Genomic DNA, 53,148 nt, shown 5'->3' on the forward strand with positions numbered 1-53,148 from the left:
ACCCACTTCCCCACCCCCCCGCACTCCCCCCCCCGCCGCGGGCGGGGTGCCCCCACCCGCGGCCGTGGGGCCCGGCCACCTCGACCGGCAGCGCCCCGCCGGGCAGCGCGCCCGCCCGCTCCAGGGCCGCCGCCGCCCGCGCGGCCTCGCTGTCGGTCAGCGGCACGCCCAGCGCGTCGGCCGTGGCGCGCAGCCAGTCCTCGGCCGGCTCGATGCGGAACAGGGTCCCGGAGAAGTCGAAGAGCACGCCCTTGATCGCCATGCGCTGGATCCTCCGGGAGCGGCCGAGGGACGGTCAAGTGGGGCCTCGGCCATGCTTGCCCGGACCGCGCGTGTACGTCGCGACGGCGAGCGCCACCGTCAGGCCGCCCAGCAGCCAGCCGCCCAGCACGTCCGTCGCCCAGTGGACGCCGAGCCAGACCCGGGTCACCCCCACGCCGACCACGGACACCACGGCCAGGGCCAGGCCGGCGCGCCACGGCGCCGGCCCCGCCCCGTGCAGCCGCAGCAACCACAGGAGCAGACCGCAGACGACCGCCGCCGTCATCGCGTGGCCCGAGGGGAACGCCGCGTAGTGCGCGTGGTCCACCGGATCCGGCCACACCGGGCGGGAGCGGCCCACCGCCGCCTTGAGCGACTGCTGCACCACGGAGGCCACCAGGCAGGTCCCCATCAGCCACAGCGCGAGCCACCGCGCGCCGCGCACCACGAGCCGGACCGCCACCACCGCGCACAGCGCCCGCATCATCCATGGGTCCCACACCCAGTCGCTGAGGATCCGGCTGGTGCGCGTGAGGGCCGGGTCGGCCACGGCCCAGCGGTGCGTGGTGCGCGCGATGTCGCCGTCGAGCGAGACCAGCGGGCCCCACTCCAGCTTCACCAGGAGCAGCAGCAGGAGGGCGGGCAGGCCGAACAGCGCGGCGGCGAGTGCCGCCCGGTGGGTGGCGGGTCGGGTGGCGGAATCCATGGGCGGGGGGTGCATGGGGTGATCCTCGCCGCCGAGGCGGAGTGGAAACCCCTCCGGCGCGCGGGGCGGCCGTCAGCCGAGGGCGCGCAGGCCGGGCACGAAGGTGACGAGGACGGGGATCACCGGCACGAGCGCGGCGGTCGCCGTCAGCCGGAGCCTGCGGGCGGGGGTCAGGCGCGGGCGGGCGGCGAGCAGCCGGTGGACGCGCTGCGGGACGTGCGCCTGCGGCGTCGGGCAGGGCCCGAACACGCCGCGGTCCTCGTTCAGCTCGACCAGCGCGAGCGCGATCGTCAGCCGTCCGAAGCGGCGCGAGGCCACGTCGTCGGCGGCCAGCTCCACCAGGCGGTGCATCTCGTCGCGGAACGCCGCGAACACCCGTACCTGCGGGAAACCGGCGGCCAGCGCGCCCGAGCAGTGCAGCAGCCAGTCGTGCCGGGCCCGCGCGTGCCCCTGCTCGTGGGCGAGCACGGCATCGAGCTGACGGCCTTTCAGGCGACGCAACGCGGCGGTTGTGAGGACCAGTTGGGGGGCCTGGCCGGGCAGCCACCAGGCGTCGGGGCGCTCGCCCTCCAGGACGACGAGGCGGTCGGCGCCGGGCTCCTCCCCGGGCAACAGCGGGGCGCGCAGGAGGAGTTCGGCCCGTCGTGCGGCCCGGCGGGAGCGGGCGAGAGTGATCTCCCGGGTCAGCATGGCCGCGGTCCACACCCCGCCGCACGCCAGCGCCACGGCGGTGGCCGCCGCCCAGGGGCCCGGCGCCTGGAGCGCGTACGCCTCGACGACGGCGTGCGGGGCGGGAGCGAAGACATGGCCGCGCACGGCCTGCCACGCGGCGGCCGCGCTGAGCGTCATCGAGAGCGCGCAGCACAGCAGCACCGCCGCCACCACGCACTGCCAGACCCACAGGGCGACCACCGGCTCGCGCTCCGGCCAGTCGGTCCGGGCGAGCATGCGCGGGGCGACGACGGCGGTCAGGGCGCCCAGCAGCAACAGTGCGACGGGGACCATCATGGCGCCCAGCCTATGAGGCGGGGCTACCCAGGGGTATGGGCTGCCGCCTCAAGTGACGGACGCCACGGCCGATGTGGCCGTCGCACACGGAGGACGCGTGCGGGGGCGCGCGCGAGAGCGCACGGGAGCCGGGTGCGAAAGCCGCGTACGAAAAGGGGCGCCGATCGGGTCCGTCCGCGCCGACGCCGAGTGGCGAGGGCCGCGCGGGCGCGCCGACGCCGTAGTGTCGGACGATGATCGAGACCATCGTGTTCGACGTGGGGGAGACCCTCACCAAGGACGACCGCCAGTGGGCGGCCTGGGCGGACTGGCTGCAGGTTCCGCGGCACACCGTCTCCGCGCTCGTCGGCGCCGTCGTCGCGCAGGGCGGGGACGGCCAGGACGCCCTGCGGCTCGTCAGCCCCGACATGGACATCGCCTCCGCCCACCAGGCGCGCGAGGCGGCGGGCCGGGGCGAGCACCTCGGGGAGGGCGACCTCTACCCCGATGTGCGCCCGGCCCTCGGCAGCCTGCACAAACTCGGCGTACGCGTCATCATCGCCGGCAACGGCACCGCGCGCGCCGCGGAGCTGCTGCGCGACCTCGACCTGCCCGTCGACCTCGTCGTCACCTCGGGGGACTGGGGCGTGGCCAAGCCGGACCCGGCCTTCTTCACGCGGGTGCTCGAAGTGGCGCAGGCCGGACCCCGCGAGACGCTCTACGTCGGCGACCACCCCGCCCACGACGTCTTCCCCGCGAAACAGGCGGGGCTGCGCACCGCGCACATCCGGCGCGGGCCGTGGGGGCACCTGTGGGCGGACGACCCGTCGGTCGCCGACGCGGCGGACTGGCAGATCGGCAGCCTGACGGCGCTGCCCGCGCTGATGGGCCACTGACGACGGGCGCTTACGTCGGCGGTTTACGTCGGGCCCCGACGCGCCGGTCACTGAGCCGGCCGTGGGAGACGGCGCCCGGGAGCGGCCGAGGCGTGGGCGCCGTCCCGGTCAGAGGGTCAGCAGCATCGCCAGCATGCCGATCCCCATCGACAGCCTGCACGCCAGCGCCAGCTCGGGCCGGTCCGCCCAGCCGAGGACCGCCGGGCCGCCGCCCTCGCCCGCCGCGACCGGCCCCGTGGGGGCGAGCCGCGCGCCGGACCACAGGACGTACCCGGCGAAGTAGAGCAGGAGGGCGCCGGTCACCGGCGGGAGGCCCGCGCCCGAGTGGCCCGCGTGCGCGCCGGGCGTCACGACCATCGCCACCGACATGTAGACCATGGCGAACGCGCCGATGAGGTGGTGGACGTGGTGGCGGTTGGCCCGCGCCGCCCAGAGCGCGTGCAGCGCGGCCGCCCCGAACACTGCGGTGTAGCCCAGCCAGGCCCAGCGCGGCAGCGCGACGACGGCCGCCGGCACGGCCATCACCGCCATGCCGAACCCCATGAGCGCCTCGCCGCCCGCCGTGCGGCGCTGCGCCTCGATCCGGCTGCGCATCCGCAGCAGACAGTAGGTCCCGGTCGCCGCGCACAGCGCGACGAGCAGCCAGGCGGCCTGCGTCGGTCCGTGCACCGCACACCTCCCCCTGAAGACGTGTCGTTCGGAGCGATGCCCAGGCCCGGCGCGCCGTACCCCGGCGCACGGGGGTGCGGGGGGAGCACGGGGGAGTGCGGCACGGTCCCGGGAGCGGGGCCCGGAATGTGTCTTTCACGGGTAAAACACTTGCTAATGTTTTAGGTATGAGCAGTACGCCGCCGTCCCGGCATCCGTCCCCCCGCCCCCGTCCCCGCCGGCTCCCGCTCGCCGGTGTGCTGCGTCCGGGCAAGCCCTCCGACATCTGGTTCAAGCCCGCGTGCAGCGTCGTCGTGGCCACCGCGGCACCGAACCTGACGCTGCTGGCCCTCGGGCGGCTCGACCTCGTGATGTACACGATGGCCGGTTCCTTCTGCGCCCTGTACGCCCATCACCTGCCCTACGCCGCCCGGGCCCGCGCCCTGGCCGGGGTCGTCGCCGGGATGACCGCCGGGGTGGCCCTCGCGCTGGTCACCGCCTCCCTGACCGGCTCGGCGGCCGTGCTGGTGGCCGTCGGCGCGCTCCTCGCCGCCGCCCAGAAGACGCTGTGCGACGCGACCCGCGTCGGGCCGCCCGGCCACCTGATCCTGACCTTCATCAGCTCGGCGACCCTCTTCGCGCCGCAGCGCCTCGACCAGGTCCCCGGGCACCTCGCGCTCACCCTCGCCGGAGGAACCCTGGCCTGGCTGGTCGGCATGGCACCGGCCCTGGTGCGCCCGCACGGCCCCGAACGCCGGGCCACCGCCCGCGCCCTGCGCGCCGTCGCCGCGTACGCCGACACCGCGTACGCCGAGGCGGCCGGACCGGCGGCCGAGCGGGCCCGCACCGCCGCGGCCGGCGCGGTGCACGGCGCCTGGCAGACGCTGACGGCCACCGGCGCCCCCACCACCGGGGCGCGCCACGCACTGGCCCGCCTCCTGGTCCGCGCCGAGGAGACCCTCGCCGATCCCGGCGCGGCCGACCCCGCCGCGCTGCGCGCCTGGGCCGCCGGACTGCGCGGCACGGGCGCCGTCCCGCGCCCCCACGACGTACGCCCCGGCGAACGCGACGAACTGCTGGGCGTCGCCGCCGAACTCGCCGCGGGCGGGCCGTCGCTGTGGCGCCGCCTCGCGCCGGGCTCCCCGCTGCTGCCCGTCGCGCTGCGCACCGCCCTCGGCTGCGCCCTCGCCGGCTACGCCTCGCTCGCTCTCGGTGTCGGCCGCCCCTACTGGGCCCTGGTCACCGCCGCCTCCCTCTACCAGGCCAATGTGACGCTCACCTGGAACCGGGGCGTGCAGCGCGTGGTCGGCAACCTCGTGGGCGTGCTCGCCTTCGCCGCCATCGCGCCCTTCGCCCACCTCGGCCACGCGGAACTCGTCGTGAGCACTCTAGCCCTCGCCTTCGGCGCGGAGGCCCTGATCAGCCGGAACTACTGGCTCGGCACCGTGTGCGTGACACCGATGGCGCTGCTCGTCACCGAGTTCGGGCGCTTCCAGCCGCCCGGCGAACTCATTCTCGACCGCGTGGTGGACACCCTCGTCGGAGCCGCGCTCGGCGTCGCGGCGGCCGCCCTCGTCACCAACCGGCGCGCCGCCGACCGGATCGAGCAGGCCGTGGCGGCCGTCGACCGGGCCCGGGAACGGGCCGAGGCCGCCCTCGCGGGGACGGGCGGGGTCGCGTCCGCGCGGCGCCGGCTCACCGCCGCCCTCGTCGAGCTGCGCACCGCCGCCGACGCGGCCGCCGGGGAGTGGTGGCCGCGCGCCCTGCCCGAACAGCGGGTGGTCGCCGCCGAACGCGCCGGACACCGTACGCTCGCGGCGACGGTCCGCCGGCAGAGCGGTGGGCACGGCCAGGGGACGCGGCTCCGCGAAGGAACCGCTGACGCCTGGGAGGGCGTACGAGCATGAGAGCGAAGACACGGGCATGAGAGCAGAGAACGGTCCGGTGCGGGGCCCCGGCGGGGACACCGTGGCCGCGGTGGTGCGGCAGTGGCGGACGGTGCGCCCCGACATCGACACCGGGCCGATGGAGGTGATCGGCCGCATCAACCGCTGCGCGGCCCTCCTCCAGCAGGCCGAGGACGCCCCGTTGCGCCGGGCGGGCCTGACCCGCGCCGAGTTCGACCTGCTCGGCGCGCTGCGCCGCACCGGGCACGAGCTGACGCCCGGGGAACTGGCCCGCGAGACCTTCTCCTCGGGCGCCGCGGTCACCAAGCGGCTCAAGCAGCTCCAGGAACGGCGGCTGGTCGACCGCCGGGCCGACGCCCGGGACCGGCGGGTGGCGCACGTGCGGCTCACCGACGCGGGACGCGACCTGGTCGACGCGCTCCTGCCCGAGCAACTCGCGTACGAGACGGTGGTGCTGTCCGTGCTCGGCGGGGAGGAACAGGACCGGCTGAGCGGCCTCCTGGGGGAGTTGCTGGCCCAGCTGGAGGGCCGGCTCGGGGTGCGCAGAGGCTGAGGGCGACACCCCCTCGCGTACGACACCCCTCTCGCGTACGACACCCTCCGCGCACCCCGCGTGCGCCACCCCCGCACAGCCCGTGTACGACACCCAGTACGGCCGCCTCGCGTACGGCCGTGAAGGAGCACGATGTCCCGCCCGGACCATCCCGCGCCGCCGCCCACCGACCCGCTGGACGGACTGCCCTCCCTGCGGGGCGTCGCGCGGCCCTCGCTGTGGCTGCTGCTCGTGCCCGCCGTGCTCTACGGCGCCGCGCCGCTGGTGGCCAACCGCGTGGAGCCGCGCGTCCTCGGCGTCCCCTTCCTGCTCGCCTGGGTCATCGCCGCGACCCTCGTCAGCCCGCTCGTCATCTGGCTGGTGGCCCGCCTCGACCCGGCGTACCGGCTGAACGCGGTCGAGCCGCTCCCCGCCGACGACCTGGAGGACCTGGCCGACCTGGCCGGGGCCGGCCCCGAAGAGCCCCGGGGAGGCGGCCGATGAGCGGGTCCGCCACGATCGCGACCACGGTCTTCGCCCTGGCCATGGCCGCCACCATCGGCATCGGCGTGCTCAGCGCGCGCGGCCGGTCCAAGGGGCTCGCCGAGTGGTCCGTGTCCAGCCGCGGGCTCGGCGTGCTGTTCATCTGGCTGCTGATGGCGGGCGAGACGTACACCAGCTTCTCGTTCCTCGGGACGGCCGGCTGGTCGTACTCCTTCGGCGCGCCGATCCTCTACCTCGTCGCGTATCTGACCGTCGGCTTCGCCGTCGCCTATGTCGTGGGCCCCGCCCTGTGGACGTACGCCTCGCGGCACGGCCTCATCTCGATCGCCGACATCGCCGAATTCCGCTTCAGGTCACGCCCGGTGGGCATCCTGGTGGCGGTCGTCGCGACCGTCTTCCTCGTCCCCTACATCCAGGTGCAGATCCAGGGCATGGGCGTCGTCGTGCACGCCATGACGTACGGCGGCGTGGACCTGAAGGTGGCCGCCGTCGTCTCCTTCGTCGTCGCCGAGGTGTTCGTCCTCGTGTCGGGGCTGCGGGGGTCGGCCTGGGTGAGCGCGGTCAAGGACGTCCTGGTGATCCTCGCCGTGGTCTTCCTCGCCGTGTACATCCCCGTGCACTACGTCGGCGGTCTCGGCGACCTCATGGAGCGCATGGTGACCGAGAAGGCGGAGTGGCTGACCTTCCCCGGGCACGCCTCGGGCGGCCGCGACGCGGTGTGGTTCCTGAGCACCGTCGCCCTCAACGCCGTGACCATCACCGTCTTCCCCACGACGGTCGCCGGCTACCTCGGCGCCAAGAGCCCCAACGCCCTGCGCCGCAACGCCCTGTTGCTGCCCTGGTACCAACTGCTGCTGTTCGTGCCGATGGTCGTCGGCGTCACCGCGCTCTTCGCGATGCCGGCCCTCGGCAACCCGGACCTCGCGCTGTTCGCTCTCGTCACGGACTCGCTGCCCGCGCCGCTCGTGGCCGCCATCGGGGTCGCTGGCGCGCTGTCGGCCCTCGTGCCGATGAGCGTGTTCATGCTGTCGATCGGCACCCTGTGGGGCCGTACCGTCCTCGGCGGCGGCAACGGATCCGACCCGCGCGCACGCCGCGCCGCCGACGGCGGGGCCGAGGCACGCGACCTACGGGCCAAGCGGCTCTCCCAGGCGGTGTGCGTCCTGGCGGGCCTGCTGGCGCTCGCGGGCAGCCTGTTCCACCCCGACACCCTGGTGGAGCTGTCCGTCCTGTCGTACGAGGGCCTCGCCCAACTGGTGCCGGTCGTGCTGCTCGCCCTGTTCTGGCGGCGGCTCACGGCGCGGGCCGCCGTCGCGGGGCTGTGCGCGGGCCTCACGGTGATGCTCGGCCTGTGGGGCACGGACCACGACCCCTTGCACGGGATCAACGGCGGCGTCATCGCCCTGGCCGCCAACCTGGTGGTGGCGACGGCGGTCACCGCCCTCGCCCCCGGCCCCGGGCGGAGCGCCGCGGCGCCCGCGCCCTGAGGCCGGCGGCGCGCCTCACAGCCCGGCTGCCGCCACCCGCTCGCCGATCTCCTCCTTGGAGAGGTACGCGTCCGTCATCTCGAAGTCCTTGAGGGTGGCCGGGCGCTGCGCCTGGAAGCCGGTGCGCACATAGTCGTCGCCCGCGACCGCGTTGAGCCCCCAGTTGGCGGCCGTGCGGAACCGGGCGGTCACCGTGCGCAGGGCGCCCAGGTGGTAACCGCGCGCCACCACCTGGGCGGGCAGCCCGGTCAGCTGCACGCCCAGCGGCTTGGACACCGCCTGGATGCCGCCGAGGTCCACGACCAGGCCCATGTCCTTGTGCCGGTAGTCGGCGAGCGGCAGGCCCCGCAGAGCCGCGAGGACGTTCCTCGCCGCGGCCCAGCCCTGGCGCATGGCGTGCTGGGCGGTCGGCGGGCAGATGGCGTCGCCGCCCTTGACGACGTCCGGCACCGCCGCCGCGTCGCCGAGCGCGAAGACACCGTCGAGGCCCGGCACCGTCAGATCCGGCCGGACGACCAGGCGGCCCCGGTTGGTGTCGGCGCCGAGCGTCGCGATGAGCGGGCTGGGCGCGACGCCCGCGGTCCAGATCAGCGTGCGGCACGGCAGGACGCGGTCGTCGGTGAGGGTGACGGTGTCCTCGGTCGCCTTGGCCACGGACACCCCGAGCGAGACGTTCACGCCCCGGCGCTGCATGATCTCCATCGCCTTCTCGCCGAGCCGGTCGCCCAGCTCCGGCATCAGTTTCGGGGCCACGTCGACCACGTGCCACTTGATCTGGGACACGTCAAGACCCCGGTAGCGCTTGACGGCCGCGCACGTCAGACGCTGGAGGTAGGCGGCCGTCTCCACGCCCGCGTAGCCGCCGCCGACCACGACGAACTGGAGTCGCTGCTCCCGCTCCTCGCGGTGCGAGCTGGCCGCCGCCAGGTCCAGCTGGGAGATGACGTGATCGCGGATCCAGGCGGCCTCGGCGAGCGTCTTGACGCCCACCGCGTACTTGTCGACGCCGGGGATGTCGAACTGCCGGGTCACACTGCCCGGCGTCAGGACCAGGTAGTCGTAGCGCTCCACGACCTCCTCGCCGTTGATCTTCCGTACGATCACGGCCTTGGCCTTGGTGTCCACGCCGATGGCGCCGCCCGGCACGATCGCCGTGCGGCGCAGCATCCGGCGCAGGGGCACCGCGACCGACTGCGGGGTGAGCACTCCGGCGGCGACGTGCGGGAGCAGGGGCAGGTAGAGCTGGTGGTCCATCGGACTGATCAGCCGCAGCTCCGCCTCGTGTGGCGCGAGTTTCCTCTCCAGCTTGTGCGCGCACTCCATGCCGGCGAACCCGCCGCCGACGATGAGGATCCGGGGAGCTGCCATGTGATGTCACTCCAACACTGTGGGAGATCGTCTTGCTGGATCTTCTCGGGACCGTACCTGTGGCCTTGTACCCCTGCATCCCGGATGGATGAATCGTGTGACGTGCTTCACATCGGCCCGGGGGTGCGCGCGGGGCGCGTCCCGTCAGATCCCCGGCCGGAAGCGGATGGGGTGGTCCTCGGGGACCTCGACGAGGACGATCCGCAGGCCGTCCGGATCCTCGATCCACATCTCGACCAGGCCCCAGGGCTCCTTGACCGGCGGCCGGACCACGTCGACGCCCCGGCCGGCCAGCTCCGCGTGCGCCGCGTGCACGTCCGGGACCTGGAGCCACAGCTGGAGCGAGGGCGGGGGAGGGGTGTCGGAGCGGCCCGAGAGTTCCAGGAAGCCGCCGCCGAGGAAGTAGACGGTGCCGCGCTCGGGGCCGGTGCCGAACTCGCGATAGACGGCGAGGCCCAGCGTCTGGCCGTAGAACGCCCGGGAGCGCTCCGGATCGGTGGGGTGGACAAGGGTCCTGCTGCTCAGTACATGCACCATGCGGCCGCACCCTAGCGCCGCGTTAGGCTCGGCGGAGCAGCAAGCCGCGCCCAGATCGGAGAAACCTGTCGATGGACACCGCCCCGCGCCCCCTCACCGGCGACGTCACCTTCCGCGACGCGGGCCCGGCCGACGTGGACGCGCTCGTCGCGCTCATCGAGTCGGCGTACCGGGGGGACGCGAGCCGGGCCGGGTGGACCACCGAGGCGGACATCCTCCAGGGGCAGCGCACCGACCCGCAGGGCGTCGCCGAGGTCATCGAGTCGCCCGGGAGCCGCCTGCTGGCCGTCGAGCGCGACGGCGCGCTCGTCGCCTGCTGCCAGCTCGAACACCGCGGCGAGCACGCCTACTTCGGGATGTTCGCGGTGAGCCCGGCCCAGCAGGGCGGGGGCCTCGGCAAGGTGATCATCGCCGAGGCGGAGCGGGTGGCGCGCGAGGAGTGGGGCGCCCGCGAGATGCACATGACCGTGATCTCCGTACGCGAGGACCTCATCGCCTGGTACGAGCGGCGCGGCTACCGCCGTACGGGAGAGACGACCCCCTTCCCGTACGGCGACGAGCGCTTCGGCATCCCGCAGCGCGCCGACCTCCGCTTCGAGCTCCTCGTCAAGGACCTCGCGCTCTGAGGGCCGGGGCCGCGCGCGCCCTCAGGCCGTGAAGCGGCCCGTCCGCTTGATCTCCGGGTAGTCGGTGGTCGCGCCGTCCAGTTGCAGCGCGCGCACCAGCCGCAGGTCGTCCTGCGTGTTCACGACCCAGCCGATGATCCGCAGGCCGGCCTTCCTGGCGTGCTCCACGACCTCCAGCGTCAGCCGCCGGATGTTGAGGACCAGCGTGGTGGCGCCGACGGCGGTGGCCCGCTCCACGACGTCGGTGCCGTAACGGCTCGCGACGAGCGCGGTGCGCACCCCGGGCACCAGGCGCGCGATCTCCGCGAGCGCCTTGTCGTGGAAGGAGATCACCTCCACGCGCGCGACCAGGTCACGGCGGTGCATGACCTCGGCCAGGGCCCGCGCGGCCGCCACGTCCTTGATCTCGGCCTGCAGCGGCGCCCGCACGGCGTCCAGGACCTCCTCGAAGACGGGCACGCGCTCGCCGCGGCCGGCGTCCAGCTCCCGCAGCTCGGCGAGGGTCTTCTCGGCGATGGGTCCCTTGCCGTCGGTCGTCCGGGCCACGTCGGCGTCGTGCATGACGACGAGGGCGCCGTCCTTGCTCAGGTGCAGATCGAGTTCGATGAGATCGAGGCCCGCGGCTTGCGCGGCGATGAAGGAACGGAGGGTGTTCTCGGGCTCGACACCCATGACCCCGCGATGACCGATGGTGAGGAAGTTCAAGGCCCACTCGCTTCCGTCGACGGCGGCTCGGCGACCGCGCGGTCAGGACGGAGGGGACCACGCGGCAATGCCGCAGCCTAACGGCCCGCCACAGCGTGCGAACCGCTCGCGGGAGGCCGCGCGGAGCCCTCCGCTCTGGTCCCCGCGATGCCGAGGACCAGTCCGGTGACGAGGGCTGCGACAAGGACGGCACGGGTGCTCAAGGGCTCGCTGCTCCAGACGGGCGGAGGACGGCTGACCCCGCCCGTCCTACCCGTAGGGGCTCCGCGGCGCGCGCCGCTTCACCCGGGGGTGGGCGAGTCCCGGGAGCGTTGACCCGGCGGCGCGGGAGGCAGCGGGGCGGGGTCAGGCGGAGCGGCGTCTCGCCGCCGCGAGTGACGCCGTGCGGGCCAGCTGGGTGATCTCGTCCTCCGGCGCGGCCGGGCTGTACACCGTCAGGGCGCCCCGCCGCTTGTCCAGGAGCAGCGCGTCCGGCGCCGGCCCCCGCTCACCGTCGTACGCGAGGTCCGGCACGCCCTCCAGACCGCTGATCCGCAGCCGCTCGACGCGTTCGGCGCGGTAGACGTGGGAGCGCCGCAGCGCGCCGGCCAGCGCCGACAGGGCGAGCCGGGTCCGGGCCAGCGGCACCTCCGCGTCGACCGTGCGGACATCGAGGAGCCCCTCGTCCAGCTCGGGCCGGTGCGTGGGGGCCAGGCCCTCCGGCAGATAGCGGCCGTTGCCCGCGAACAGCAGCCACAGGACACGGTCGTGGCCGTCGAGCCGGACGCGCAGCGGCGCCGCGTCCCGCAGGACGCCCAGCAACGACACGGCCGCCGCGGGCCACTTGCCGATGCGCCCCTCCAACCGCTCACGTCTGCGCACCAGTTCCGGATAGAGCCCGATGCTGAACGTGTTCACGAAACCCGTGACGTCCGCCCCCGCACCGTCCCTGACCCGCGCCAGGTCCACCCTGACGGCCTCGCCGCGCCGCACGGCGTGCGCGGTGTCCTCGAAGGTCGCCGTGCCCGCGTCCAGCGCGAAGTGGTTGAGGGTGCCGCCGGGGAAGACCGCGAGCGGCACCCCGGCCGCGACGGCCCGGCGGGCGGCGGCGTTGACCGTGCCGTCCCCGCCGCACACCCCGAGCGCCCCGCCCGACTCGGCGGCCCGCGCGACCGCCTTGTCCAGGAGCTTGCCCAGGTCGTCGTCCGGCCCGCACGCGAGGACCTCCGCCTTCGGCAGCAGCAGTTCGACGTACTGCCCGGCGGGCGGCCGGCCCGGCACGCCCTTGCCGGCGCCGGAGTTCAGGACGACCACCAGACCCTCGCCGTCGGGCAGCGCGGGCGCCGCCGCCCGGGTCCGCCCGATCCGCGCGGGCGCCGGGCGAGGCGGCCACCAGTAGCAGGTGACCGCCGCCGCGGCCGCGCCGAGCACGATGCCCGCCAGCACGTCACCGGGGTAGTGGACCCCCACGTACACCCGGGAGAAGGCCACGGCCGCGGCGACCGGCGCGACCACGGCCCCGTAGGGGGGCGACTCCAGGGCCACCCCCGTGGCGAACGCCGCCGCCGACGCCGCGTGCCCGGACGGGAACGACGACGTCCACGGCGCCTTCGCCAGCCGGCGCACCAGGGGCACGGCGTCGTGCACCGGACGGCTGCGGCGCACCGCGTACTTCGCGACCGCGTTCGTGGTCAGCGAGGCGAGCGCCAGCGCGCCCACGCCCCGGCGCGCGGCCCGCCGGGCGGCCGGCCCGCCGGCGGCGGCCAGGACCGCGGCCGAGGCGCACCACAACCGCCCGTGGTTCGCCGCCGCGCTCAGCTGCGGCAGCACCTGCTCCGCCCCGGGCAGCCGCGCCGCCGCCACCCGCTCGAACCACCGCCGGTCGATCCTGCCGATGCGTCCCGTCATGGCCTCACTGCAACAGGGGCCGGGGGCCGGGGCCCGTGCTGCTCGCCCGAACGGGTCACGCGGGCGGCGCCCGCCCGGCGGACGGACAATGCCGACATGACGACAAGGCGTTCTCTCGACGTACGGGTCAAGCGCGTCCACGACCCCGAGGAGCCGGACGACGGCGCCCGCGTCCTCGTCGACCGGCTGTGGCCCCGGGGCATCTCCAAGGAGCGCGCCGCCCTGACGGCCTGGGACAAGGACCTCGCCCCCTCCACCGAACTGCGCCGCTGGTACGGACACGACCCCGCGCGCTTCGAGGAGTTCGCCGAGCGCTACCGCCAGGAGCTGGCCGACGACGAACGGGCGGCGGAACTCGCCCGCCTGCGCGGCCTCGCCCGCACCGGCCGCCTGACCCTGCTCACGGCGACGAAGGACCTGCCGCACGGGCACGTGCGGGTCCTGGTCGAGGCGCTGAGGTCGGGGCACTGACGGCGCGGTCCGCGTCGACGGCGGCTCCCCGGACCCGATCGTCACGTGGCACGCGCGGCGCCGGTCCGGCTGCCGCTGTTTGCCGGAACGGCAACAGACCTCGCGGGTGTCCGCCCGCGCGCCGCATGATCGTGCGCGGAGCCGACGGCTTCCAGGACACCGAGGACATCAGGAGGCTCCATGGCCCGGCGCACACCCCCCGCGGACCGCACGCACCGCGTCGTCCCCTCGCCCGCGGGCCGCATCCACCTGGTCGAGCAAGGCTCGGGACCACTCGTCCTGCTGGTGCACGGCTTCCCCGAGTCCTGGTACTCCTGGCGGCACCAGCTGCCGGCCCTGGCCGCCGCCGGCTACCGGGCGGTCGCCGTGGACGTCCGCGGCTACGGCCGCTCCAGCAGGCCGGACGACGTGGCCGCGTACCGGATGCTCGAACTCGTCGAGGACAACGTCGCGGTGGTGCGCGCCCTCGGCGAGGAGACCGCGGTGATCGTGGGCCACGACTGGGGCGCGAACATCGCCGCGCACTCCGCCCTCGTCAGGGCGGACGTGTTCCGCGCGGCGGCTCTGCTGAGCGTGCCCTACACGCCGCCCGGCGGCCCGCGCCCCAGCGAGGTGTTCGCACAGCTGGGCGGCGACGAGGAGTTTTACGTCTCCCTCTTCCAGGAACCGGGGCGCGCCGAGGCCGAGATCGAGCCCGACGTCCGCGGCTGGCTCGCGGGCTTCTACGCGGCCTTCTCCGCCGGCACCATGCCCGGACCGCACGAGCCGGACCCGCACTTCGCCGCCCCGGGCCGGCCGCTGCGGGACCGCTTCCCGACGGGCCCCCTGCCCGGCTGGCTCGGCGAGGCGGATCTCGACGTCTACGCCGGGGAGTTCGAGCGGACGGGACTGACCGGCGCGCTCAACCGCTACCGGAACATGGACCGGGACTGGGAAGAGCTCGGGCGTTTCGCCGGCGCGCCCCTGACCCAGCCGAGCCTGTTCATCGGCGGCGCCCTGGACGCCTCCACCACGTGGCTGGCCGACGCGATCGACGCCTTCCCCGCCACGCTGCCGGGCCTGCGCGGCTCGCACATCCTGGAGGGCTGCGGCCACTGGGCCCAACAGGAGCGCCCCGCCGAGGTCAACGATCTGCTGACCGCCTGGCTCGCCGATGGTGGCCTCTCTGACGCCAACCGGGGTATACGGGGGGCATGAAAGATCTCTTGAGGCACCGCGCCCGGCGGCTGATCGGCGCCGACCACCCCCTGCTGTTCGGCGGAATCGCCGCCGGGATGTGGGCCCTCGGCGGAGCCCGGGGGCGGCGCGCGGCGGTGCGCGGAGTCACCTCGCTCGCGCTCGCCTCGGTGACCGTCAACGCCCTGGGCAAGCACACGGTGGGGCAGTCGCGCCCCGCCCAGGGCGCGGCACCCCTGTTGCGACGGCTGCCCCGCAAGCCGCTCACCGGCCCCTATCCGTCGGCCCACGCCGCCGCGGCGGCCGCGTTCGCGACGGGCGCCGCCCTGGAGTCGCCGGGCTGGGGCGCCGCCCTGGCCCCGCTGGCGGCCACGGTCGCGTACTCCCACGTCCGGGGCGACGCGCACGGCCCCCGGGACGTGCTGGTCGGCGCGGCCCTCGGCGTGGGCGCCGCCTACGCGGTGCGCGGGATGGTCCCCACCCGGGCGCAACTCCCGCCGCCCGCCCGGCCCCGCGTCGACGCGCCCGCCCTGCCCGACGGGGAGGGCCTGGTCGTGGTGGTCAACCCCTCCTCCGGCGCCCAGCCCCAACTGGCCGACCCCGTCCGACAGCTGCGGACCGCCCTGCCGCGCGCCGAGGTGGTGCTCTACGAGGAGGAGGCCGGCGCCCTGCCCAAGGTCCTGGAGGAGGCGGCGCGGGAGGCCGCCCGGCGCGGCGGCGTCCTCGGTGTGTGCGGGGGAGACGGCACGGTCAACGCCGCCGTGACACCCGCCCTGCGGTTCAAGGTGCCGCTGATGGTGCTGCCCGGCGGCACGTTCAACCACTTCGCTGCCGACCTCGGGGTCGACACCGTCGCGGACGCCTGCGCGGCCGTCCGCGAGGGCAGCGCGGTACGGGCCGACGTCGGCCGCGTCAAGCCGCTGGCCGGGATAGGGCCGGCGGGCAGGACCCACACCGAGCCCACCTACTTCCTCAACACCTTCAGCCTCGGCAGCTACCCCGATCTCGTCCGCAGCCGCGAACACTGGTCGCCGAAGATCGGCGGCCCGGCCGCCACCCTGCTCGGTGTCGCCCAGATCCTGCGCACCGGACGCCCGCTGCGCGCCGTGGTGAACGGCCGCCGCCGCTCCATCTGGCTGCTCTTCGCGGGCAACGGCGCCTACCGCAGCGTGGGCATCGCCCCGGTGCGCAGGCACGACCTGGCGGACGGCCTGCTGGACGTCCGCATCGCGCACGGCGGCCGCTTCGCGCGCAGCCGGCTGCTGGCCGCCGCGCTCGCGGGCCAGCTCACCCGCACCCGCGTCTACGCCGCCGCGCGCCCCCAGCGGCTCGTCATCTCCGGGCTGCCCGAGGGCACGCAGATGGCGTACGACGGCGAGGTGACGGACGCCCCGTGCGCGCTGCTCGTCGACAAGCTCCCCGAGGCGCTCACGGTGTACCGCCCGACGGCCGACTGAACGGCGTCAGACGAAGGTGACGGTCGGGTCCGCGGGCGTCAGGACGAGCCAGCGCAGCGAGGCGTCGTCGAAGCGGCCGAACGTCATGACGCGTACGTCGAGCGGGTCGGGCGCGACCAGGGGGAAGAACATCGGACGAACCGGGGTGGCGGCCGGGTCCGGGACCTCGGCGGCGGTGTCCCACAGCTCGGCGACACCCGGTTCGCGCCGCACGGTGCGCACCACCTCGTCCAGCCGCTCGTTGTCCGGCCACCGCTGCCAGGCCAGCCGCAACCGGGCGAGCAGCGCGCCGGCCCACCGGGTCTCCCAGTCCCGCAGCTGATAGCGGGCCTGCGGTGAGAAGGCCCAGGTCATGACGTTCGCGCCGGGGTGGACCAGCCAGGGGCAGTGGCGCGCGGCCACGGCGTTGGCCGCGACCACGTCCCACGCCTGGTCGCAGATCCAGCTCACGCGGCGCTGCTGGTGCAGCAGGTCGAGCAGCGCCTCGTCCACGCGCGCGTCGGGTGGCGGGCGGTGCGGCGGCCGAAGGCCCGTGCCGAGGTGGAGGGCGTCCGCCTGCGCGGGGGACAGGCCGAGGACGCGGACCACCCCGGTGATCATCTCCGGCGCGTAGCCGCGGTCCTCGCCCCTCTCCAGCGCGCGGTACCAGCGCTCGGACACGCCGAGCAGCAGCGCCATGTCGAGCTGCGTGAGGTAGCGGCGGTGGCCCCGGAACGGCACGGGACCCGGCAGCAGAGCGGGGTCGCGGGCCATCCGCCAGGCACGCAGCATCCGCCCCAGGTCCGCACGTCGCGCGTCGGGCAAGGTAAAGACCTCGCAAAGATGGGGTGGCCGGCAGGTGAGCGCCGCGTGACCCGTGCGATCCGCCGCCCGGGCCGGGGCAGGCTGACAGCGTCGCACACCGAGCGACAGGACCGGAACGCGGGAGTGCCGGTAGCGGCGCGTGCCGTTCTTCGCGCCACGCGGAGGGCCATGGTGAGCCCGCGCCCGAGCCGCCGCACCCCCTGCGTCACCGCACATCCGCCGCAGGCCCCGCACACGTACGGAGAACTCACCGATGAGCTACTTCCTGCCGGAGAACCACCCCGTGCTGACCGCCGCCCGCGGTCTGGCCCTCGCCCACCCCGGGATGATCGAGGTGAACAGCGCGCCCCTGTACCTGCGCGCCCTGGACCCGCACCCCGACCGCACGGTCGCCCTGGTCTCCGGCGGCGGCTCCGGCCATGAACCCCTGCACACCGGGCTCCTGGGGCGCGGGGGACTGGACGCGGTCTGCCCGGGCGAGATCTTCGCCTCCCCGCACAACCGGCAGATCTACGAGGCGAGCGCGGCGGCGGCGAAGAGCGGCGGCGTCCTGCTCGTCGTCAAGAACTACACCGGCGACGTGATCAACTTCCAGATCGCGGCGGAGCGCCTGCGGCACGACGGCGTCCAGGTCGCCACGGTCCTGGTCGACGACGACCTGGCCACCGACAGCGCGGACAGCGCCACCGGCCGCAGGGGCACCGCCGCCACGGTGGTCGTGGAGAAGCTCCTCGGCGCGGCGGCCGACCGGGGCGCCGGACTGGAGGAGCTGGCCGACCTCGGCCGGCGGATCGTGGCCGCCTCCCGCAGCGTCGCCGTCGCCGCCCGCGCCCAGACCTCGCCCACCACCGTCGCCCCGGCCTTCACCCTGGAGGCGGACACCCTGGACTACGGCGTCGGCATCCACGGCGAGCGCGGCACCCGCACCATCGCCCGCCCCGCGACCGGCGACCTCGTCCGGCGCATGACCGACGACCTGCTCGAAGCGCTGCCCGAGGGCCCCGCCGAGGTGCTCGCCCTCGTCAACGGCCTCGGCGCCACCACCGAGCTGGAGCTGCACGCCATCAGCGCCCTGCTGCACGAGGAGCTGACGGCCCGTGGCATCCGCCCGGCCCTCCTCGTACCCGGCACGTTCACCGCAGCCCTGGACATGGCGGGCTTCTCCCTCACCCTCACGCGGCTCGAACAGGGCTGGGCCGAGCTGTGGACCGCGCCGACCCGCACCCCCCTCGTCCTGCCCCGCCCCGCTCTCACCCCCGAAGGCCGCACCGAGGCACCGCGGGAGACCGCCGGCGCCCCGGAGCAGCCCACGGCGGCCCCGGTCACGGGGGCGGACCGCGCCCTCCTCGACCGCTACGCCGAGAGCGTCACCCAGGTCCGCGACAACCTCACCAAGCTGGACCAGCTCGTCGGCGACGGCGACTTCGGCGACAACCTCGCGGGCGGCGTACGGCGTGCGGTGAAGCTGGCCGACGAGCGCGGCCTGAACGGCACGGCGGCCCTCGCCCACGCCTTCCTCGACGACGTCGGCGGCACCAGCGGCCCCCTGTTCGGCCTCCTCTTCCAGCACCTGTCGACCGCCACCCCGGCCGACGGCGGCGCGCCGTCCGTCGCCGCCCTGGCGCGGGCCGCCGAGGAGGGCTTCGCCGCCATCCACCGCGTCGGCGGCGCGAGCCCCGGCGACTGCACCCTGGTCGACGCGCTCGCGCCCGCCGCGCGGTCGCTGACCGCCGCCGCGCGGGACGCCGCCGCCGAGGCCCCGCTGACCGAGGCGGCCCAGGCGGCCATCCGCGGGGCCCTCGCGACCGCCTCCCTGCGGCCCCGGCGCGGGCGCGCCAGCTACGTGGGCGAGCACGCCCTCGGTGTCCCGGACCCGGGCGCCCTCGCCGTGGCGCTCCTCTTCATGGCCCTGGCCGACCTCTACGAGCCCGCCACGGCCCCGCGCCTGCCCGCGCCGGGCTACATCACCCTGCACTGACCGCTTCGCCGCCCGGTCCGGCCCGCCCGGGGTCAGGCCGGGCAGGCGCCCTTCTCGCCGCCCCGGAACGTCCGGTACAGCGGCGGACGCTCGCCCGCCTCCCGGCCGGCCGGATACTCCACGATCGGCACGGGCTTGCAGACCGCCCACTGGTCGTTGACCCCGGGGCCCTCGAACCCGTACGAACCGGCCGCGCCGCGCAGGCAGTTGCTGCACCCGTTCGCGGAGATCGTCGGATTGATGAGCGTGTTGTAGACGTCGTTCTTCGTGGGGATCAGCTCGGGCCCCTTCTTCCCGGGCTTGCCCGCGCTGTCGTTGATGTCGCTGTACGTGCGGTCCACGGCGTCGGCCAGCAGCGTGAACGCGTCGTGGTACATCACCGCGTACCCGTCGTTCAGCGGCCTGGCCCCCAGCTCGTGCGTGCGCTCCAGCCTGTCGAAGCGGTCCCGGAAACGGCCGAGCGCCCGGGGCGGGTCGTGCTTGCCCTGCCACCAGGCGGGGTCGACGGACGACGCGTCGATGATCGTGGCCCGCGCCTCCTCCAGCCAGCGGGTGGTCTCCGGCGTGGTGAGCGTCGGTTCGAGCCCGATGCCCACCTTCAGCAGCCGCAGCCGCGACCCGCGGCTGCAGTCGCCCTCCTGCGCGAGGCGCTTGATGAACGCCGGCAGGTCCTGGTCGCGCCCGGCGAAGAAGACGGTGTCGGAGCGCGCCGTGCAGATCTTCTGCACGGCGTCGGTGAACCGCTGGGGAATGCCCTTGTCGGTGCCGGACGACCCGGTGAAGTTGGAGTTGTGGCCCTTGAAGTCGTACTTGGCGCCGAAGTGCTTCTCGAAGACCCGGCGCAGATTGCGCGAGTAGACGTCCTCGCTGCGGTTGTCCCAGACCAGGAACCCCTTCTCCCGCTCCGGACGCCCGGCGAGGTACTGCTTCAGGGCGCGGGCGAACTGGTCGTTGTTGGGCGAGGTCTTGAAGAAGTGGCCGGCGTTCATGTCGGCGGCGGTGATGACCGGCCCGACGGTGGGGATGCCGTGCTCGCTGAGCGCGGCGATCGTCCGCCGCGTCTCGGGCGTGCTGCTCGGAATCCCGGTCACGCCGACGAGCGGGGCTTGCTTGTCCCCGGCCAGCTCCGCCAGCCGCCGCACGACGGGACGCCAGTGGTCGAGGTTGCGGCCGTCGGGCGCGAGCAGCAGCTGGTAGTGAGGTCCGCTGCCGCTGTTGGCCTCCTGCTGCGCGGTGAGCGCGCCGGCCAGCGCGCGGCGGATCATGTCCGTGGTCATCGCGCTCGACTCGTCCGAGGTGAACGGCATCATGAGCGCGATCCGCACATAGGGGATCCGCGCGGCGTTGCCCTCCGGGTCCTCGGCGTCCCGCCGCACCCTGGCGTTCTCCTCGGCCACCGCCGCTACGAGGCTCCCGACCCGCGGATCGGCGTCGAAGGCGTGCTCGGTGACCCCGACGCAGTCGCCGCCCAGCTCCCGCAGCTCGTCCCCGCACCTGCCGGGCCCGCGCGCGCCGAGGGTGAGCAGGGCGGCGACGACCCCGGCGCCCAGGGCCAGCGCCAGGACGGCGGCCCACTCGATCGGTCCCCACTCGCGGGGATGGCGACGGAACAGCATGCTTCCTCACTGTCCTGGTATGGGAAGGGGGCGTTTGTCGCGTGCCGCGGCCGGCCATCTGCGCGCCGCCTGGCCGAGCGCGATCCGCCAGGAAGGGTGGCGCAACGAGAGATAGGCCAGCTCCTGCTCGACGGCCGTGCACGTGTCGGGGTCCGGTTCCGTGTGCGGCTCGGACAGGTACCACAAGGCGTGCAGCAGCCGGTTGACGCAGCGCTCGGTGTCGTCCAGGTGGACGAAGCGGCCGTCGCGCGCCCCGAGCGCGATGCGCAGCCGGTCGTCCTCCCAGTCCCGCTCGGGCGGCGTCGGGGCGGTGGCCGCGTACTGCAGGCAGCGCAGCCAGTGGCCCGCCCCCCGCTCGTCCTGCTCCGACTGGAACACCTCGGCCAAGGACGCCACCACCGTCTCCACGCCCCCCGCGGCGAGCATGTGCCGCAGGGCGTCGGCCTCGCCCTCGTCACCCCGCTGGGCGTGATGGTTCTGCAGGAAGCGGTGGATCTCCTGCCAGCCCCGGCTGTCGTCGGGCCCCGGCGAGAGCCGGCGGGCCTCGTGCACCAGGAGCTTCTGCAACAGGGGGTCGCTCACCAGCGGGCTCTCGGGCGGGGTGAGGCGCTGCCAGTGCTGCTGTTCGAGGTAGTCGGTCACGGCGTTGGCGGGGAACTGCTCGGGCCCCTCCAGGCGCAGCCGGGCCGCCAGCGCCTCGGCGGCCGTGCTGTCCCTGGCCAGGGACAGGAGGGTGAGGCGGTCCCGCTGGCGGCGGTTGGGGAGCAGCCGCTCCAAGAGCGCCTCGCCGATGGGGCGGCCGTCGCCGGCGGAGAGTTCGAGGAGGTCGCGCGGGACCACGGCGCGGCCCGCGCGGGTCGCCGCCCGTACCGCGGCGCACAGCATGGTGGTGGCCGCCGGATGGCCGCCGGTCAGGGTGTGCAGGGCCGAGGCGAGATAGGGGTGGAGCGGTGCGCCGGCCGAACCGGCCTCCAGGAGCGGCAGCACGTCGTCGCGGCTGAGCGGGGTGAGCGGGACCGTGAGCAGGCCCGCCGACGGCGAGGTGCCGCGCCGCTCCCAGCCGGACGTCCGCAGCAGATCGGGCAGTTCGCGCCGCACCGGGCCGGGGTCGCTGCCCGGCGGCTCGCCGAGCCGGGTGGCGACCACGACCAGCTCCTCGCGCTCCGGGGACTCGGCCACCGCCCGGTGTTCGAGCAGCAGGTCCAAGAAGCGCCGCCCGGCGGGCAGATGCACGTCGTCGAGGAGGACCAGGGGCCAGGGCTCGCGGTTCCAGCGCTGGAGACGCCCGTAGGAACCGGCGACGTCGTGCCGGAACGCCGCCACCAGCGTGCGCTCCACCGCCCGCCGGTAGTCCCCGCCCTGGTGGTGCCACTCGCCGAGCAGCTCCAAGGGATCGCTCTCCGCAGGGAGTTGCGGGAAGCGGCCGCGGTACCAGTCCCGCTCCGGGCCGGGCCGGTGCCGGTGCGCGAACTCGCCGTGCAGGGCCCGGGAGATGTCCGCCGCCCCGGGTGCGCCGGGCGGGCGCGGGGCACGGGCCTCGACCGTGGTGGCCCAGGACCGGCGCAGCTCCTGCTCGGGCTCGTCGGCAAGCCGGCAGGCGATCAGCAGCCGGGCGAGCCGCAGGCAGACCGCGTCCCGCTCGGCGTCGTCACCCGGCTCCCACCCGGAGACGGCGAACAGCCCCGGCAGCAGGACGGGGAAGGGGCGCCGGTACGAAGGGCCGAGCTGGCGTGCCAGCTCGACGAGGACACCGACCAGGTCGGCCGCGTACTGCCCCTCGGCGCCGGCGCCGGCCGCCGGGTGGCCCCCGGCGCCGCCCGGCGCGATCCGGACATGGGCGAGGGGAAGCCTGCCCCGGTAATGGGCCGCGAGCGCCCGCAGCACCGCGCTGCGCCCCATGCCGTGACGCCCCGTCACCAGCACCACCGGCAGGTCGTGCTGGAACTCCCGCGCCGTGCGCGAGCGCTCGTCGTACTTGAGCCCGGTCAGCCGCGGGACGAGCGCGCGCAGCAGCGGGTCCCTGCCGTACAGCGGCACGTCTTCCGCTCTGCCCATCCGACTGGATCCCGCCTTCGCAGTGCCGTCCTGTCCTCGACCCCGGCCGGGGGCAAGGAACTTACCCTGAGCGCACAGCCGGTGCCAGTCCGTTGATCACGGCTGTGGATAGATGGAGAGCTCGACCTCGCGGGGGAGCGCCTCCATGCCGCGCACCCCACCCGGATAGGTGAGCCGGACCCTGCGCAGCCGGTGCAGCGTGGCCAGCGACGAGAGGTCGACGTCGGCGGCTTCCGTGAGGTGGACCTCCTCAAGTCCGGGCAGCCGCAGCGCGATCCGGCGCAGCGGCACCGCGCTGCCCGCGCCGGCGTGCACGTTCAGCCGGGTGATCTGGGGCAGCTGGGTCCGGGGCGCGAACAGCAGCATGCTCAGCTGCGCCGAGGTCAGCGTGAGCGTACGCAGCCCCGGCACGTCACCGAGCAGGGCGCCCCAGGAGTCGGGCGTCAGCCGCTCGCTGGCCTCGTGCAGACGCAGCTCCACGAGGTTCGCGCAGGACGCGATGTCCGCGAGGCGGGTGGCCGTCGGCGGCAGCGAGAGCACTCGCAGCCGCTCGGGGCACGGCAGGTCGGCCAGCCCCCGCCAGGGCACGTCCGCGCCGATGAGCAGGGTGTCGAGCCGTGCGCAGCCCGCCAGTTCGTGCAGCGGCTCGAAGCGGGGCAGGTCCCGCAGCGTGAGCCGGCGCAGCTCCGGCAGCCGGGTGAGCGGCGCCGGGTCCTGGACGTTGCGGCAGCCGCGCAGCCCGAGCGACTCCAGCGCGGGGTAGCCGGCCAGGACGTCGAGACGGTCGAGGGAGAGCAGGTCGCGCAGCTGGAGCTCGCGCAGGTGGCGCGCGTCGAACGCGGAGCGGACGTCGTCGGGGGTGAAGTCGCCCCGCAGGCTGACGCGCCGGTAGCCGGACATCGTGCGCAGCATGTCCAGCTCGGCGCGCGAGCGCACGGTGACGATCTCGTCCGGCGCGATCTCCAGGAGCGGCCGGACGATCTCCTCGGCGTACACCTCAGGGTCGAACCGGTCCCAGTGGTGCAGCAGTTGGGCGCGCACCGCGCTCTGCCCGGTGTGCAGGAACCGCCGCAGGCGCGGGATCGCCGCGTCCCCGCCGATCTGGCAGATCGCGTGGACGGTGGCCAGCTCCTCGTCGCCCCCGAGGTCGGCGGCGTCCGGCAGCAGGCCGAGCAGCAGCGGGCCCGTCTGCGCCAGGGACCTGGCCTCGCGCAGGCTGCGGGGCGGCACCATGCGCGCCGCCTGGGCCTCGATGGCCTCGCGCACCGCGGGCGCCACGCTGGTGGCCTGCTCCAGGGACGCGAGCGCGAGCAGCCGCAGCCGGGCCTGGACGGCCGGGTCCCGCTCGCGCTCGCCCCGCTCCCGCAGCCGGGTGAGCAGCTCGCCGCGCTCGTGGTGACGGGCCTGGGCGACGACCATCTGCACCACGTCCTCCCAGTGCTCCAGGTGGGCGTTGTTCACCAGCATGCCCATGTCCCGCTCCTCGAGCACCGCCTGGGCGCCCAGGAAGTCCTGGAAGGTGCGGTGGATGAAGTCGACGGCGCCCTGGACGGGTTCGCGCAGCAGCCCCGAGCGCTCCAGCAGCAGCTGGAGGACGTCCTCCGCCTCGCCGATCTCCGCGAGGCGCTCCACCGACGGCATCAGACGGCGTACGACCTCGACGGCGTCCGCCCGGTCCAGCTCGGTCCGTTCGTTGCGGATCAGCCAGTACGCGAGGCGGCGCAACGGCTCGGTGGCCGACTTCTGGTCCAGCTGCGGTGTGCCGCGGGCGCCGCCGTAGACCTCGCGCTCCACGTCGCGCCGCTCCAGCAGCATCGCCAGCGCGGCCTCGTAGAGGGAGGCGCGGCCGCGCGGCAGGAAGCCGCGGCGCTCGCGGTGCAGGGCGCAGATCAGCCCGCACATCAGCGGGTTGGTCGCCAGCCGGCTCAGCTCCGGCCTGCTGCGCAGCGCGAGCGTGAGGGACTCCCCGAGGCGCGCGGGTGCCCCGGCCGCCGCGTGCCAGCGCTCGATGAACCGCCGCATGTCGGCGGGCCGCATCCCGCTGAGCGCGAACTCGTTGAATCCCTCGTGCCGCAACCAGCCCTGTTCCAGGGCGGAGGGCCGCGAGGTGAGCAGCCACAGGTTCCCGGGGAAGACGGCGAGGAGCTTCTTCAGCCACGCCTTGACGCGGCCGCGCTCCCCCTTGGGGATCTCGTCCGCACCGTCGATCAGCATCACCGCCCGCCCGTTCTGCAGCACGCGGGTGGCCCAGCCCTCGGGTTCGGTGCCGAGCAGCGGGCAGTCGATCCAGCGCAGGAAGTCCTGCGGCATCGGCAGTTCGGCGCCCTTGCGGGCCAGCGCGCGCAGCGGCAGTACGAAGGGGACGCGCCCCAGGAGCTGGGAGAGGGAGCCCGGCACCCGGTCCTGGCGGGCGGTGGTCAGGGCGAGCCACTGCACGAGCGTCGTCTTGCCCGTGCCCGCGACCCCGCGCAGCAGCACCCGGTCATGGGTGGCGAGGGTGGTCTCGACCGGCGCCGCCGCCCGCTCCGAAGTCTCGCCGTCCGCCACCGGGCCCGCCTCCGGGGACCCGCGGTGGGGGCTGGCCTCCAGACTCAGGTACGCCGTGTCCAGGGGCCACTCGTGATCCGAGGGCTCCCGCAGGTCGACGCCGTGGATGGTGAGCCTGCCGTGGCTCTGGACGACGTAGCGCGCGTAGTGCTCCTCGAACCGGGCGTCCCGCGCGGAGACGTCGGGCAGGCGCTCCAGGATCCGCTCCAGGCGCTCGCCCTGCTCGCGGATCGCACGGCTCTGCTCGACCTGCGTGCGCGCCGCGAACCCGGGCTGTTCGCTGAAGAACCGCACCACATGGACGCAGGCCGTCTCCAGGAGCCGGTCGTGGAAGCGGGCGGCGTCGTCGCTCAGCAGCCGGCGGGTCTCCGGCCCCGCCCGCCGCGACAGCTCGGCGGCCAGCTTCTCGGGGCCCAGTGCGAACGCCTGGACGTCGTCCATCTCCAGGTCGCCGAGCGCGTGCAGGGTCCGGGTCAGCGCCAGCCCCACGGCGTCCTTCTCGTCGGCGCCGACCGGCGGGTCGTAGGGCCCGGCGGCCCGCACCGCGCGGCGCACCAGCTCGCGGGCGATCCGGTGCAGATCGTCCTCGCTGAGGGTGCGGTGCTCGCGGGAGAAGGCGATCAGGCGCCGGACCGGGATCGGCCGGCCGTCGAACTGCGCGCCCGGCGCCTTCGCCGCGGGCAGCAGCAACCGCTTGAGCAGCGGCGCGATCACCGCCGAGGCGACCCGCAGGCCTACCGTGCCCCCATCCACACACCCTCCCGCGCCGCTCCCCTCCCACGGCCTCGGCGCGGCCGCGAAAAGGTGACCCGACCAGCCTAGCCGCGGACCCGGCCCCCGGCGGGGAAAACGCTTGCGCGATACCGCAGTTGACGGGTCCGGGCCCGCGCGGCGCTCAGGTGGCCGTGCGCTCCACCGGGATCCACAGCTCCGCGTCCGCCTCGGCCGCGTCCCGCGAGAGCCGGGTGCGCAGGATCTCCGGCCCGGGCCTGCCGCGATACGGATTGGACGGGAACCACTGGGTGAACACGTCCCGCCACAGGAACTGCAGGGACTCGGGGAACGCGCCGGAACTCTCGAAGACCGCCCACGTCCCGGCCGGGACGGTGAGCGAGTCCAGGTCGTCCGGAGCGGCCGAACCGTTCATCACACCGTGGTAGTAGTCGAGTTCGGTCCCCTCCGCCCGGCTCGGGTCGAGGTCGTCGCTCACCCCCACGACGCCCCTCGGTGCCTGATCGGACAGGGCGGCGATCCGCCGCGTCGTCTCCTTGTCGATGCCCCGGATGAAGTCGGCGATGGCCGGGTTCATCCCCTCGTGGACGAGTGGGACCCGGACCTTCTTGCCCACGACGTGGAACCGCTCCTTCTCCACGACCCGGTACCGCATGCCGCTGCTCCCCTCGACGACGAGCCGGAAGGAGATCCGGGGCTGCGAGTGCAGGGCCGCGCCGGCCCGCCGGGCCTCACCGGGCCCCACGCCGTGCACGGCCTTGAACGCCCGCGCGAACGCCTCACCGGAGCCGTAGCCGAAGCGCACCGCGACCTCCAGGAGCGTCCGCTCCCCGGCGAGCACCTCGGCGCCCGCGACGGTCAGCCGCCTGCGCCGGACGTACTCGGAGAGCGGCATGCCCGCCAGCGCGGAGAACAGCCGCCGCAGGTGGTACTCCGACGTCACCGCGATCCGCGCCAGCTCGGCGACCTCGATCGGCCCGTCGAGACGGGCCTCGATGTGTTCCAGGGCTTCGTTGAGCCGCTCCAGCACTCCGGTATCTCCTTCCCTCGCGTCCTTCACGTTAGGAAGGCCGCCCCTCGCGGGACCCGACATCCTGTGCCCGGCCCGGTCGGGTACGTACCGCACTGCGCACAAGAGTGCCGAGCACCGGTCGCCGCGGGCGTAGGGTGGCGCCGCGAGGAGAGGGAGGCGCCGATGTCCACGCGGATCCGCCGACTGGTCATCACGGAACTGGCGAGCTGCGACGAGTGCGCGGTGCTGCGCGTCACCGGTGAACTCGACCAGACCGGCGAGGCGCTCTTCCTCGGCACGCTCGGCTCCTACGTGGACGCGGGGCACCTGCACCTCGTCCTGGACGCCACCGCGCTGTCCTTCTGCGACTCGCGGGGGCTCAACTGCCTGCTGGCCATGCGGTGGCTGCTGGAGCGCCGCGGCGGCAGACTGCTGCTGGCGGGGGCGGGCCGCCGGCTGACCGACCTGCTCGCCCAGACCGGCAGCGCCGAACTGCTCCCCAGCCACCGGACGGTCGGCCTCGCCCTGGCCGAGCTGCCCCAGGCCCAGCGGCCCGTCTGGCCGCCCGTCCAGGGCTGAGGAAGGCCCCCGGCCCCCCGACGGCTCACGCCCCCACCACTCAGGACTTCACGATGCGGCGGACGTTCTCGACGCTGCCGCAGCCCGACTCCAGCTGCTTGGCGCGCTCCTTGCCGAAGGCGGCGCCCAGTTCCTCGCGGCGGTCCATCGCGACGTTCTCGCGGGCGCCGTTCAGGATCGTGCGCTCCTCCTCGTCGGCGTGGTGGGTGATCTCCTCGACGAGCTTCTCCAGCTTCTCGTCCCAGTCGTCGGAGCCGACCTCCTCGACCTCGAGAAGGGCGAGGAGCGCCTTGTTGCCCTCCTCGTGCTCCTCGACGCCGTGCTCGACCTCGTCGTTCTCGATGTCCCGGTAGCGCTTGAGGGCGGGGTAGACCTCGGCCTCCTCGGCGAGCGCGTGCGCGATCAGCAGGTCCGCGAACTCCCGCAGGGCCTTGGCCCGGTCGCCCTCCACGCTGCGCATCTCACGGAAGAGGTCCTCCATGCGACGGTGATCGGCGAGGATCAGCTCGACGACGTCCCCCGACGCGTTCTGGGTCCCGCCCTGTCCGTTGTTCCGCTCGTTCGTCTCGTCGCTCTTGTTCGGCTTGGTCGCCATGACGGTGCTCCTTCTGGGCGGCTGATGGGGCTCGCTGCGGTCGAGTACCCCGTACCGATAAGTAACGCCCTCTGTTCGCCCACAGGTGACGCGGCGTCCCGGCCGCCGCGTATGTCACTCATGTGGGGGACCCACGGGCCGGGCCACGCATAGGCTGCACCCGGCACCCGACCCACCACTCAGGAGCGCGCACCGTGTCCGACCCCGCCCCGCGGCACCCGTACCCCGACGCGCACCGCCCCGACGCGGCGCCCGCCCCGCACCCGCTGCTGACGCCCGTGCTCGGCCTGCTCGGCACCTGGCACGGCAGCGGCCGCGGCGGCTACCCGACGCTCGACGGGGACTTCAGCTACGCGCAGGAGGTCACCTTCAGCCACGACGGCCGGCCCTTCCTCCACTACGACGCCCGCGCCTGGCTGGTCGACGCCGAGGAGCGGCCCCTGCGCCCCTCCGCCCGGGAGAGCGGCTGGTGGCGGCTGGGGCCCGAAGGCCGGGTGGAGGCCCTGATCACCCAGCCCACCGGCGTCGCGGAGATCGCCGTCGGCCACGCGGACGGCGACACCGTGGACCTCGCCACCCAGGAGGTGGCCCTCACCCCCACCGCCAAACAGGTCGACGCCACACGCCGCCGCTACACCCTCGGCGACCCCGACCCCGACACCCTCACCTTCGTCCACGACCTCGCGGCGGTCGGCCGGCCGCTCCAGCACCATCTGTCGGCGCTTCTGCGACGCCGGGTGTAACCCGCTCAGCGGGCGGGGGAACGGAAGCGGACGGCCAGCGCCAGCGTGTCGTCCTCGTGGAGCACGTCCGTGAGCATGTCCCGCGCTATGGCGCCCGGGACGTCCTGCGTGGGCCGCGTGCGGTAGCGGCGGGCGGTCGCCACCAGGCGCTGCTCGCCCTCCCGGGGGTCCCGGCGGCTCTCGGTGAGACCGTCGGTGTACAGGATCAGCAGGTCGTCGGGGCGGAGCGTGGTGGTCAGGACGCGCTCACTGCCGGGCAGGGGGAAGCCGACGCCACGTCCGCGCACTTCGAGGAAGGTGTCCTCCCCGTCGGCGCGCACGAGAAGCGCCGGCGGATGGCTGCCGTTGGCCAGGGAGAGCCGTCCGGTCGCCGGGTCGAGATGCGCCAGCAACAGGGTGGCCATGACGCTCTGGTCGAAGGGGGCCAGGATGTCGTCCGTGCGCGCCACGATGCTCCCCAGCGGATGGCCTTCGAGCGCGAGGGTGCGCACGGCGTGGGTGACGGTCAGCGCGGTGCGCGTACTGGTGATGCCGTGGCCGAGGGCGTCGACGATCGTGATGTGCACCGTCCCGTCGGGGAGGGTGAACCAGTCGTAGAGGTCGCCGCCGGTCGGGGTGTCGTCGCTCGCGGGGGCGTAGTGGACGGCGAGGTCGAGGCCGTCCACGTGCAGCGGTCTGGGCCGCAGCGCGTCCTCCAGGGCCCGCAGCGTCCGCCCGTGCGCCTTGCGCAGCTCCTCGTCCCGCTCCTCCAGCTGTACGTAGAGGGCGAGCACCCCGCTGTTGGTCTCGGCCAGTTCGTGCTTGAGCTTGCGGTGCTCGTCGGCGAGGGCGTCGGCCCGGGCGAGCGCGGCCCGCAGCTCCTCCTCCAGCAGCAGGAGGTCGGCGTCGCCGTTGCGGCGAGCGGCGGTGGCGGGCGCCCCCGGCTCGACGGCGGGCCGCGGGAGTACGGCGGTGACCGGCGCCGGCGCCGCCGAGGGCAGGGGCACCCGCCACACCACCGTGCCGTCGGCGGTCGCCTCACCGGGCAGCGGAAGCTGTTCGGCCCGCACCTGGAAGTCCTCCAGGCGGGGCAGGCCGAGGGCCAGGGTCAGGCGGCCCGAGCCGTCGGCGCCCGCCTCGTCGGTGGCGGTCAGCGTGACCGGACGGCCGGCGTTCAGCGCGGTGGCCGCCGTCTCGCTCAGGGACAGCACGATCCGGGCCCGGTCCTCGGCGGGCAGCCGGTAGCTCAGGGCGATGCCGCGGACGGTGCGCCGCAGGGCGGCGGGGGTGCGGAGGGTGGCGCTGGTCATCGGATTTCCAGGGGGCTGCCGAGGGCGAGCACGGTGGCGTCGTCACGGTGTCGCCGGTGGGTGTGGACCAAGGAGGCCGCCAGCAGGGCAGGCGGCAGACTCAGCCGGTCGGCGGTCGGGGCCTGCGTCCACCGCTGGTCGATGCCGTCGGTGTACAGGACCACGGCCGTGCAGTCCGAGACGTCGAGGAACCGGCTGCGCGGGGTGGGCAGGTTGTAGCCGACGATGCCCGCCTGCCCGGTGAGCTGCCGGTGCACGCCGTGGGCGGACAGGGCCGCCGCGCGGATGTTGCCGACCCCGCAGAACTCGGCGCGCTCGGCGCCCATCCGGACCGCCGTCGCCGCGGCGCCGCGCGTGTGCCGCAGCGAGCTGTGCAGGGCGTTGATCACCTGGGGGAGCGGGGCGTTCGAACAGGACTGGAAGGTGCGCACGGCGCGCCGGCTGGCCGCGGCCGCCTCCGGGCCGTGCCCCAGGCCGTCGATGACCAGGCCCGTCCACGTCCCGCCCTCCTCGGCGACGGCGTAGCCGTCCCCGCACACCTGCTCCCCGGTGGCCGGCAGGCACAGGGCGCCGATGGCGGCCCCCGGCCGCCGGCCCCCCGGCAGCGCGAGGCGGGCGTGGGCGAGGGTGCCGAGGCCCGGCGTCGAGCGCAGGGTGAAGTCGGTGGCGATGCGGCGTACCGCCCCCAGACCCGCGCCCATGGTCCTGGTGGTGCTGAAGCCGTCGGTGAGGCTCAGGCCGATGTCCGCGATGCCGGGGCCGTGGTCCACCGCCACCACGTCCAGAGCGGTGTCCAGCGGGGAGCGCCGGCCCAGCGGCGAGGGCTGGAGGAAGAGCGCGCCGTTGCGGGCGTGCTTGCTGATGTTGCTGGCCAGTTCGCTGGCGAGCACGGCCGCCTGGTCCGGCAGCGCTCCCGGCATGCCACAGGCGTGGGCGAGCGCGCGGGCCCGGCTGGCCGCGGTCTGCACGGCGCTGTGGTGGTCGATGGGGATGTGCAGCGTGGTGGGCGCCTCAAGGACGTCCACGGACTCCAGGGGGCCCGTCGAGCCCTTGGAGTCCGTGGCGCCCGTTGGGTCGGCTCCGTCCATGGTGTTCACCGCGGTCCGTTCCAGCGGACGGCGGTGACGGTCGTGCCACGGCCGGGCGCGCTGGACACGTCGAACTCGTCCATGAGGCGGCGCGCCCCGCCGAGCCCGTGCCCGAGGCCCGCGCCGGTGGTGTAGCCGTCGGTGAACGCCGCTTCGAGGTCGGCGATGCCCGGCCCGTCGTCGCTCACCGTGAGCCGCAGCCCCCGCCGCCCGGCCTTCTGGACGAACTCGATGGCCAGGGTGCCGCCGCCGCCGTGGACGTAGGCGTTGCGGGCCAGTTCGCTGGCCGCGGTGACGATACGGGTCTGGTCCACCAGGCCGAAGCCCGCTCGCACCGTGGCGTCGCGCACCGCGTGCCGGGCCGTGAGCAGATCCTCCTCGACGTTGATCTCATGCGTGACACGTGTGCCGTCGGAATCCTCGGCCGAGGGGGAGGGGGTGGCCCGGATCTCGTCGAGGTCGCCGTAGAGGGTCAACTGGTCCCTCCTTCGGCGGGGGGCACCGGCGCCTTCTCCCAGCCCAGCGCGCGCAGCCCCTGTTCGGCGTTGAGCGTGGTCTCCACGCCGGACAGGCGCAGCCCCAGCTCGACCAGGGTGATGGCCACGGCGGGACGCATGCCCGCCACGATGACCCGCGCGCCCAGCAGGCGCGCCGTGGTGGTGAGTTCCATCAGGGTGCGGGCCACGAAGGAGTCGATCAGCTCGAGGCGCGAGATGTCTATGAGCACTCCGCGGGCGCGGTCGCCGACGATGCGCTCGGTCAGCTCCTCGGTGAAGGCGATGGCGCTCTTGTCGTCGAGTTCGTTGAGCAGTCCGGTGACGAGGACGTCGCCCAGACGCAGGATCGGCACTCCGCCGCGCGGGCCGCCGCTCATCGCAGGCTCGCGGGGTCCGCGGAACGGAACGGCCGGTCGGTGAGGGAGATCGCCGCGGCCAGGGCGTCGGCGAGGGTGGCCCGGGTCAGGATGGCGGACAGGTCGATGCCCAGTTGGGCGATGATCTGGGCGATCGGCGGCCGGATGCCGCTGATCACACAGTCGGTGCCCATCAGGCGTACGGCGTTGACGGTCTGCATGAGGTGGTGCGCCACGGCCGTGTCCACGGTGGGCACGCCCGTGATGTCGATGATCGCGACCTGCGCCTCGTCGCGCTCGATGGCCTGGAGGAGGTTCTCCATCACCACCTGGGTGCGGGTGGTGTCGAGCGAGCCGATCAACGGGACGGCCAGGACCTTGTCCCACAGCCGGACCACCGGGGTGGAGACCTCGAGGAGCTGGCGGCTCTGGCGGCGGATGATCTCCTCGCGGCCCTCCACGTACGTGGCGAAGGACAGGGCGCCCGCGATGTCGAGGAGGCGGTTGACGAACACGGCGGCCTGGTACAGCGCCTTGGTGTCCTGTGCCTGCTCCTGCACTCCTTCGAGCAGCGCCTCCTTGAGGGCCAGCACGGCCAGCGAGGTCACGGTCGGGGTGGCACCGCCCCGTGCCCGGCGCAGGGACAGGTCGGTGATCGCCTGGCGCAGCTCCGGGTGCGTGGTGGCCACGCCCTCGACGGGCAGTCCGCTGTCCAGCCCTGCCCGCAGGGCGTCGACGAAGCCGTCGGCTTCCTCACGAAGCTCGGCCTCGGTGATGCCCGCTCCCAGAACCGATCGTTCCAGTTGGAGCTGCACCCACCGGTCGGCCACCTTCTCTCCCCGCTCGCGCAGCGTCGCGCTGATGCTGAGCCGGGCCTCGGATTCACTGGCGTTCATTACATCCACCTTAGCAATTATTGTCGCATGGCAAACGTTAGTCGAGGCGACCGATCACCGGAAGTCCTGCCCCCGGTGAGCCGACGTCAACTCACTTTCTCCACAAGGACAACAAGGCTGAAGCGTGCGGGGCGCGGTTCCCCGCCGGTGCGCGCGGTGGGGTGCGGTGGCGGGGCGCGCGGCGGGGCGGGCGGGCCGGCGGGCGGGCCGATGGAGGGGCGGGACGGCGGTCAGGCGGTCTCCACCGTGTCATCGGCGGGGGGCCGGTTCGCCGCCGCGGTCTCCCCCACGGCCGAATCCGCAGCCGTCCCCACGGCCGTACGGAATCCCCTCAGGCCCTGCTCAAGTGCCGCCCGGTCTGTCCGGGTCATGCCGGAAATGACCTCCAGCAGGGCACTTTCACGACGTGCCCGCAATTCTTTGAGGTAGCTTTCTCCCTGGCCGGACAGGCGAAGCTCCAGCTCGCGTCGGCTGGCCGAACTGAGAGAGCGCTCGATGAAGCCCAACGCGTGAAGACGGTCACACATCCGGCTCACCGACGAGGGTGCGGACCCGAGCACCTCACCGAGAGTGCGGAGGTTGATCCCCTGGGCGCCGTCCAGGACGTACAGCACCCGTAGCTGGGACGAGGACACCGGCGCCGTCGTGGTGATGTCACGGCCCTTGTTCCACAGGACCTCGAGCAGTTCGATGACGTCCCGGACCGCATGCGTGGCAGCGTCGTGATTGCCGTTGCCGGACGGGGCGGGATTCATGCCCTCAACTGTGACACTTCGCAATGGCCTTGTCAGTCGCTGAGACATGCGGGGCCACTCGCTCCTTCTCGTTGCGTCGATTCCGGATAGGTGGTTACCCGTAGGTGGACAGATTCAGGGTGGTGGAGCGTGCGCTGCGCGGGGCCGCGCCGCATGCTCTCCTCGAAGCGGTGCGGAACACGCTCACCGCCCATTACGACGCGGTCTCCGTCGACCTCCTGATGGCGGACTACGCGATGACCATACTCCAGCCCGTCGACGCGCTCCCCTACACCGCCGACCCCATCTCTGTCCACACCAGCGCGCCCGGCCGGGCCTTCGGCGCCCAGGAACCCCACCTGGAGACGGACGAGGCGGCGGGCCACGTGAGCGTGCATCTGCCCGTCAGCGTGCGCGGCGACCGCATCGGCATCCTCACCGTCCGGCTCCCGGCCGAGGCCTGCGACAGTTACATCGTCACTGAGCTGGAGGACGTCGCGGAAGTCCTCGGACACGAGATCGTCGTCGCGGAGCGGGACACCGACCTCTACCTCCAGGCCCGGCGCGCCGACCGGCTCACCCTCGCCGCCGAGATGCAGTGGCAGTTGCTGCCCGGCCGCTCCTGCTCGCGCCCCGAGTACGAGATCGGCGCCCAGCTCGAACCGGCGTACGCGATCTACGGCGACAACTTCGACTGGTCCACCTCGGCGGAGCACCTCACGCTCACGGTCACCAACGGCATGGGCGAGGGCATCGAGGCCGCGCTGCTCACCAACCTCGCGATCAACGCGCTGCGCAACGCCCGCCGGGCCGGCCTCTCGCTGCCCGACCAGGCATGCCTGGCCGACCAGGCGCTCTACGGCCACTACCGCGGTGACGTCCATCTCTCCATGCTGCTGCTCCGCTTCGACCTGGCGACGGGGGAGGCGGAGGTCATCGACGCGGGGTCGCCCAAGATGTGGCGGACGCGACACGGCAAGGCCGAGCCCATCGAGCTGGACGCCCAGCTCCCGCTCGGCATGTTCGAGGACACCCTGTACGCCTCCCAGCGCTTTCGCGTGGAGCCCGGGGACCGGCTGCTGTTCGTCAGCGACGGCGTTTACAACGTGGCCTCCCCGGCGGGTGAGCGCTACAGCGAACGAGCGCTCACCCGCGCCATGGCCAGCACACGGCTGCTGCCACCCTCGCAGGTGCCGCGCGCCATGCTCCACGAGCTGGCGGGCCATCGGGGGTCGGGCGTCGCCGAGGACGACGCCATGATCGTCTGCCTGGACTGGCACGGCCGGAGCTGATCTCCGCGGCCCGGCCTCAGCCGGCGGCCGGGAGCATTCCCTGGCGCAGGGTCGCCAGGGTGCGCGACAGGAGCCGGGAGACCTGCATCTGGGAGACGCCGAGGCGCTCACCGATCTGCGACTGCGTCAGCTCCTCCACGAAGCGCAGGTGCAGGATCTGCCGGTCGCGCTCGAGGAGGTCGGCGACGAGCGGGGCGAGCGCGTGGAAGTCCTCCACGAGCTCCAGGGCGGGGTCCACCTCGCCGATGAAGTCGGCCAGCGGGGTCTCGTCGTTCGCGTCGCCGTGCAGGACGGCGTCGAGGGAGGCGGAGTTGTATCCGTTGGAGGCGAGCCGGGCCTCGATGACCTCGTCCGGGGAGAGGTTCATCAGCGCGGCGAGCTCGTCCACCGTCGGGGCGCGGCCCAGCCGGCTGCTCAGCTCCTCGGTGGCCTTGGCGAGCTCCACCCGGGCCTCCTGGAGACGGCGGGGGACATGCACCGCCCAGGACGTGTCACGGAAGAACCGCTTGATCTCCCCGACGATGTAGGGGACGGCGAAAGTGGCGAACTGCACTTCACGGGAGAGCTCGAACCGGTCGATGGCCTTGATCAGACCGATCATGCCGACCTGGACGATGTCCTCCATGTCGTCACCGCGATTGCGGAACCGTCCGGCCGCGTACCGGACCAGCGACATGTTCAGCTCGATCAGGGTGTTGCGCACGTACTGGTATTGAGCCGTGCCCTCCTCGAGCACCGCGAGCTGATCGAAGAACAGCTGGGACAAGGCGCGGGAGTCCTTCGGCGTGACCGCCTGCGGATCCACCACTTCCGGCAGCTCTCTCAGGCCGGTGTCCGTCTGGGTCGCTGTAGCCATCGTCATGTCTTCCTCCCTCTCCACCAGCCCCCTTGTCCCCTGTGGGCTGGTGGACGAGCGACTACCCGCCTCTTGCCGCTTCATGTCACCCAATTCGTGAAGAGGTGACGTGATGCCGACCACACGGATCGATCTTCGTGCGCCGGGTGCGGCCACCGACGGCCGGCGTGCGGGCCGCGCCGGGAGGGGAGAGGGCGTTAAGAAGTCGGCTTCGGGGGCAAGAGACCCATTCGTACAGTCCACCCCTGATCGAGGAGGGGCGTATGAGGACGGACCATTGGCGGCACCCGAGTAAACCGTTGGATCGGGCGATGTTCGAAAAGCGGCCCGAAGCCGTGGCGCAGGCGCGGGACTTCGCCCGCGCCTTCCTGGCCGGACTCCGTCCGACGATGGACGAGCAGGCCGCGGGCAGCGTGGAGCTCACCGTCTCCGAACTCGTCACCAACTCGGTACGGCACGCGAGCGGTGGCGCCTGCTCGCTGCGCCTCGTGGCACGCCGGGACGTGATCACGGTCGCCGTCACCGACGCCGACCCCCGGCCGCCGTGCGAGCGGACGCCCGACCTGGCGGGAGGGACCGGCGGCTTCGGCTGGCCCATGGTCAAGACCCTGGCCGTGACGGTCGACGTGAGCACGGGTCCGCAGGGCAAGACCATCCGGGCGGACCTGCCCCGCGGCTGACCCCAACTCCCTTGAGGGGCGGCAGAAGTGAGCGCCTCCACCGCACCGGGCCGGAAAAACAGCGGTGAGGGCGGGGGTCGCACAGGATAATTTCCCGAGGCCCCCCTTGTCGCGGAGAACCATGCACGCATACGGTGTCCATACGCGAGGTTCTCCCGTGGAAGGTGGGACATGACGGAAATTCTTGTGCAGGCGGGTACGGAGGGTGCGGTTCCTTCCGCTGAAGGGCGAGTGGTGGACCACCCGGCGTGGCCGGTGCTCAAGGACGCCGTGGAAGAGATCAGGCCCTGGCAGTCGAAGGACGGCTCCATCGACTTCGCTGCGGAGGGCGCCCCGGCCCAGGCCGCCGCGGAACTCGCCGTGGAGCGGGTGATCTCCGCCGTGGAGCAGCTCAGCCCGCTGCTGCCGCACGACATCGCCTACCACCGCGCGCTCGTGGCGGACCTGCGGCGCTGGGCCGAGAGCGGCTTCCAGGTGCCGGACTTCCTGGACTCGCTGCTCGCCTTCCAGCCCGCGGCGAACCGCCGGGACGGCCTCCAGCACCTGGTGGTCTTCCCGATGTACACGCAGAACGGCAACCCCGACCGCAATCTGGAGGCGGTCGTGCTGCGCATGGTCTGGCCCCAGTGGCTGGCCGAGCTGGAGCGCACGCGCTACGACAACCCGCTGTTCTGCGGCATCACCTTCGAGGACTTCACCGCCGGGTACGACACCAACTCGGCCGTGCTCTTCCCCGAGACGATCGCCGTGCGCGAGGCCCCGGAGCGCTTCTCCTGGGGCGGCATCTTCTGTGACCGCGAGGCGGCCCGCTTCCGCCGCGTCACCGACGCCGCCGTCGACATCCTCGGGCTCGAACTGCCCGCGGACATCCGCGACATGGTCGGCGACCAGGACCGCTGCCAGCAGGCGTTCGTGCTGTGGGACATGGTCCACGACCGCACGCACAGCCACGGCGACCTGCCCTTCGACCCGTTCATGATCAAGCAGCGCCAGCCGTTCTGGATGTACGGCCTCGAAGAGCTGCGCTGCGACCTCACCGCCTTCAAGGAGGCCGTGAAGCTGGAGGCCGACGGCTTCCCGCAGGGCCGCGACGTGCAGTACGCGGTGCTCTTCGACCGCATGTTCCGCTTCCCGGTCACCGGCGAGCGCGTGCGCAACTACGACGGGCTCGGCGGCCAGCTCCTCTTCGCCTACCTCCACAAGCACGACGTGATCCGCTGGACGGACAACAAGCTCACCATCGACTGGGAGCGCGCGCCGCGGGTCACCAACCAGCTGTGCGCCGAGATCGAGGACCTCTACCGCGCGGGCATCGACCGCCCGAAGCTGGTCCACTGGTTCGCCGCCTACGAGCTGGTCTCCACCTACCTCGCCCCGCACCCGGGATCGCGCTGGGCCAAGGGCCCCGAGGCCCTGGACACCTCGCTACCGCCGCGCAAACTGGTCGACGAGGTGCTTCCCGACGAATTTCCGCTCAGCATGTTCTATGAGGCGCTCTCCAAGAAGCTGAAGCACGTGATCGCCTCCACCAAGGGGATCACCGCCTCGGGCGCCGAGAAGGTCGCCGCGTGAGCGGCCGCCAGGAGGAGGCGAGGACCATGTCCGCACTCGATGGAGCCGTGGTCGCGGTGGCCGGGGCCGGCGGCGCCGCGGGGCGCGCCACCCTGCTGAGGCTGGCCGAGGCGGGCGCCACGGTCGTGGCGTCGGACGCCGATCCGCTGAGCCTGCACGAGGCCGTGGACGCCGCCCGGTACGCGCACGGCGGGGCCACCGTCATCGGCGACACCGTCGACCTGCTCGATCTGGACGCCGCCCGCGAGTGGGCGACGCGTACGGAGAGGGAGTTCGGGCGGATCGACGGCCTCGTCCACCTCGTGGGCGGCTGGCGCGGCAGCAAGAGCTTCGCCGAGACGGACCTCGCCGACTGGGACTTCCTGGAGAAGCTGCTGATCCGCACCGTGCAGCACACCTCCCTCGCCTTCGAGGACGGACTGCGGCGCAGCGACCGCGGCCGCTACCTGCTGATCAGCGCCGCGGGCGCCGCCAAGCCGACGGCGGGCAACGCGGCGTACGCGGCCTCCAAGGCGGCGGCCGAGGCCTGGACGCTCGCCCTCGCCGACGCCTTCCGCAAGGCGGGGGGCGAGGACGGTCCCCGCGCGGCGGCTGCGATCCTGGTGGTCAAGGCGCTGGTGCACGACGCGATGCGCGCGGAGCGGCCGAGCGCGAAGTTCGCGGGCTTCACGGACGTCAAGGAGCTGGCCGAGGCCATCGCCGGCGTCTGGGAGCGGCCCGCCGGGGAAGTGAACGGAACCCGCCTGTGGCTGACCGAGAAGCCGTGACCGCCGCCGCCAAGCACGCCGTGAACCCACCGAAGACCGACGCCCGCCGGCACCACGACCCGGACCTGCGCGGCTTCGCGAGCGACAACTACGCGGGCGCGCACCCCGAGGTCATGGCCGCCCTGGCCCTCGCCAACGGCGGCCACCAGATCGCGTACGGCGAGGACGACTACACGGAGAACCTCCAGCGGGTGATCCGGGGCCACTTCGGCCCGAGCGCCGAGGCGTTCCCGGTGTTCAACGGCACGGGTGCCAACGTCGTCGCGCTCCAGGCGCTCACCGACCGCTGGGGCGCGGTGATCTGCGCCGAGTCCGCGCACATCAACGTCGACGAGGGCGGCGCCCCCGAGCGCATGGCCGGCATCAAGCTGCTCACGGTGCCCACGCCCGACGGCAAGCTGACGCCGGAGCTGATCGACAAGCAGGCGTTCGGCTGGGAGGACGAGCACCGCGCGATGCCGCAGGCCGTCTCGATCGCGCAGAACACCGAACTGGGCACGCTGTACACGCCCGAGGAGATCCGCGCGATCTGCGAGCACGCGCACCAGCTCGGCATGAAGGTGCACCTCGACGGTTCGCGGATATCCAACGCGGCCGCCGCGCTCGACGTGCCCATGCGCACCTTCACGAACGCGGTCGGCGTCGACATCCTCTCGCTCGGCGGCACCAAGAACGGTGCCCTGTTCGGTGAGGCCGTCGTGGTCATCAACCAGGACGCCGTGCGCCACATGAAGCACCTGCGCAAGATGTCGATGCAGCTCGCCTCCAAGATGCGCTTCGTGTCCGTGCAGCTGGAGGCCCTGCTCGCCAAGGACCTGTGGCTGCGCAACGCCCGGCACGCCAACGAGATGGCCCGGCGCCTGGCCGAGGGGGTCCGCTCCGTGCCCGGCGTGGAGATCCTCTACCCGGTGCAGGCCAACGCCGTCTTCGCGCGCCTGCCGCACGAGGTCAGCGAGCGCCTCCAGAAGCGGTACCGCTTCTACTTCTGGGACGAGGCGGCGGGCGTGGTGCGCTGGATGTGCGCGTTCGACACCCGCGAGGAGGACGTCGAGGGGTTCCTGGCGGCGCTGAAGGAAGAGATGGCGCGCTGATCCGGACCCCACGCTGCATAACTGCATAGGTATGCGACTGGCCGTAAAGGTATTGACCTCCGGTCGGTCGCATTTCTATGCTCCCGTGGCATGCAGCTGATCCAGGAGAACTCCGACCTGTCCGCGTATCTGGCGGCGGACGACGTCATCGACCACCACCATCCCCTCGTACGGGAGAGAGCCGCACGGCTCGCCGACAAGGCCTCGGATTCATACGTATACGCCCAGGCCGCCTTCGAGTACGTCCGCGACGCCATTCCGCACTCCGCCGACAGCGGCGACCCGCGGGTCACCTGGCGCGCCTCGGACGTCCTCGCGCGGGGCACCGGCATCTGTCACGCCAAGGCGCACGCGCTGGCCGCGCTGCTGCGTGCCGAGGACATCCCGACCGCGCTCTGCTACCAGCGGCTGACGCATGACGCCGGAACCGGCCACTGCGTCCACGGACTCGTCGCCGTCCGCTTCCGCGGGGCCTGGCACCGGCAGGACTGCCGCGGCAACAAGCCGGGCGTCGACGCCCGGTTCTCGCTGAGCGGCGAGCGGCTGGCCTTCTCGCCGGACGCGAAGTCCAGTGAGGTGGACTATCCGGTACTCTATGCTGCACCGCACCCGGCGGTTCTGAGCGCCCTGAAGAACGCCCCGGACCGACGCCACCTGTGGGAGAACCTTCCCGACGCGCTCTGACGAGCCCCGACGCAGCGAGGCAGCCCATGACCGACGCGCCCCTGACCCTCACCGTCTCCGACGAGGTGCGCACCCTCGCGCCCGGCTTCACCCACGTCGCCGTCGAGGCGTACGGCCTGACCAACGGGCCCAGCACCGACGCCGGTGCGGACCTCCTGGCGGAGGCCGCACGGCGACTGGCCCTACGGCTCGACGGCCGCGCCCCGCACGAGGACCCGCACATGGCGGCCTGGCGCGCGGCCTACACCGCCTTCGGCGCGAAGCCCTCGCGCACCCGCAACTCCGCCGAGGCGCTCGCCAAGCGGGCGCTCGCCGACGGCGGACTGCCCCGGATCAACGTCCTCGTCGATCTCTACAACGCGGTCAGCGTGGCCCATCTGATCCCGGTCGGCGGCGAGGACCGGGACCGGATCAAGGGCGGGATGCGCCTGGTGCGGGCCGAGGGCACCGAGGACTTCGTGACCGCCGCGGCGGGGGAGCGCGTCATAGAGCACCCCGAGAAGGGCGAAGTCGTGTGGTGCGACGACGAGGGCGTCACCTGCCGCCGCTGGAACTGGCGGCAGGGGCCGCGCACCCGGCTCACCGAGGAGTCGGTGAACGCGATCTTCCTGCTGGAGGGCATGGGCCCGCACGCCGGCCTGGAGGGCGCGGGCGCCGAGCTGGCCGAACTCCTGGAGAAGTTCAGCCCCGGCGCGCGGATCACCGTCCACGCGCCGCGCTGAGTCCGCCGGCCGCGCTGAGTCCACGCGCCGCGACCGGCCGGGCGCCGGGTCAGCCGGCCTCGGAGGCCTTCACCTCGGCGGGGGTCGGCGCCGTACCGCCGAGGTGGGCCGGCATCCACCAGGTGTCGTCCGGACCCTTGGGGCGCACGGGGTAGGCGCGCTGCGCCGCTTCCAGGAGCTCCTGGCAGCGCTCGCGCAGCCGCCGCGTGATCGCACCCGCGTACTGGTCCTTGGGCGCCTCGACCGGCTCGCCCACCCGGATCGTGATCGGCAGGTGGCTGCGCCGGAAGTTGCGCGGGTGGCCCTTGGTCCACAGCCGCTGCGTGCCCCACAGGGCCATCGGGATGAGCGGCACCCCGGCCTCCTGCGCCAGCCGCGCGGCACCCGACTTGAACGTCTTGAGGGTGAAGGACTGGGAGATCGTCGCCTCGGGGAAGACGCCGATGATCTCCCCGGAGCGCAGCGAGTCCAGTGCGTGCGCGTAGGCGGACTCACCCTGCGTGCGGTCCACCGGAATGTGCTTCATCCCGCGCATGAGCGGCCCGGAGATCTTGTGCCGGAAGACCGACTCCTTGGCCATGAAGCGCACCAGCCGCTTCTGCGGCAGGGCGGCGAGGCCGTCGAAGATGAAGTCGAGATAACTGATGTGATTGCTGACCAGGACCGCGCCGCCGGAGCGTGGGATGTTCTCCGACCCTTTGCAGTCGATCTTCAGGTCCCACGCCTTGAACAGCGTTTTCGCTGCACCGATCACGGGGCGGTAGACAAGCTCTGCCATGGGTGGAGAGGGCCCTTCGTTTCTGCCTGCGGTAGGGGGCTTCCGGCGGGAGGTTACGCAGCCGTAGGTTTTACGGCATTGCGCAGATCGTGCCCCAAGAACGGACGAGTGACCAGCCTTGGTGCCGTCAATCCGGGAGATTCTCATCACGTCGGAATCTTTCGCGGGTATCAGGACGCTGAACGGGGGAGCGATCGGATGACATGCACAGAAGCGGGAGGCGCACGTGCCAGGGGATGACGCGGAACAGCGGCTCGGCGCGGCGGACCTCGGACATGAACTGGGGGAGCGGGCGACGCTCGTGCAGTTCTCCAGCGCCTTCTGCCGGCCCTGCGGGGCGACCCGCAGAGTGCTCGCGGACGTCGCCGCGATGGTCCCCGGGGTCACCCATGTGGAGATCGACGCCGAGGAGCACCTCGACCTCGTGCGGCGGCTGCGCGTCGAGCGGACGCCGACCGTGCTCGTCCTGGACGCGCACGGCGATCCGGTGCGGCGCGCCGCCGGCCAGCCCCGCAAGGCCGACGTGATCGCCGCACTGGGCCAGGCCCTGTGACCGGTCCGGCGGCACCCGGTGACGGACTTGACGGCACGCGGTGTCAGTGGCGAGGCTTCCCCCATGCCTCGGGACCTTCTTCTGAACGAGCCGTGCGAGCCGTACGGGCGCGTCCGCGTGGACCGCGCCCGCCCCGCCGGTGCCCGCTGTCCGCACTGCTGAGCACCGACGTCTTCGCTCGTACCTCCGGCAGAAGGACAACCCCGTGACGGCATCGTCAGCCCTCGGCGCGCCCCGGCTCGCCTCCCCCGATCTGCTGCGCTCGGTCTTCCGGCGGCACGCGGCGGGGGTCGCCGTGATCACCGCGGCCCACGGCTCCACCCCCGTCGGCTTCACCGCCACCTCGCTCACCTCGGTGTCCGCCGAGCCCCCGATGGTCTCCTTCGGCATCGGCACCGGCGCCTCCAGCTGGCCCGCGGTCTCCGAAACCACGCATGTAGGCGTGCACATACTCGGCGAGCACCAGCAGGACCTGGCCGCCACCTTCGCGCGCAGCGGCGCCGACCGCTTCGGGGCGCCCACCACTTGGCACGAGGGGCCCGAGGGCGTGCCCGTGCTCGACGGCGCGCTCGCCTGGCTGGTCTGCCGGATCGTGGCCCGCGTCCCCGCCGGCGACCACCGTCTGGTGCTCGCGGAAGTCGTCACCGGCGACGGATCGGGCGAGGGCCGGCCGTTGCTGTACCACCAGGGGCGCTTCAACGCTCTGCGCGACTGAGAGTTCCCGTTCGGGGGCGGGCGGCCCGATTACGGAGCGTTGGGAAGGTCACAGTTCAAAGCGCTTGCTCAGCGGGAATGAACTGGGTGTACTCATGAGTAATATTTCGGTCGGAGCGCGGGCCGCCCCGACCGGGATCCGCCGCTTCAGGCGCCTATGCTGCCTGCAAGAGGCAGTGGCCATGAGCCGAGGCAGCAGCCCGTAAAGACGATGCAGTAGGAGAGCCGGCGTGAGCTTGAGGATCGTTGTCTGTGTGAAGTACGTGCCCGACGCCACCGGCGACCGGCACTTCGCCGATGACCTGACCGTCGACCGCGACGACGTCGACGGCCTGCTGTCGGAGCTCGACGAGTACGCGGTCGAGCAGGCGCTGCAGATCGCCGACGGGGCGGACGACGCGGAGATCACCGTGCTGACCGTCGGCCCCGAGGACGCCAAGGACGCGCTGCGCAAGGCGCTCTCCATGGGCGCCCACAAGGCCGTCCACGTCGAGGACGACGACCTGCACGGCAGCGACGTCATGGGCACCTCCCTGGTGCTCGCCAAGGCCATCGAGAAGACCGGCTACGACCTGGTCATCGCCGGTATGGCCTCGACCGACGGCACCATGGGCGTGCTGCCGGCGATCCTCGCCGAGCGCCTCGGCGTCCCGCAGGTCACCCTGCTCTCCGAGGTCTCCGTCGCGGACGGCGTCGTCAAGGGCCGCCGGGACGGCGACAGCGCCTCCGAGCAGCTGGAGGCCTCCCTGCCGGCCGTCGTGTCCGTGACGGACCAGTCGGGCGAGGCCCGCTACCCGTCCTTCAAGGGCATCATGGCCGCCAAGAAGAAGCCGGTGGAGTCGCTCGACCTGGACGACCTGGGCATCGACGCCGAAGAGGTCGGCCTGGAAGGCGCCTGGACCAAGGTCGACTCGGCCGCCGAGCGTCCGGCCCGCACGGCCGGCACGATCGTCAAGGACGAGGGCGAGGGCGGCAAGCAGCTCGCCGAGTTCCTCGCGGGCCAGAAGTTCATCTGAGCTTCAGTCACCCCCTCAACCGCCCCAACTTCTTCGCAATCGCAGGAGATTGAAGTCCCATGGCTGAAGTTCTCGTCTACGTCGACCACGTCGACGGCGCCGTCCGCAAGCCCACCCTGGAGCTGCTGACCCTGGCCCGCCGCATCGGCGAGCCCGTCGCCGTCGCCCTCGGCAACGGCGCCGAGGCCACCGCCGCCACGCTCGCCGAGCACGGCGCGGTCAAGGTGCTCACGGCCGACGCCCCCGAGCTCGCCGACTACCTCGTCGTACCGAAGGTGGACGCGCTCCAGGCCGCCTACGACGCGCTCTCCCCGGCCGCCGTGCTGCTGCCCTCCTCCGCCGAGGCCAAGGAGATCGCGGCCCGCCTCGCGGTCCGCATCGGGTCCGGCATCATCACGGACGCCGTCGACCTGGAGGCCGGCGACGAGGGCCCGGTGGCCACGCAGTCCGCGTTCGCCGCCTCGTACACCACCAAGTCCCGCATCACCCGGGGCACCCCGGTCATCACGGTCAAGCCGAACTCGGCCGCCGTGGAGGCCGCCCCGGCCGCCGGCGCCGTCGAGGCCCTGACGGTCTCCTTCTCCGAGAAGGCCACCGGCACCAAGGTCGTCTCGCGCACCCCGCGCGAGTCGACGGGCCGACCCGAGCTGACCGAGGCCGCGATCGTGGTCTCCGGCGGCCGCGGCGTCAACGGCGCCGAGAACTTCTCGATCATCGAGGCGCTCGCCGACTCGCTCGGTGCCGCCGTCGGTGCCTCCCGCGCCGCCGTCGACGCCGGCTGGTACCCGCACTCCAACCAGGTGGGCCAGACCGGCAAGTCGGTCTCCCCGCAGCTGTACATCGCCTCCGGCATCTCCGGCGCGATCCAGCACCGCGCGGGCATGCAGACCTCGAAGACCATCGTGGCCATCAACAAGGACGCCGAGGCCCCGATCTTCGACCTGGTCGACTACGGCGTGGTCGGCGACCTCTTCGAGGTCGTCCCGGCCCTCACCGAAGAGGTCAAGTCCCGCAAGGGCTGATCTCCTCGCTCGTCCGAAGGCCCCCGCCCCGCGCCCGCGAGGTGGGGGCCTTCGCGCGTCACAGCGTCAGCGTCGCCTGCACCGGCAGGTGGTCGCTCGGGTACTGCCCGCCGAGCGCGAACGTGTTCACCGACGCCGAGTGCACCTGCGCCGTCGGCCTGGTCAGGATCCAGTCGATGCGCCCGCCGCCGACGACGGGCGGCTTGTAGCCGCCGAACGTGCCGTACGCCGGGCCGCGTTCCTTCGCGGCGTCCCAGGTGTCGACGAGGCCGGCGCCCAGCATCGTGGTGTACACGGCGCTGTCGTGCGCCGTCGCGTTGAAGTCGCCCGTCACGATGAGCGGCGTACTCGTCTTCATCAGGGCGATGCGCTCGGCCATGAGGGTCGCCGAACGCTCGCGCGCGTTCTGGCTGACGTGGTCGAGGTGCGTGTTGAGGACGTACAGCTGGGTGTTGGTGACCAGGTCGAGGAAGCGCACCCAGGTGGCCATGCGGGGCGAGTTGGCGCCCCAGGTGTTCGAGGCGATGGTGTACGGCGTGTCCGAGAGCCAGAAGTGCTCGTATTCGAGCGGGAACAAGCGGCGGTTGTCATAAAAGACGGCCATGAACTCGTCGCGGCTGCCGCCCCCGACCCCGGTGCCGACCCAGTCGTAGTCGGCGCCGAGATCGGTCTCGATGTCCTGGAGCTGGTAATAGAGGCCTTCCTGGGTGCCGATGACGTGCGGCCTGGCGCGCAGCAGCATCTCCCGTGCCGCCGGGCGGCGTTCGGGCCAGGTGTGCGGCGGTTTGTTGCTCGCGAAGCGGACGTTGTACGACATGACCTCCAGGCGGGCGTCCGGCGCCCCGGCGGCATGGGCCTGCCGGGGGGACAGCGCGGTGCCGAGCACGGGGAGCGCCACGGTCGCGGCGAGCGCGGCCCGCAGGCCCGAGCGGCGCGTGAAGGAGGAGTCGATCGGCACACAAGCTCCTTGGATTCGGTCCGCGCGGCCGACGCCGGAAGCGGGGGAGGATGTGGGCCACAGACTGTCCGCATCGGCCGCCGACTCGGTCCGGGACACGCGTGATCCCGCGCGGTCGGCTACGGATGCAGGACACGGGAGGGTGTTGACCGGCGCGAAGGTCACGGATAGCTTCGCCATACGGATTGTTGATTCCGTGAAGCGGAATTGCCGGGCGCGGCACCGAGCGTGTGGAGGAAGCGGGAATGGGTCAGCAAGAGAAGGTGGCGACGAGCCTCGCCGGCGCGGTCAGCGAGGGCATCAGCGCGTCCCTCGCCCCCGTGGACGCGGAGCTGGCGCGCCGCTACCCCGGAGACCCCGGCACGCGCCAGCCCGTCCACACCGTGTACGTCCCCGGTGAGCAGTTCGGCGCCGACACCATCCGCACCTGGGGCGACAAGGCCCTCGCGATGCTCGACGAGCACGCCCCGGACGCCGCCTCCTTCGCCGCCGTCCTCGGCTTCGGCGACGACCTCGCCGAAGCCGTCTACACGCGCGTACGGAACAAACTGGAGCGCGAGCCCGTCGAGGACCTCCGCGTCGACTTCGAGGACGGCTACAAGGGCGCCGACGAGGACCAGGACGCCGCCCGCGCGGCGCGGCTCGTCGCCGAGGCGTACCGCGACGGCACCGCCGCCCCGTACATGGGCATCCGCATGAAGTGCATGGAGGAGGCGGTGCGCGACCGGGGCATCCGCACCCTCGACGTCTTCCTGTCGGGCCTCATGGAGGCCGGCGGGCTGCCGGACGGACTCGTCCTGACGCTGCCCAAGGTGACCTACCCCGAGCAGGTCACCGCGATGGTCCGCCTCCTGGAGGAGTTCGAGAAGGCGCGCGGCCTGGAGCACGGCCGCATCGACTTCGAGATCCAGATCGAGACCAGCCAGTCCATCCTCGCCACCGACGGCACCGCCGCCGTGGCCCGCATGATCCAGGCCGCCGAGGGCCGCGCCACCGGCCTGCACTACGGCACCTTCGACTACAGCGCCTGCCTCCACGTGAGCGCCGCCTACCAGGCCAGCGACCACCCGGCCGCCGACCACGCCAAGGCCGTCATGCAGGTCGCCGCCGCCGGCACCGGCGTCCGGGTCTCCGACGGCTCCACCAACGTCCTGCCCGTCGGCACCACCGAGCAGGTCCACGACGCCTGGCGGCTGCACTACGGCCTGACCCGGCGCGCGCTGGCCCGCGCCTACTACCAGGGCTGGGACATGCACCCCGGCCACATCCCCACGCGCTACGCCGCCGTGTTCGCCTTCTACCGCGAGGGCTTCGCGGCCGCCGCGAGGCGGCTGGCCGCCTACGCCGGGCACCACGAGGGCGGCGGCGTGGCCGACGAGCCCGCCACCGCCAAGGCGCTCGCCGGCTATCTGCTGCGCGGCCTGGACTGCGGCGCCCTCGACGCCGGCGAGGTCACCCGGCTCACCGGACTGACCCTGGCCCGCCTCCAGGGCTTCGCCGGCCCGCGCCGAGGCGACCTCACCGCTTCCGGCAAGTAACACCCGGCACGCCCCGTCACCGCCGCCCCTTAGTCTGTACGCCACGGAAAGTGGTTCACACGGACGGGGCAGCGGTGCATTCGGGGGATCAGGAACACACGGGCGAGGCGGGCACACTCCTCGCCGGGCGCTACCGCGTCGTGGCGCGGCTCGGCCGCGGCGGCATGGGCGTCGTCTGGCGCGCCGTCGACGAGGTGCTGCACCGCGAGGTCGCGGTGAAGGAACTGCGCACGTACACCGACGCGGGCGGCCCCGAACTGGCCGACCTGCGCCTGCGGATGCAGCGCGAGGCCCGCGCCGCCGCCCGCGTGCGCCACCCCGGAGTCGTCGCCGTGCACGACGTCGCCGAGGTCGACGGGCGGCCGCTCATCGTCATGGAGCTGATCGACGGCCCCTCCCTGGACGACGTGCTGCGCGAGCGCGGCGCCCTCGACCCCCGTACGGCGGCGGGGATCGGCGCCAAGGTCATGGACGCCCTCGCCGCCGCGCACCGCGTGGGCGTCCTGCACCGCGACGTGAAGCCCGGCAACATCCTCCTGGAGAGCGGCGGCCGCGTCGTCCTCACCGACTTCGGCATCGCCACGATGGACGACCCCGGCGACGGCTCGGCCACGCACCTCACCCGCAGCGGCGAACTGGTCGGCTCCCTCGACTACTTGGCGCCCGAGCGCGCCCAGGGCCACGACCCCGGCCCCGCCTCCGACGTCTGGGCCCTCGGCGCCACGCTGTACGCGGCGGTCGAGGGCTCCTCGCCCTTCCGCCGTACGTCGACGTGGTCCACGCTCACCGCGATCGTCACCGACCCCCTGCCCGAGCCGCACCGCGCGGGCCCGCTGACGCCCGTACTGCGCCGGCTCATGGACAAGGACCCGCAGGCGCGCCCCGACGCGGCATCGGCGCTGCGACTGCTCGACGGCGTCGCGCGGGCGGACGCGGGCACGGGCCCCGCAGCCGCGGTCGGTGCCGGGCTCGGGCCGCGCGGCACCACGGAGCGCAGCATCCCGAGCGCACCCCCGCCGGGCTTCGGACCGCCGCCCTCGGTGGACCCGCCCGCACCTCACACCCCCGCGTCCTTCGCGGCCCCGCCGTCGGCGGCACAGCCCTTGGCGGCGCGGCCCGCCGCTCAGAGCCCGCCGCCCGTCGTCCTCGGCGAGACGCGCGCCACGCGACGGCCGCGCCGGGGCCGGGCGCTGCTCACCGCCGTCGCCGTGGCCGTGGTCCTCGCGGCCACCGGCGCGACCGCCGCCTTCCTGAACGGCAAGGACGACAACGGCGGTCCGACGCGGGAGGACGCGCTGCCCGCCGGCTCGGGCCCGACCGAGGACGACGGCAGCCGCGGCTCCCTGGGCGGCGGCTCGAAGCGCCCCGGGCCGAAAGAGGGGGGTAAGGACACGTCCCGCGAGCCGGACGCGAAGCGCTCCAAGGGCAGCTCCGAGGACAGCTCCAAGGACGACACCGACGGCGCGCGGCGCGACAAGCCCAAGACGGGCGCCAAGACCAAGGACCGGGACGAGGCCGCCTCGCGCCCCGACCCCGGCTCCGAGCCGAGTGGCGCGAGCAAGCCGCGCGACGGCGGCGGCCCCGCCGAGGACCCCGTCTGCCACCCCGTCGGCGGCGGCAAGTACAACTGCTCGGTGTGGACGGCCGCGAAGTCCTACACCGTCGCCGGCACCGAAGTGGGCGTGCTGAACGCGGGCACGAACTACTTCTACTGCCAGCAGAACCTCGGCCGCCGCGAGACGCACGGCCAGTGGACGAACGTCTGGTGGGCGAAGACCGACGACGACAAGGGCAACACCGGCGTCTTCGTCAGCGACGTCTACATCAAGGGCGGCGACAACGACAAGCCGCTGCCCGGCCTGCCCACCTGCTGAAGCGCCGAGATCGGACGACACCCCGTGCACGACACCCCCGACACCTCCGGCGCCTCCACCACCGCCGGTCCGAACGGCGCCGAGGAGCTGCGGGCCCGCGTCGAGGCGGCGGCCGACGGCACGGCGTACCGCTACCGCTGGACGGAGCGGGGGTTCGACCTGATCGCGGACGTGCCGCTGCCGCGCGGGCGCCGCGTCCACACCTACCGGGTCGTGCTGCGCCCGGCCGAGCGGGCCTTCACGCTGACGGACGTGGTCCGCACCGATGAGCGAGGCGCGTTCGGCACCACGCACAGGACCGTGGAGAGCGGCCGGGCGCGGTACCGCACCTGGAGCCGTTCGCTGGACGGCTCCGAGCGGCACTCCTTCTCCTCCGCCGACGGCCACCGCCTGATCCGGGGTGTGGCACGGGAGCTGGGCTGGCGGGAGACCCGGCCGGCCGCCGCGAAGGGCGCCCTCGTCGCCGGCGCCGTCGGGGGGCTGATCGCCCTCGGCACGTTGGTCGCTCTCGCGGTGGTCTTCTGGCCCTGATCCGGCACGCGTGCGCAGGACACGGCGTGGCGGGTGTCGCGCATTCGGAGGCATTCCTGGTGCGCCCGGCCCGACCGCACAGGAAGCTCGGTGAGGAACCGCTGTATCCGCGAAGCGAGGAATCCAGGAGCAAGCATGCGTGCGCCCACCGTTCTGACCGCCCTCGGCCTGACCGCCGCCGCCGGCCTGGCCGCCACCGTCCCGGCGGCGGCCGCCACCGCTCTCCCCGAGCGTCCCCACACCGGCGCCGCGGTGGCGCCCGCTCGTCTCACGGCCGCCCCCACACCCCCGGGCCAGGAACCGCTCGGCGGCGTCCTCGGCTCGCTCGTCGACGTCGTCACCAACCTGCTCGGAAGCCTCGTCGGACCAGCGGGGCAGGGCCTCGGCACCAAGGACCTCACGAACGGCGGGGCGACCGACGGACGCCAGGCGCCGCTGACACCGCAGCTGACTCTGCCGGGCCTCGGGACCGGCCGCTGAGCCGAGGGCCCACTTCCGACGGCGACCGCTCAGTCGGCGGGTGGTAGTTCCCCCGACCCGCGCGTGATGAGCCGCGTCGGCAGCTCGACCCGCTCCGGAGCCACGGACGCGCCGTCGAGCTGCCGGAAGAGGCGCTCCGCCGCCGTCCTGCCGAGCTGGGCCGCGTCCTGGGCGACCACGCTCACGCCGGGGTCCAGCAGGTCGGCCAGCTCGATGTCGTCGAAGCCCACCAGGGCCACCGGCCGGTCGAGGCCGGCGAGGACGCGTACGACCGTGACGGTCACGCGGTTGTTCCCGGCGAAGACCGCCGTCACCGGCTCGGGCCCCGACAGCATCTCCTCGGCCGCCGCGCGCACCCGCCGCGGGTCGGTGACGCCCAGCGACACCCACGCCTCGTCGACCGGGATGCCCGCGTCCTCCATCGCGGCGCGGTAGCCCCGCAGCCGCTCTATGGCGGTGTGGATGCGCGGCTGGTCGCCGATGAAGCCGATGCGGCGGTGGCCGTGCGCGATGAGGTGCGCGACGCCGTCCCGCGCTCCGCCGAAGCTGTCGGAGAGCACCACGTCGGCGTCGATCCTGCCCGCGGGCCGGTCCACGAAGACGGTCGCCACCCCGGCGGCGATCTCCGGTTCCAGATAGCGGTGGTCGTCGCCGGCCGGGATGATGACGAGGCCGTCGACCCGGCGGGCGCACAGCGCGAGCACCAACTCCTGTTCCCGGTCCGGGTCCTCGGCGCTCGATCCGTTGATGAGCAGCGCGCCGTGGGCCCGGGCGACCTCCTCCACGGCTCGGCTCAGCGGACCGTAGAACGGGTCGGCGAGGTCCTCCAGGACGAGGCCGATGCTGGCGGTGCGGCCCTTGCGCAGCACGCGGGCACTGTCGTTGCGGCGGAAGCCCAGGGCCTCGATGGCCTCCTGGACGCGGCGCTCGGTGTCGGGCGTGACGCCCGGCTCGCCGTTCACCACGCGCGAGACCGTCTTCAGGCCGACTCCGGCGCGGGCGGCGACGTCCTTCATCGTCGGCCGGTTGCCGTAGCGGTTGTCGGGTCGTCGGGCGGCGGTGTCGGCCACGGTGCGCTGTCCTGTCCTGTCGTCCACGAACTTCTGCCCCGGGGCGGGCGGCCGTCCCCGGGCGTGTGGCGTCGAGCATAGGGCCTGGACAACGTTGTCAGATGCGAGGGAGACTGACCTTCGCACTCTCCGGCCTGCCCTTACACCAGGAGACCCGACACAGATGCACATGGACCTCGTCGCCGCACTCGACATCGGCGGCACCAAGATCGCCGGCGCCCTGGTGGACGGGCGGGGGCGCATCCTGCGGCGCGCCCAGCGGCCGACCCCCGCGCGCGAGGACGGCGACACGGTGATGCGGGCGGTCGCGGAGGTCCTCGGTGAGCTGACGTCCGACGAGCTGTGGGGCTCGGTCACCGCCGTCGGCATCGGCAGCGCGGGCCCGGTGGACGCCTCGGCGGGCACGGTCAGTCCGGTCAACGTCCCCGGCTGGCGCGGCTTCCCGCTGGTGGAGCGGGTCCGCGCGGCGACCGGCGGGCTGCCCGTCCACCTGGTGGGCGACGGCGTGGCGATGACCGCCGCCGAGCACTGGCTGGGCGCGGCGCGCGGCCACGACAACGCGCTGTGCATGGTCGTCTCGACCGGTGTCGGCGGCGGCCTCGTCCTGGGCGGCAAGCTCCACCCGGGCCCCACCGGCAACGCGGGCCACATCGGGCACATCAGCGTCGACCTCGACGGCGACCCCTGCCCGTGCGGCGCGCGCGGGTGCGTGGAGCGCGTGGCGAGCGGTCCGAACATCGCCCGGCGCGCCGTGGAGGGCGGCTGGCTGCCGGGGCCCGACGGCGACACGTCCGCCGCCGCCGTGGCCGCCGCCGCGCGTGCCGGGGACCCCCTCGCGCGCGCCTCCTTCGCCCGGGCCGCGCAGGCGCTCGCCGCCGGGATCGCCGCCACCGCCACGCTCGTCGAGATCGACATCGCGGTGATCGGCGGTGGGGTGGCGAAGGCGGGCGACCTCCTCTTCACCCCGCTGCGGCGGGCGCTCGGCGACTACGCCACGCTCTCCTTCGTGCGCCGCCTCACCGTGGTGCCCGCCCTGATGGGCACCGACGCCGGCCTGGTCGGCGCGGCGGCGGCCGCGCTCGGCGCGGCACCGGGCGCGGCGGAGGGGACGCGCTCGACGGTGGGCGGCTGAGCCCGGCCGGCCCTCGCCGGGCTGCGAGCCCGGCAAGGTCCGTAAGAGCCCTAGTACTGCAACGGTGTTTGTGCTGATTGCTGGGCAGTTTCAGGGACTGTGTCCGCGCCGTTTGTAGTGACTGATGCGGGCTTGTTTCTGG

General features: G+C 73.6%; 51 protein-coding genes and 1 pseudogene. 28 read left to right on the forward strand and 24 right to left on the reverse strand.

The features are described from left to right. The 3 genes and pseudogenes from ABZ385_RS30680 to ABZ385_RS30690 all read right to left on the reverse strand — a co-directional run. Positions 1-262, reverse strand: a pseudogene (locus tag ABZ385_RS30680) (hydrolase); the annotation flags it as partial. A gap of 33 nt (positions 263-295) precedes the next feature. Then, complete coding sequence (locus ABZ385_RS30685; RefSeq protein WP_358588954.1) at positions 296-967, reverse strand: phosphatase PAP2 family protein; 672 nt, start codon at positions 965-967, stop codon at positions 296-298. Between the two features lie 72 nt (positions 968-1,039). Beyond that, the gene (locus ABZ385_RS30690) at positions 1,040-1,975 is read right to left on the reverse strand and encodes a M56 family metallopeptidase (protein WP_358913946.1); all 936 of its coding nucleotides are present in this window, start codon (positions 1,973-1,975) and stop codon (positions 1,040-1,042) included. 233 nt (positions 1,976-2,208) lie between these two features. Here ABZ385_RS30690 and ABZ385_RS30695 point away from each other — a divergent pair, with 233 nt between their 5' ends. Beyond that, the gene (locus tag ABZ385_RS30695) at positions 2,209-2,850 is read left to right on the forward strand and encodes an HAD family hydrolase (protein WP_358913947.1); all 642 of its coding nucleotides are present in this window, start codon (positions 2,209-2,211) and stop codon (positions 2,848-2,850) included. A 108-nt stretch (positions 2,851-2,958) separates the two neighbouring features. Here the strand turns inward: ABZ385_RS30695 and ABZ385_RS30700 are convergent, their stop codons facing one another. Further along, the gene (locus ABZ385_RS30700; RefSeq protein ID WP_358588961.1) at positions 2,959-3,519 is read right to left on the reverse strand and encodes a DUF5134 domain-containing protein; all 561 of its coding nucleotides are present in this window, start codon (positions 3,517-3,519) and stop codon (positions 2,959-2,961) included. Positions 3,520-3,686: 167 nt separating this feature from the next. Between ABZ385_RS30700 and ABZ385_RS30705 the strand changes: the two genes are divergently transcribed. The 4 genes from ABZ385_RS30705 to ABZ385_RS30720 all read left to right on the forward strand — a co-directional run bounded on the left by ABZ385_RS30705 (position 3,687) and on the right by ABZ385_RS30720 (position 7,928). Further along, entirely contained in the window at positions 3,687-5,405 is a 1,719-nt protein-coding gene (locus tag ABZ385_RS30705) for an FUSC family protein (RefSeq protein WP_358588963.1), read from the forward strand. A 16-nt stretch (positions 5,406-5,421) separates the two neighbouring features. Next, positions 5,422-5,958, forward strand: coding sequence for a MarR family winged helix-turn-helix transcriptional regulator (locus ABZ385_RS30710; RefSeq protein WP_358588965.1), 537 nt, complete (start codon positions 5,422-5,424; stop codon positions 5,956-5,958). 132 nt (positions 5,959-6,090) lie between these two features. Further along, a complete protein-coding gene (locus tag ABZ385_RS30715) occupies positions 6,091-6,441 on the forward strand; it encodes a DUF3311 domain-containing protein (protein ID WP_358588967.1) in 351 nt (116 codons plus the stop codon). Continuing rightward, on the forward strand, positions 6,438-7,928 hold the full coding sequence (locus ABZ385_RS30720; RefSeq protein WP_358913948.1) for a sodium:solute symporter family protein: 1,491 nt from the start codon (positions 6,438-6,440) through the stop codon (positions 7,926-7,928). Before ABZ385_RS30715 ends, ABZ385_RS30720 begins: the two co-directional genes overlap by 4 nt. 15 nt (positions 7,929-7,943) lie before the next feature. Here the strand turns inward: ABZ385_RS30720 and ABZ385_RS30725 are convergent, their stop codons facing one another. Beyond that, positions 7,944-9,296 (reverse strand): FAD-dependent oxidoreductase, encoded by a 1,353-nt coding sequence (locus ABZ385_RS30725; RefSeq protein WP_358588971.1) that lies wholly within the window; start codon positions 9,294-9,296, stop codon positions 7,944-7,946. A 144-nt stretch (positions 9,297-9,440) separates the two neighbouring features. Beyond that, a complete protein-coding gene (locus ABZ385_RS30730; protein WP_358588974.1) occupies positions 9,441-9,833 on the reverse strand; it encodes a VOC family protein in 393 nt (130 codons plus the stop codon). Between the two features lie 71 nt (positions 9,834-9,904). Between ABZ385_RS30730 and ABZ385_RS30735 the strand changes: the two genes are divergently transcribed. Beyond that, the gene (locus ABZ385_RS30735; RefSeq protein WP_358588977.1) at positions 9,905-10,459 is read left to right on the forward strand and encodes a GNAT family N-acetyltransferase; all 555 of its coding nucleotides are present in this window, start codon (positions 9,905-9,907) and stop codon (positions 10,457-10,459) included. Between the two features lie 21 nt (positions 10,460-10,480). Here the strand turns inward: ABZ385_RS30735 and ABZ385_RS30740 are convergent, their stop codons facing one another. Together ABZ385_RS30740 and ABZ385_RS30745 are read right to left on the reverse strand one after the other, a co-directional pair. Continuing rightward, positions 10,481-11,164, reverse strand: coding sequence for a glycerophosphodiester phosphodiesterase family protein (locus tag ABZ385_RS30740; RefSeq protein WP_358588980.1), 684 nt, complete (start codon positions 11,162-11,164; stop codon positions 10,481-10,483). Between the two features lie 345 nt (positions 11,165-11,509). Then, positions 11,510-13,051 carry a phosphatase PAP2 family protein gene (locus ABZ385_RS30745; protein WP_358913949.1) on the reverse strand — a complete coding sequence of 514 codons (1,542 nt, stop codon included), beginning with the start codon at positions 13,049-13,051 and terminating at the stop codon, positions 11,510-11,512. 96 nt (positions 13,052-13,147) lie between these two features. On the opposite strand from ABZ385_RS30745, the gene ABZ385_RS30750 reads away from it, so the two are divergent. From ABZ385_RS30750 to ABZ385_RS30760, 3 genes are all read left to right on the forward strand, one after another. Next, entirely contained in the window at positions 13,148-13,522 is a 375-nt protein-coding gene (locus ABZ385_RS30750; RefSeq protein WP_358590732.1) for a DUF488 family protein, read from the forward strand. A 180-nt stretch (positions 13,523-13,702) separates the two neighbouring features. Continuing rightward, the gene (locus ABZ385_RS30755) at positions 13,703-14,719 is read left to right on the forward strand and encodes an alpha/beta hydrolase (protein WP_358913950.1); all 1,017 of its coding nucleotides are present in this window, start codon (positions 13,703-13,705) and stop codon (positions 14,717-14,719) included. After that, the gene (locus tag ABZ385_RS30760; RefSeq protein ID WP_358913951.1) at positions 14,716-16,155 is read left to right on the forward strand and encodes a diacylglycerol kinase family protein; all 1,440 of its coding nucleotides are present in this window, start codon (positions 14,716-14,718) and stop codon (positions 16,153-16,155) included. The genes ABZ385_RS30755 and ABZ385_RS30760 overlap by 4 nt, the downstream gene beginning before the upstream one ends. Before the next feature lie 6 nt (positions 16,156-16,161). On the opposite strand, the gene ABZ385_RS30765 is transcribed toward ABZ385_RS30760, so the two are convergent. Then, the gene (locus ABZ385_RS30765) at positions 16,162-16,959 is read right to left on the reverse strand and encodes a helix-turn-helix domain-containing protein (protein ID WP_358579374.1); all 798 of its coding nucleotides are present in this window, start codon (positions 16,957-16,959) and stop codon (positions 16,162-16,164) included. A 253-nt stretch (positions 16,960-17,212) separates the two neighbouring features. On the opposite strand from ABZ385_RS30765, the gene ABZ385_RS30770 reads away from it, so the two are divergent. Then, a complete protein-coding gene (locus ABZ385_RS30770) occupies positions 17,213-18,937 on the forward strand; it encodes a dihydroxyacetone kinase family protein (RefSeq protein WP_358913952.1) in 1,725 nt (574 codons plus the stop codon). A 32-nt stretch (positions 18,938-18,969) separates the two neighbouring features. On the opposite strand, the gene ABZ385_RS30775 is transcribed toward ABZ385_RS30770, so the two are convergent. The 4 genes from ABZ385_RS30775 to ABZ385_RS30790 all read right to left on the reverse strand — a co-directional run bounded on the left by ABZ385_RS30775 (position 18,970) and on the right by ABZ385_RS30790 (position 26,917). Next, entirely contained in the window at positions 18,970-20,553 is a 1,584-nt protein-coding gene (locus ABZ385_RS30775; protein ID WP_358913953.1) for an ABC transporter substrate-binding protein, read from the reverse strand. A gap of 6 nt (positions 20,554-20,559) precedes the next feature. Beyond that, positions 20,560-22,608: an ATP-binding protein gene (locus tag ABZ385_RS30780; protein WP_358913954.1), complete on the reverse strand. Its 2,049-nt coding sequence runs from the start codon at positions 22,606-22,608 to the stop codon at positions 20,560-20,562. A 96-nt stretch (positions 22,609-22,704) separates the two neighbouring features. Beyond that, complete coding sequence (locus tag ABZ385_RS30785) at positions 22,705-25,908, reverse strand: NACHT domain-containing protein (protein WP_358913955.1); 3,204 nt, start codon at positions 25,906-25,908, stop codon at positions 22,705-22,707. 142 nt (positions 25,909-26,050) lie between these two features. Next, the gene (locus tag ABZ385_RS30790; protein ID WP_358579363.1) at positions 26,051-26,917 is read right to left on the reverse strand and encodes an AraC family transcriptional regulator; all 867 of its coding nucleotides are present in this window, start codon (positions 26,915-26,917) and stop codon (positions 26,051-26,053) included. Positions 26,918-27,082: 165 nt separating this feature from the next. Here ABZ385_RS30790 and ABZ385_RS30795 point away from each other — a divergent pair, with 165 nt between their 5' ends. After that, entirely contained in the window at positions 27,083-27,478 is a 396-nt protein-coding gene (locus ABZ385_RS30795) for an STAS domain-containing protein (RefSeq protein WP_358579362.1), read from the forward strand. Positions 27,479-27,518: 40 nt separating this feature from the next. Here ABZ385_RS30795 and ABZ385_RS30800 read toward each other — a convergent pair whose 3' ends face one another. Next, positions 27,519-27,983, reverse strand: a complete 465-nt coding sequence (locus ABZ385_RS30800) for a hemerythrin domain-containing protein (RefSeq protein WP_358579386.1) — start codon at positions 27,981-27,983, stop codon at positions 27,519-27,521. Between the two features lie 284 nt (positions 27,984-28,267). On the opposite strand from ABZ385_RS30800, the gene ABZ385_RS30805 reads away from it, so the two are divergent. Further along, complete coding sequence (locus ABZ385_RS30805) at positions 28,268-28,816, forward strand: FABP family protein (RefSeq protein WP_358913956.1); 549 nt, start codon at positions 28,268-28,270, stop codon at positions 28,814-28,816. A gap of 5 nt (positions 28,817-28,821) precedes the next feature. On the opposite strand, the gene ABZ385_RS30810 is transcribed toward ABZ385_RS30805, so the two are convergent. The 6 genes from ABZ385_RS30810 to ABZ385_RS30835 all read right to left on the reverse strand — a co-directional run bounded on the left by ABZ385_RS30810 (position 28,822) and on the right by ABZ385_RS30835 (position 33,697). Beyond that, the gene (locus ABZ385_RS30810; RefSeq protein WP_358579357.1) at positions 28,822-30,105 is read right to left on the reverse strand and encodes a PP2C family protein-serine/threonine phosphatase; all 1,284 of its coding nucleotides are present in this window, start codon (positions 30,103-30,105) and stop codon (positions 28,822-28,824) included. Continuing rightward, positions 30,102-31,193, reverse strand: a complete 1,092-nt coding sequence (locus tag ABZ385_RS30815) for a SpoIIE family protein phosphatase (RefSeq protein ID WP_358579355.1) — start codon at positions 31,191-31,193, stop codon at positions 30,102-30,104. The genes ABZ385_RS30810 and ABZ385_RS30815 overlap by 4 nt, the downstream gene beginning before the upstream one ends. Before the next feature lie 5 nt (positions 31,194-31,198). Continuing rightward, positions 31,199-31,582: an anti-sigma regulatory factor gene (locus tag ABZ385_RS30820; RefSeq protein ID WP_358579384.1), complete on the reverse strand. Its 384-nt coding sequence runs from the start codon at positions 31,580-31,582 to the stop codon at positions 31,199-31,201. A gap of 83 nt (positions 31,583-31,665) precedes the next feature. Further along, positions 31,666-32,067 (reverse strand): STAS domain-containing protein, encoded by a 402-nt coding sequence (locus ABZ385_RS30825; protein ID WP_358579352.1) that lies wholly within the window; start codon positions 32,065-32,067, stop codon positions 31,666-31,668. Further along, complete coding sequence (locus ABZ385_RS30830) at positions 32,064-32,942, reverse strand: STAS domain-containing protein (protein ID WP_358579349.1); 879 nt, start codon at positions 32,940-32,942, stop codon at positions 32,064-32,066. Before ABZ385_RS30830 ends, ABZ385_RS30825 begins: the two co-directional genes overlap by 4 nt. A 230-nt stretch (positions 32,943-33,172) precedes the next feature. Continuing rightward, positions 33,173-33,697 (reverse strand): MarR family transcriptional regulator, encoded by a 525-nt coding sequence (locus tag ABZ385_RS30835; RefSeq protein WP_358913957.1) that lies wholly within the window; start codon positions 33,695-33,697, stop codon positions 33,173-33,175. Between the two features lie 104 nt (positions 33,698-33,801). Between ABZ385_RS30835 and ABZ385_RS30840 the strand changes: the two genes are divergently transcribed. Next, positions 33,802-34,968: a PP2C family protein-serine/threonine phosphatase gene (locus tag ABZ385_RS30840; protein WP_358913958.1), complete on the forward strand. Its 1,167-nt coding sequence runs from the start codon at positions 33,802-33,804 to the stop codon at positions 34,966-34,968. Positions 34,969-34,984: 16 nt separating this feature from the next. Here the strand turns inward: ABZ385_RS30840 and ABZ385_RS30845 are convergent, their stop codons facing one another. After that, entirely contained in the window at positions 34,985-35,830 is an 846-nt protein-coding gene (locus ABZ385_RS30845; RefSeq protein ID WP_358913959.1) for an RNA polymerase sigma factor SigF, read from the reverse strand. A gap of 305 nt (positions 35,831-36,135) precedes the next feature. On the opposite strand from ABZ385_RS30845, the gene ABZ385_RS30850 reads away from it, so the two are divergent. From ABZ385_RS30850 to ABZ385_RS30875, 6 genes are all read left to right on the forward strand, one after another. Beyond that, the gene (locus ABZ385_RS30850) at positions 36,136-36,504 is read left to right on the forward strand and encodes an ATP-binding protein (protein WP_358913960.1); all 369 of its coding nucleotides are present in this window, start codon (positions 36,136-36,138) and stop codon (positions 36,502-36,504) included. A 171-nt stretch (positions 36,505-36,675) separates the two neighbouring features. Further along, positions 36,676-38,076 (forward strand): DUF6421 family protein, encoded by a 1,401-nt coding sequence (locus ABZ385_RS30855; protein WP_358913961.1) that lies wholly within the window; start codon positions 36,676-36,678, stop codon positions 38,074-38,076. A gap of 26 nt (positions 38,077-38,102) precedes the next feature. Continuing rightward, the gene (locus tag ABZ385_RS30860; RefSeq protein WP_358579337.1) at positions 38,103-38,843 is read left to right on the forward strand and encodes an SDR family oxidoreductase; all 741 of its coding nucleotides are present in this window, start codon (positions 38,103-38,105) and stop codon (positions 38,841-38,843) included. A gap of 20 nt (positions 38,844-38,863) precedes the next feature. After that, positions 38,864-39,934 carry a low specificity L-threonine aldolase gene (locus ABZ385_RS30865; protein WP_358579381.1) on the forward strand — a complete coding sequence of 357 codons (1,071 nt, stop codon included), beginning with the start codon at positions 38,864-38,866 and terminating at the stop codon, positions 39,932-39,934. 90 nt (positions 39,935-40,024) lie between these two features. After that, positions 40,025-40,618, forward strand: a complete 594-nt coding sequence (locus ABZ385_RS30870) for a transglutaminase domain-containing protein (protein ID WP_358579335.1) — start codon at positions 40,025-40,027, stop codon at positions 40,616-40,618. Positions 40,619-40,644: 26 nt separating this feature from the next. Further along, the gene (locus tag ABZ385_RS30875) at positions 40,645-41,340 is read left to right on the forward strand and encodes a phenylalanine--tRNA ligase beta subunit-related protein (RefSeq protein ID WP_358579333.1); all 696 of its coding nucleotides are present in this window, start codon (positions 40,645-40,647) and stop codon (positions 41,338-41,340) included. Positions 41,341-41,389: 49 nt separating this feature from the next. Here ABZ385_RS30875 and ABZ385_RS30880 read toward each other — a convergent pair whose 3' ends face one another. Next, a complete protein-coding gene (locus ABZ385_RS30880; protein WP_358579331.1) occupies positions 41,390-42,118 on the reverse strand; it encodes a lysophospholipid acyltransferase family protein in 729 nt (242 codons plus the stop codon). 226 nt (positions 42,119-42,344) lie between these two features. Between ABZ385_RS30880 and ABZ385_RS30885 the strand changes: the two genes are divergently transcribed. The 4 genes from ABZ385_RS30885 to ABZ385_RS30900 all read left to right on the forward strand — a co-directional run bounded on the left by ABZ385_RS30885 (position 42,345) and on the right by ABZ385_RS30900 (position 45,423). Further along, a complete protein-coding gene (locus ABZ385_RS30885; RefSeq protein ID WP_358579329.1) occupies positions 42,345-42,671 on the forward strand; it encodes a thioredoxin family protein in 327 nt (108 codons plus the stop codon). Between the two features lie 205 nt (positions 42,672-42,876). Further along, on the forward strand, positions 42,877-43,386 hold the full coding sequence (locus ABZ385_RS30890; RefSeq protein WP_358579326.1) for a flavin reductase family protein: 510 nt from the start codon (positions 42,877-42,879) through the stop codon (positions 43,384-43,386). A 229-nt stretch (positions 43,387-43,615) separates the two neighbouring features. Beyond that, positions 43,616-44,401: an electron transfer flavoprotein subunit beta/FixA family protein gene (locus tag ABZ385_RS30895; protein WP_358579324.1), complete on the forward strand. Its 786-nt coding sequence runs from the start codon at positions 43,616-43,618 to the stop codon at positions 44,399-44,401. 59 nt (positions 44,402-44,460) lie between these two features. Further along, the gene (locus tag ABZ385_RS30900) at positions 44,461-45,423 is read left to right on the forward strand and encodes an electron transfer flavoprotein subunit alpha/FixB family protein (protein WP_358579321.1); all 963 of its coding nucleotides are present in this window, start codon (positions 44,461-44,463) and stop codon (positions 45,421-45,423) included. Positions 45,424-45,481: 58 nt separating this feature from the next. On the opposite strand, the gene ABZ385_RS30905 is transcribed toward ABZ385_RS30900, so the two are convergent. Further along, positions 45,482-46,381, reverse strand: a complete 900-nt coding sequence (locus tag ABZ385_RS30905; protein WP_358698570.1) for an endonuclease/exonuclease/phosphatase family protein — start codon at positions 46,379-46,381, stop codon at positions 45,482-45,484. 245 nt (positions 46,382-46,626) lie between these two features. Between ABZ385_RS30905 and ABZ385_RS30910 the strand changes: the two genes are divergently transcribed. From ABZ385_RS30910 to ABZ385_RS30925, 4 genes are all read left to right on the forward strand, one after another. After that, the gene (locus tag ABZ385_RS30910; protein WP_358913962.1) at positions 46,627-47,919 is read left to right on the forward strand and encodes an aldolase/citrate lyase family protein; all 1,293 of its coding nucleotides are present in this window, start codon (positions 46,627-46,629) and stop codon (positions 47,917-47,919) included. A 74-nt stretch (positions 47,920-47,993) separates the two neighbouring features. Further along, entirely contained in the window at positions 47,994-49,793 is a 1,800-nt protein-coding gene (locus tag ABZ385_RS30915; protein ID WP_358913963.1) for a serine/threonine-protein kinase, read from the forward strand. Positions 49,794-49,817: 24 nt separating this feature from the next. Then, positions 49,818-50,324: a hypothetical protein gene (locus tag ABZ385_RS30920; RefSeq protein WP_358913964.1), complete on the forward strand. Its 507-nt coding sequence runs from the start codon at positions 49,818-49,820 to the stop codon at positions 50,322-50,324. 135 nt (positions 50,325-50,459) lie between these two features. Continuing rightward, positions 50,460-50,804, forward strand: coding sequence for a hypothetical protein (locus ABZ385_RS30925; RefSeq protein WP_358579311.1), 345 nt, complete (start codon positions 50,460-50,462; stop codon positions 50,802-50,804). Positions 50,805-50,833: 29 nt separating this feature from the next. On the opposite strand, the gene ABZ385_RS30930 is transcribed toward ABZ385_RS30925, so the two are convergent. Continuing rightward, on the reverse strand, positions 50,834-51,901 hold the full coding sequence (locus tag ABZ385_RS30930) for a LacI family DNA-binding transcriptional regulator (RefSeq protein ID WP_358700146.1): 1,068 nt from the start codon (positions 51,899-51,901) through the stop codon (positions 50,834-50,836). 136 nt (positions 51,902-52,037) lie between these two features. On the opposite strand from ABZ385_RS30930, the gene ABZ385_RS30935 reads away from it, so the two are divergent. Beyond that, positions 52,038-53,006 (forward strand): ROK family protein, encoded by a 969-nt coding sequence (locus ABZ385_RS30935; protein WP_358579305.1) that lies wholly within the window; start codon positions 52,038-52,040, stop codon positions 53,004-53,006. Positions 53,007-53,148: the final 142 nt, after the last annotated feature.

Source organism: Streptomyces sp. NPDC005898, assembly GCF_040629635.1.
GTDB lineage: Bacteria > Actinomycetota > Actinomycetes > Streptomycetales > Streptomycetaceae > Streptomyces.

What these genes read in the sequence shown, in the direction of transcription:
- ABZ385_RS30705 (WP_358588963.1), top strand. Translation starts at nt 3,687, where the DNA reads ATGAGCAGTACGCCGCCGTCCCGGCATCCGTCCCCCCGCCCCCGTCCC.
- ABZ385_RS30855 (WP_358913961.1), top strand. Translation starts at nt 36,676, where the DNA reads ATGACGGAAATTCTTGTGCAGGCGGGTACGGAGGGTGCGGTTCCTTCC.
- ABZ385_RS30760 (WP_358913951.1), top strand. Translation starts at nt 14,716, where the DNA reads ATGAAAGATCTCTTGAGGCACCGCGCCCGGCGGCTGATCGGCGCCGAC.
- ABZ385_RS30845 (WP_358913959.1), bottom strand. Translation starts at nt 35,830, where the DNA reads ATGACGATGGCTACAGCGACCCAGACGGACACCGGCCTGAGAGAGCTG.
- ABZ385_RS30830 (WP_358579349.1), bottom strand. Translation starts at nt 32,942, where the DNA reads ATGAACGCCAGTGAATCCGAGGCCCGGCTCAGCATCAGCGCGACGCTG.
- ABZ385_RS30690 (WP_358913946.1), bottom strand. Translation starts at nt 1,975, where the DNA reads ATGATGGTCCCCGTCGCACTGTTGCTGCTGGGCGCCCTGACCGCCGTC.
- ABZ385_RS30795 (WP_358579362.1), top strand. Translation starts at nt 27,083, where the DNA reads ATGTCCACGCGGATCCGCCGACTGGTCATCACGGAACTGGCGAGCTGC.
- ABZ385_RS30770 (WP_358913952.1), top strand. Translation starts at nt 17,213, where the DNA reads ATGAGCTACTTCCTGCCGGAGAACCACCCCGTGCTGACCGCCGCCCGC.
- ABZ385_RS30880 (WP_358579331.1), bottom strand. Translation starts at nt 42,118, where the DNA reads ATGGCAGAGCTTGTCTACCGCCCCGTGATCGGTGCAGCGAAAACGCTG.
- ABZ385_RS30730 (WP_358588974.1), bottom strand. Translation starts at nt 9,833, where the DNA reads ATGGTGCATGTACTGAGCAGCAGGACCCTTGTCCACCCCACCGATCCG.
- ABZ385_RS30825 (WP_358579352.1), bottom strand. Translation starts at nt 32,067, where the DNA reads ATGAGCGGCGGCCCGCGCGGCGGAGTGCCGATCCTGCGTCTGGGCGAC.
- ABZ385_RS30925 (WP_358579311.1), top strand. Translation starts at nt 50,460, where the DNA reads ATGCGTGCGCCCACCGTTCTGACCGCCCTCGGCCTGACCGCCGCCGCC.
- ABZ385_RS30860 (WP_358579337.1), top strand. Translation starts at nt 38,103, where the DNA reads ATGTCCGCACTCGATGGAGCCGTGGTCGCGGTGGCCGGGGCCGGCGGC.
- ABZ385_RS30735 (WP_358588977.1), top strand. Translation starts at nt 9,905, where the DNA reads ATGGACACCGCCCCGCGCCCCCTCACCGGCGACGTCACCTTCCGCGAC.
- ABZ385_RS30810 (WP_358579357.1), bottom strand. Translation starts at nt 30,105, where the DNA reads ATGACCAGCGCCACCCTCCGCACCCCCGCCGCCCTGCGGCGCACCGTC.
- ABZ385_RS30710 (WP_358588965.1), top strand. Translation starts at nt 5,422, where the DNA reads ATGAGAGCAGAGAACGGTCCGGTGCGGGGCCCCGGCGGGGACACCGTG.
- ABZ385_RS30900 (WP_358579321.1), top strand. Translation starts at nt 44,461, where the DNA reads ATGGCTGAAGTTCTCGTCTACGTCGACCACGTCGACGGCGCCGTCCGC.
- ABZ385_RS30685 (WP_358588954.1), bottom strand. Translation starts at nt 967, where the DNA reads ATGGATTCCGCCACCCGACCCGCCACCCACCGGGCGGCACTCGCCGCC.
- ABZ385_RS30750 (WP_358590732.1), top strand. Translation starts at nt 13,148, where the DNA reads ATGACGACAAGGCGTTCTCTCGACGTACGGGTCAAGCGCGTCCACGAC.
- ABZ385_RS30835 (WP_358913957.1), bottom strand. Translation starts at nt 33,697, where the DNA reads ATGAATCCCGCCCCGTCCGGCAACGGCAATCACGACGCTGCCACGCAT.
- ABZ385_RS30745 (WP_358913949.1), bottom strand. Translation starts at nt 13,051, where the DNA reads ATGACGGGACGCATCGGCAGGATCGACCGGCGGTGGTTCGAGCGGGTG.
- ABZ385_RS30725 (WP_358588971.1), bottom strand. Translation starts at nt 9,296, where the DNA reads ATGGCAGCTCCCCGGATCCTCATCGTCGGCGGCGGGTTCGCCGGCATG.
- ABZ385_RS30910 (WP_358913962.1), top strand. Translation starts at nt 46,627, where the DNA reads ATGGGTCAGCAAGAGAAGGTGGCGACGAGCCTCGCCGGCGCGGTCAGC.
- ABZ385_RS30935 (WP_358579305.1), top strand. Translation starts at nt 52,038, where the DNA reads ATGCACATGGACCTCGTCGCCGCACTCGACATCGGCGGCACCAAGATC.
- ABZ385_RS30875 (WP_358579333.1), top strand. Translation starts at nt 40,645, where the DNA reads ATGACCGACGCGCCCCTGACCCTCACCGTCTCCGACGAGGTGCGCACC.
- ABZ385_RS30695 (WP_358913947.1), top strand. Translation starts at nt 2,209, where the DNA reads ATGATCGAGACCATCGTGTTCGACGTGGGGGAGACCCTCACCAAGGAC.
- ABZ385_RS30755 (WP_358913950.1), top strand. Translation starts at nt 13,703, where the DNA reads ATGGCCCGGCGCACACCCCCCGCGGACCGCACGCACCGCGTCGTCCCC.
- ABZ385_RS30870 (WP_358579335.1), top strand. Translation starts at nt 40,025, where the DNA reads ATGCAGCTGATCCAGGAGAACTCCGACCTGTCCGCGTATCTGGCGGCG.
- ABZ385_RS30780 (WP_358913954.1), bottom strand. Translation starts at nt 22,608, where the DNA reads ATGGGCAGAGCGGAAGACGTGCCGCTGTACGGCAGGGACCCGCTGCTG.
- ABZ385_RS30715 (WP_358588967.1), top strand. Translation starts at nt 6,091, where the DNA reads ATGTCCCGCCCGGACCATCCCGCGCCGCCGCCCACCGACCCGCTGGAC.
- ABZ385_RS30775 (WP_358913953.1), bottom strand. Translation starts at nt 20,553, where the DNA reads ATGCTGTTCCGTCGCCATCCCCGCGAGTGGGGACCGATCGAGTGGGCC.
- ABZ385_RS30720 (WP_358913948.1), top strand. Translation starts at nt 6,438, where the DNA reads ATGAGCGGGTCCGCCACGATCGCGACCACGGTCTTCGCCCTGGCCATG.
- ABZ385_RS30850 (WP_358913960.1), top strand. Translation starts at nt 36,136, where the DNA reads ATGTTCGAAAAGCGGCCCGAAGCCGTGGCGCAGGCGCGGGACTTCGCC.
- ABZ385_RS30815 (WP_358579355.1), bottom strand. Translation starts at nt 31,193, where the DNA reads ATGGACGGAGCCGACCCAACGGGCGCCACGGACTCCAAGGGCTCGACG.